Genomic DNA, 55,328 nt, shown 5'->3' with positions numbered 1-55,328 from the left:
TGGATGCGGTAGGCGATCCGCTCCAGTGTGGTCAGGTCGGCCGCCCACGGCACCCGCAGTCCGCAGTGCGCGGGAACGGCGTCGGCCGCGGCCGTGCAGCGGTCCTCGTAGGCATTCAGCCGGGTCTGCGCCACCGCGGCGGCGTCCGGCGCCCAGGCCACGTCCAGCGCCACCGAGACCGGCTTCTCGTTCGTGACGGCCACAGTCTGTGCCCCGCTGAGCAGATCGTCGGGCAGGGCCGTGATCGGATACTCGGCGGGCAGCAGGGATGCCGCGGCCCGGGCGGGCACGGTCGCGCGGCCGACCCGCACCGCATCGCCGAGCGTGGGCTGCACCGTGAGTGACGCCAGGAAGTCTCCGGTCACCTGGTAGCCGCTCCCGGAGCGGCCCAGCATGAAGAAGATCGTGACCGGTTCGCCGGCCAAAGTCGCCGAGGCCCGCACGCTGCCGTCGCCCGCGATGGCCCCGTCGATCCGCGGTGCGCTGATGTGACCGGATGCGCCGGCGAACGCATCCGTCATCGTCGTGCGGTCCGCCGGGGACATCGGCGCGTCCGCGGTCATCGCCTCGATCGTGCGGGTGTCGCCGGTCTCAAGCGCCCGCAGGTAGTCGTGGGCGGCGTCCTCGATCGACGGCGGCCGCAGACGCAGCCACGCACCGCCGCCGGCGGCGCCCAGGACCACGACGGCGGCGATCACGGCGATGACGGTGCGCGCTCTCACGCATCCACGGTAGCCGGTGCGCCGCCGGGCCGACGCGCGCGCCGGACGGGAGGGGACGCGGCCATAGACTGAACGCCATGGCAGACGAGTCCTCAGGCGCGCCCCGCCCGCGACTGCGCGATGTGCTGATGCAGCGCACGGTGGACACCGAGATCGGAGCCGACGTGCCCCGCGGGCTGCGGGTGGCGACGGCCTACTCCTGGCGGCTGCTGGTCGTGGCCGCGGCGGTCGCGGTGCTGATCTGGCTGATCATCCAGCTCAGCCTCCTGGTCATCCCGCTGCTGGTGGCCATCCTGGTCACCGCGCTGCTGTGGCCGGCGTTCTCGTGGATGCTGCGGCGGCGCGTGCCGCGCTGGGTGGCGATCATCGTGTCCGTGGTGGGGACGCTGGCCATCGTCACGGGGCTGATGTGGGTGGCGGTGTGGCAGATCCGTCTCGAGTGGGCCTCGGTCCGCGACCGGACCGTGCAGGCCGTCCAGCAGTTCCGGCAGTCGCTCATCGACGGGCCGCTGCAGATCACCGAGGCGCAGATCGACAATCTGCTCGCACAGGCCTGGCACATCGTGCAGCGGCAGGCCGAGCCTCTGGTCCGGTGCGCTGGCGATCGGCAGCACCGTCGGGCACATCGGCGCCGGTACGCTGCTTGCCATCTTCATTCTGCTGTGCCTGCTCACCGACGGCGGCGGCATCTGGCGCTGGACGGTGCGGCTGTTCCCGCGCCGGGCCCGTCCCGCCGTCGACGGGGCCGGCCGTGCCGGCTGGAGCACGGTGGTCAACTACGCACGCACCCAGCTGCTGGTGGCCACGATCGACGCCGTCGGCATCGGCGTGGGCGCGTTCATGCTCGGCGTGCCGCTGGCCGCCCCGGTGGGCGTGCTGGTCTTCCTCGGCTCGTTCGTCCCGATCGTGGGTGCGGTGGTCACCGGCGCGGTCGCCGTCTTCCTCGCCCTCGTCTACAACGGCTGGTGGATCGCCCTGTGGATGCTGGTGGTGGTGCTGGGCGTGCAGCAGCTGGAGGGCCACGTGCTCGAGCCGCTGCTGATGGGCTCGGCGGTGAAGGTGCATCCATTGGCGGTGGTGCTGGTCGTCGCCGGCGGCGCGATGATCGCCGGCATCCCCGGCGCCCTGTTCGCCGTGCCGCTGGCCGCGTTCCTGAACGTGACGGCGGTCTACCTCAGTCGCCGCGGGTGGCGGGCCGGCGGCGACTTCGAGGCCGCGGATCTGATCTGGAGCACGGTGCCACGCACCAGGAAGGGCAGTGCATGAGCGTTCCCACCCTCGCCGAGTTCGAGGAGGCGGCATCGATGCTGCAGGGGGTGATCACCCAGACCCCGATCGACCAGTCGCTGGCCCTCTCGGATCTGCTGGGGGTTCCCGTCCACCTCAAGCTGGAGAACCTGCAGCGCACCGGCTCGTTCAAGATCCGCGGGGCGTCGTACCGGCTGTCGCGGCTGACCGCCCAGGAGCGCTCCCGGGGAGTGGTGGCCGCGTCGGCCGGGAACCACGCGCAGGGCGTCGCCCTGGCCGCGCAACGCTGGGCATCCCCGCCACGATCTTCATGCCGCTGGGTGTGCCGGTGCCCAAGCTCCTGGCCACCCGCGGCTATGGCGCCGAGGTCGTGCTGGAGGGGGCGACGGTGGAGACGCCGCTGCGGCTGGCCGCCGAGTTCGCCGAGCGGACCGGCGCAGTCCTGATCCACCCGTTCGACCACCGGGACGTGATCATCGGCCAGGGGACCCTCGGTCTCGAGCTGTGGGACGCCATCCCCGATCTGGACACCGTCGTGGTCGGCGTCGGCGGCGGCGGACTGATCGCGGGGGTCGCCGCGGCCCTGAAGGCGCGCGCCGCCGCGGCCGGTCGCACGGTGCGCGTGATCGGGGTGCAGGCGGAGAACTCCGCCGCCTATCCGCCGTCACTGGCAGCGGGCCATCCGCTGGAGATCCCCACCTCGCCGACCATCGCCGACGGCATCGCGGTGGCCCGGCCCGGCGACCTTCCGTTCGAGATCATCCGCGATCTCGTCGACGACATCGTGACGGTGTCCGAGGATGACATCGCCCGCGCGCTGCTCGCTGCTGGAGCGGGCCAAGCAGGTCGTCGAGCCCGCGGGTGCGGCCGGGGTGGCGGCGATCCTGGCCGGCCGGATCCACCCCGCCGGCACGACCGCCACGATCCTGACCGGTGGCAACATCGACCCGCTGCCTGCCGAGCGCGTCGTCGCGCACGGGCTCGCGGCATCCGACCGATACATGACGCTGCGCATTCCGCTGCCGATCGCCCCGGCCAGCTGGCGCAGGTGGCCGAGCTGCTCGCGCAGGCCGGCGCGAACGTCATCGAGGCGATGCACACGCGGCACGGCCAGGGCCTGCAGATCAGCGAGGTGATCCTCCAGCTGAGTGTGGAGACCCGCGGGGCGGAGCATCGCGCGCACGTGATCCAGACCCTGCGCGACGCGGGGTTCACCCCCGCGATCGGCCAGGACTGATCGGGACGCGCCGGCCGCTAGCCGTCGTAGGTCTCGACCCGGACGACCTCGACCGCGATCTCGCGGCCGTTGGGGGCCGTGTACGAGGTCTTCTCGCCCTCTTTGAGGCCGAGGATGGCCGAACCGAGCGGCGACGCCTCGCTGTAGACGTCGAGGTCGCTGCCGACCGCGATCTCGCGGCTGCCCAGCAGGAAGACCTCTTCGCCGCCGGCGACCAGCGCGGTCACGACCGTTCCCGGCTCGACGACGCCGCTGCTGGTCGGAGCCTCGCCCACCACTGCGTTCTTCAGCAGGTGCTGGAGGGTGCGGATGCGCGCCTCCTGCTTGCCCTGCTCGTCCTTGGCGGCGTGGTAGCCGCCGTTCTCCTTCAGGTCGCCCTCTTCGCGCGCCGCCTCGATGCGCTTCGCGATCTCTTCGCGACCGGTGGTCGAAAGCTCTTCGAGTTCGGCAGCGAGACGGTCGTACGCCTCCTGCGTGAGGAAGGTCACCGCAGCGTCTGGGGACACGTCTTCTCCTTCGATCGGTGGGATATGCCAAGACGCCCCGGCAGCTGGCCAGGGCGTCTGTCTCCGCAGGTCACTTTATGACACCCAGCAGTTGTTCACCAAACCCGTCGTGGCCTCCGCCACGGTGGGGATCGTCTCGCTGTACGCCTGGGTGTGGGTGCCGGATGCCGGGAGCTGGACGACCTTCCAGCCGACGATCCCGTGGTCGGTGTCGTCGGCCTCGAGCACGCACACGATCTGCGAGCCGACCGGTGCGGTCAGCTGGAAGTCGAGCGTGACCGTGCGGGCGTCCTCGACCTGGTAGCCGGTGGCCACGGCATCGACGGCGTCGACCGTGTTCGCGATGGTCGCCCACGACAGCAGGCCCACGGCGGCGACGGCGACCGCACCGACGACGGTCCACAGGACCACGCGCGCCCGTTCCGACCGGGTGCGGCCGTAGCGCTCGTCGAGCGTCTGCTGAGTTGTCATGCGGGCTCCGTCGGGGGAATAGGCTGGGATTCCAGGCTATGCGCTCCCGCGCGGAATGAGGAACGATGCACGCTGTGTTCGCCGCCCTGGTGGTCCTCGCCGACGCCACTCCGAGCCCGACACCCACCGCTCCTCCCGCCGAGACGGTCACCCCCGGACCGTGGGGCTTCGTGGCCGTGGCCTTCCTCGCCATCGCCGTCGTGCTGCTGCTGTGGGACATGATGCGCCGCGTCCGTCGCGCGCGCTACCGTGCACAGGTGCGCGAAGAGCTCGACCTCGAGCAGAGCGAGGGGGAGCGGGCGGCGGAGGCCACCGCGACCGACGCCGAGGACATCGACGCCGACGACAGGCCCGCACCGTAGCGGCTGCCCGGTCCGCGGGGGCTCAGCCTGCGTGATAGACCGGCGCCAGCGCGATCAGCAGCGAGGCCGCCCAGTGGCACAGGAAGGCCAGCACCGTGCACACGTGGAAGATCTCGTGGAAGCCGAAGCGGGCCGGCCACGGGTTCGGCCGCTTCAGCGCGTACACCACCGCGCCGAGCGTGTAGAGCAACCCGCCGATCACGACCAGCACCATCATCGCGGCGTTCGCCTGGAACAGCGGCACGATGTACATCACCGCCGCCCAGCCGAGCACGATGTACAGGGCCACGTAGAGCCAGCGCGGCGCGTCGATCCAGAACACCCGGAACAGGATGCCCAGGATCGCGCCCGTCCACACGATCGACAGCAGGATCACGGTCTGCGATGTCGGCAGGGCCAGCACCGACAGCGGCGTGTAAGTGCCGGCGATCAGCAGCAGGATGTTCGCGTGGTCGATCCGCTTGAGCACCGCCCTGGTCCGCGGCTGCCAGTTGAAGCGGTGATACAGCGCGGAGTTGCCGAACAGCAGCAGCGAGGTGGCCATGAACACCGCGCACGCCCACTTGGCCGGCGCCCCCTGAGCCAGCACGATCAGGACGATGCCCGCCGCGATCGCGACCGGGAACGTGCCGGCGTGGATCCATCCGCGCCAGGTGGGCTTGATCTCGCCGCCCGCGTCGGTGGCGGCTGCTTCCAGCAGGGGGAGCTGAGGCATCTCCGCCCCGGAATCGGCGGGGGCCGGCCTGCCGGTCCGGGATCGGCGGGACGGGGTCGGCGGCTCACGCTCCCGAGCCTACGGCGCCAGGCATGCGGTGGCGGGAACATACGACGAACCCAGCCGGGCGCGGTAGCGTGAGAGGGTGACGTCGGCGCGGTCGAATCAGGGTCAGGGGCCGCTCTATCGGCTGTACATCGGCAGGCTCCGTCGGCAGATCGAACCGGGGTCGGTGCCGCGGCACGTCGCCATGATGATCGACGGCAACCGACGCTGGGCGCGGCAGCTGGGCTATGCGTCGCCGGCCGAGGGACACCGGGCCGGGGCGGCGAAGATGCGCGAGTTCCTGGAGTGGTGCGATGACGTCGGCGTCCGGGTGGTCTCGCTCTATCTGCTGTCGCTGGACAACCTGCGCAAGCGGGAGCGGCAGGAGCTGGCCGACCTGATCGAGATCATCGCCGAGCTCGCCGAGAGCCTGTCGCATGTGCGGGACTGGCGGGTCCAGCACGTGGGGCGCAGTGACGGCCTCCCGCCCGAGCTGGCCCGGGTCCTGGCATCCGCTCAGGAGCGCACCAAGGACAACACCGGCCTGCACGTGAACCTGGCGGTCGGCTACGGCGGGCGGGGCGAGATCGTCGATGCCGTGCGCAGCATCATCCAGCAGCACGACGAACAGGGTGGCACGCTGGAGAAGCTCGCCGCGAGTCTGACCCCCGAGCAGATCGGCGAGCATCTGTACACCGGGGGACAGCCCGATCCCGATCTGGTGATCCGCACCTCGGGGAGCAGCGGCTGAGCGACTTCCTGCTGTGGCAGTCCGCGCACAGCGAGTTCTACTTCGTCGAAGCGCTGGGACCGGACCTGCGGGAGGTCGACTTCCTGCGCGCGATCCGCGACTACGCGGATCGGGACCGGCGCTTCGGCGGCTGAGACGGGCGCGGGCGGCCGTCGGCGCACCGTGTCAGAATGACACCGTGAGTGATCTGGAAGCGTACCTGGCCACGTTCGGTGCGGAGCCCGGGTATCTGGACTGGGCCGCGTTCGGGCCGCTGTCGGTGGGGGTGCGCACCGAGGCGCACGCCGACGCCGAGCTCCTGTCCACCGGTCGCCGGTCGAGCATCGAGATGGTGGCCGGGCGGGCCGACGTGGCCCGCGCGCTCCTGGCCGGGCTGCTGGACGCGCCGCTGGAGCAGATCGCGCTCCAGCCGTCCACCACCTATGGGCTGATGCAGGCGCTGTACGGCGTGGACGGCGGCCTCCTCCTGTCGCGGGCCGAGTTCCCCAGCCTCACCGTCGCCGCCACCCGGGCCGCGGCCCTGCGGGAGGGCCTCGCGGTGCACTGGATCGACCCGGACGACGGCTTCATGACGCCCGAGGCGGTCCGCGCGGCCCTCACCGACGAGATCACGGCCGTCGCCGTGAGCCAGGTCGACTATCGCACCGGCTACGCCGTGGACCTCACCGCGCTGCGTGATGTGATCGGCGACCGGCTGCTCATCGTGGACGCCGTCCAGGGGTTCGGCGTGACCGACGCGGACTACGCCGCGGCGGACGTGGTCTGCGGCAACGGCTACAAGTGGCTTCGCGCCGGCCGCGGGACCGGGTGGTCCCGGTTCAGCGGGCGCGCCCTCGAGCGGATCACGCCGGTGCTGTCCGGGTTCGCCGGGGCCGACGGGGATCTGCCGATGCAGCCCGTCCCCGCCCCGGCATCCGACGCCCGTGCCTTCACCGTCACCGGGTCCGACCATCTGGCCGCGGGACGACTCGCGACGGCGCTGGAAGAGCTGCGCGAGGCCGGTGTGCCGGCGGTCGCGAGCGCCGTCGCCGATCGCGCCGATGAGATCGTCTACTACGCCGAGCGCTACGAGGTGCCCATCGTCACGCCGCGTGAACGGGAGCACCGCGCCGGCATCGTGACGCTGGCCCCGGTCGGCGCCGATCCGTCCTCCCTGGCCGCGGCATTGGTCAACCGGGGCGTGACGTTCACCGCCCGCGGCGGTCAGCTCCGCCTGGCGGCGCATGCCGCGACCGACGAGGACACCATGCGGCTGCTCGGCGATGCGCTGGCCGAGTTCGCGACCACCCGGCAGTGGTGAGCGCAGACGTCACCCTCGGTTAACCTCCCGTCCGCGTGTCGGGCCGCGATTGCATGCCCCGGACGACGTACCGTCAGGGCAACGGACAAGGCGTCTGTTCGAGTCGGCCAACCGGATCGCGACTCGTGGCCCTGGGTCGACTCGTGATGACCGGGACATCGGTCCCGGGGCGGGAGCGGGTTGTGAGCACACGAGCACCAGCAGGCAAGCGGCTGCGCGGCATCCGGCCGGACCAGGGCGACGAGCATGAGACGGCGCTGGACGATCCCGATGCGGGGCTGCGCACCTACGTCCTGGACACGTCCGTGCCTGCTGAGCGATCCGCGCGCGTTCTTCCGCTTCGCCGAGCATTCGGTCGTGATCCCGGTGGTGGTGATCACCGAGCTGGAGGCCAAGCGCCACGATCCCGAGATCGGCTTCTTCGCCCGCGAGGCGCTGCGCCATCTCGACGAGCTGCGGGTCGAGCACGGCCGGCTCGACTTCCCGGTGCCGGTGGGCAGCGGGGCACGCTCCAGGTCGAGTTGACCCACACGGACTCGTCGGTCCTGCCCTCGGGTCTGCGCCTGGGCGACAACGACACCCGCATCCTGGCCGTGGCCATGCACCTCATGCAGGGCGGGCAGGAGGTCACCATCGTCTCCAAGGACCTGCCGATGCGGGTCAAGGCCGCCTCCCTCGGCATCCTCGCCGAGGAGTACCTCGCCGAGCAGGCCGTGGACTCGGGATGGACCGGCATCGCGCAGCTGGATGTGTCCGGCGACGACATCAGCGACCTGTACGAGACCGAGATCGCGCTCAGCGAGGACGTGCGCGGGGTGCCGGTGAACACCGGGCTGATCATCCACTCCGAGCGCGGCTCGGCCCTCGGCCGGGTCACCGAGGACGGCGCGTACCGGCTCGTGCGGGGTGATCGCGAGGTGTTCGGGCTGCACGGCCGCAGCGCCGAGCAGCGGATCGCGATCGACCTGCTGCTGGATCCCGAGGTGGGCATCGTGTCGCTCGGCGGCCGCGCCGGCACCGGCAAGTCCGCTCTCGCGCTGTGCGCGGGCCTGGAGGCGGTCCTGGAGCGCCAGCAGCAGCGGCGCATCATCGTGTTCCGGCCGCTGTTCGCCGTCGGCGGGCAGGAGCTGGGCTACCTGCCGGGCGACCAGCAGGAGAAGATGAACCCGTGGGGCCAGGCCGTCTACGACACGCTCGGATCGGTGGTGACCGGCAACGTCCTGGACGAGGTGATGGCGCGCGGGCTGCTCGAGGTGCTCCCGCTCACGCACATCCGCGGCCGGTCGCTGCACGACGCCTTCGTGATCGTCGACGAGGCGCAGTCGCTCGAGCGCAACGTGCTGCTGACGGTGCTGAGCCGGATCGGGCAGAACTCGCGCGTCGTGCTCACCCATGACGTCGGCCAGCGCGACAACCTCCGGGTGGGACGCCACGACGGGGTCGCCTCGGTGATCGAGACGCTGAAGGGGCACGAGCTGTTCGCCCACGTCACGCTCACCCGATCCGAGCGCTCGCCGATCGCGGCGCTGGTGACCGAGCTGCTGGAATCGGGCGAGCTGTCCTGAGTCCACCGGAGGGGCCGGGATGCCGCATCCCGGCCCCTCCGGCACGACACGATGAGAAGAGTCTCACCCCCTGAGCATGCGGTTGTCGGCGTGAGGGGGGACGATGGATGCACCGGCCACGACAGGCCGAACGGGAGCAGGAAATGGATGCACGTGCGGCGTTGCTGATCGGCGGGGGCACCGCCGTCGCGGCCTCGGTCGCGATCGCATCGGTGCTCGCACTGACCAGCGCATCGGCCCTGGCGGACCGTGCGGGCTCGCCGATGGCGGACTCGGCCATCGTCGTCCCGGGTCAGCCCTCCGCGGCGCCCACGCACAGCCCGGCCGCTGCCCGCGCCGAGACCGTGCCGGCCCCCGAACCGAAGGACATCGCCGTCGCGCCGGTCAAGGCCGACCCGACGGCGAAGTCGGACGCGTCGACCTCGGCCGACCGGAGCGCGCAGACCGGCCCCGCGAAGGCGCCCGCGGCCAAGAGCCATGCTCCCGCCGACCGCGCTGCCGAAAACGGCGCCGAGAACGCGGCGAAACCGCGCCCGGCCACCTCGCATCGACCCTCGAGACCGCACGATCGGGACGGCTCGTGGCGCGCGCAGCAGGACGATGCGGGTGCCGCCTGGACCCGGGCGCGCGAGCAGATGAAGGACGAGCAGCAGAGGATGCTGCAGCGCTGGCGCGACGAGATCGCCGAGGCAAGCTGCGCAGGACGAAGACCACCGCCGATGAGGCGATGAAGGGATCCGGTTCGGGCTCTCCCCGTGTCTGGACCGGACAGCAGAAAGAGCAATCGCCCCGTTCCCCAGACAGAGGCGATTGAACGGGGGGACGGTGTCGTCCGTCCCCCTCCACCCCCGACGTCCCCCAGCGTCGGGGGTTTCTGCGTCTCAGCCCCAGCGGTACCCTGCGCCGCGCACCGTCGTGATGCGATCGTGCCCGAGCTTGCCGCGCAGATACCGCACGTACACGTCCACCACATTCGAGCCGGGGTCGAAGTTCATGCCCCACACCTCGCTGAGCAGCCACTCCCGGGTCAGCACCTCGCCCGGGTGGCGGAGGAACTGCTCGGCCAGCGTGAACTCCCGCGCCGACAGCTCGATCTCGCGTCCGCCGACGGTCGCGCGGCGGGCCAGCAGATCCAGGACGACATCGTCGCGCGACAGCAGGTAGTTCTTGCGCGGCGTCGCCTCGCGCAGACGTGAGCGCACGCGCGCCAGGAGCTCTTCGAACGTGAACGGCTTCGGGACGTAGTCATTGGCCCCGGCATCCAGTCCCTCGACGGTGTCGTGGGTGCTGGTGCGGGCGGTGAGCATGATCACCGGCAGCGTCGAGCCGGAACCGCGCAGCCGCCGCAGCACCTCGAAGCCGTCCATCTCCGGCAGCCCGATGTCCAGCAGCAGCAGGTCGACATCGCCGGACTGCGCCATCTCGAGCGCGGTGTCGCCCTCCTCGGCGATGACCGCCTCGTACCCGGCCGATTCCAGGCCACGCCGGACGAAGGCCGAGATGTGCGGTTCGTCTTCGGCGATGAGAATTCGGGTCATTCCGCTGCCTCTCGTTGGAGCACGACGTCGCCGGCGCGCACCGGCAGGGGGAGGGTGCCCGATCCGGGGCTCACCGGGATGCGGATCGTGAACGTCGCACCGCCACCAGGGGTGTCGGTGACATGGCAGCCACCGCCATGGGCCTTCACTATGGCATCGACGATCGCCAGGCCCAGGCCCGACCCGCCGACGGTGCGCTTTCCGCCGGCACGGTCGAACCGACGGAAGATGCGGTGCCGGGTTGCGGGAGGGATGCCGGCCCCGTGGTCGCGCACCCACAGCTCCAAGCTCGTCCGCGCTCGCGGTGCTTCCGACCTCGACCGGCGAGCCGCTGGGCGTGTACTTGGCGGCGTTGTCTGCCAGCTCGAGCCACGCCTGCAGCAGCCGGTCCGGCTCACCCGACACACGCACGTCGGCGATGGCCGCGACGTTCCATTCGTGGCCGGGGATCACGGTCACCAGTTCGCCGATCCGGCGGGTGAGGGTCGCGACGTCGACCTCGCGCATCGTGAACTGCTCGCCGCCTTCCACCGTGGCCAGCAGGTCGATGTCGGCCACCAGACGCGTCATCCGGTCCAGCTCGGCGATCCCGAGAGCGCGGGTGGTGGCCACGTCGTCCGGGTCCGCGGGGTTCATCAGCTCGAGGTGCCCGCGCACGATGGTGATCGGCGTCTTCAGCTCGTGTCGCACGTCGTCCAGCAGCTGGCGCTGCACGTCCACCGAGCCCTCCAGCCGATCGAGCATGGAGTTCACCGTGCGGGTCATATCCGAGATGTCGTCGTTTCCCTGCGTGGGGATGCGCACGCCGAGGTCGGCCAGGGTGATCGAATCCGCGGTGTCGCGCAGATGCCGGATCGGCGAGAGCAGACGTCCGGCCACGAACCAGCCGACGCCGCCGATCGCCGCCAGCATGATCAGCGCGGCGATGCCATAGGTGATCACCGATGCGGCCAGGGCTCGAGCTCCTGATCGAGGTCGACGGCACGGATGTACACGCCCTCGGACGGGTCGCCGGGCATGGTGACCGGGACGGCGATGTAGCGCGAGCGACCCGGCGTCGGTGGCCGCGGTGCCCATCACCGCCGTCTGCGCGGCCTCGGCCTCGGACACGGCGCGCTGGAGCAGCTGGCGGTCACCGGAGATGTCGAATCCGCTGAGCGTCTCGGGTCGGAACCGCGGCTGCCCGTCGATGACGGCGACGGAGGCCTCGTTCTGGGCCGGCACCAGGCGGGCCACCGCCGCGTGCAGATAGTCCGCCACCGACCCGTAGTCGTCGATGGCCAGGTCCTCGCTGGCCGTCGCGGTCTGGTCGGTCGGCGGAATGGCAGACGGATCGGGCGCGCCGGCCACGGTGCGAAGGGCCGCGACCTGCGTCGTCAGCCGGTCGTCCACCCCCGCCAGGATGCGCTCCCGCTGAACCAGGAAGGTCACCCCGCCGACGACCGAGAGCCCCACGAAGGCGACAGCGAGTATCGCCCCCAGGATGCGGGTGCGCGCGGAGATCGATCGCTGCGTGCGGTGCACGGTGCCATTATCGCCCGTCGAGCCCCGCGCGCGTGCGCCCGGTCTCAGCCGGGGTGCGTCATGGAGAGCAGATCCAGCTTGGAGTCCAGCTGCTCCTCGGTCAGTTCCCCGCGTTCGACGTAGCCCAGCGCGATCACGGCCTCGCGGATGGTGATCCCCTCGGCGACGGCGAGCTTGGCGATCTTGGCGGCCGCCTCGTACCCGATCAGCTTGTTCAGCGGGGTGACGGTCGACGGCGACATCCCGGCCAGCTGGGCGGCGCGCTCCACATTCGCCTGCAGGCCGTCCACGGTCTTGTCGGCCAGGGCGCGCATGGTGTTGGACAGCAGCCGGATGGACTCCAGCAGGGCGGTGCCCATCACGGGGATCGCGACGTTCAGCTCGAACGCGCCGGAGGCGCCCGCCCAGGCGACCGTCGCGTCGTTGCCGATCACGCGCGCGCACACCATGAGCGTGGCCTCGGGGATGACCGGGTTGACCTTGCCCGGCATGATCGACGAACCCGGCTCCAGGTCCGGGATGTGCAAGCTCGCCCAGCCCCGTGTTCGGCCCGGATCCCATCCAGCGCAGATCGTTGTTGATCTTCGTCAGCGAGACGGCGATCGTGCGCAGCGCGCCGGATGCCTCGACCAGCCCGTCCCGGTTCGCCTGCGCCTCGAAGTGGTCCTTCGCCTCGACGATCGGGAGCTCGGTCTCGGCGGCCAGCCGCGCGATGACCTTCTGCGGGAAGCCCAGCGGGGTGTTGATGCCGGTGCCGACCGCGGTGCCGCCCAGCGGCACCTCGCCGACGCGGGGGAGGGCGGCGCGCACGCGCTCGATGCCCAGCCGCATCTGGCGGGCGTATCCGCCGAACTCCTGGCCGAGTGTGACCGGCGTGGCATCCATCAGGTGGGTGCGTCCGGACTTGACCGCGTCCTTCCACAGTTCGGCCTTGGCCTCGAACGCGACCGCGAGGTGGTCCAGCGCCGGGATCAGATCGTCGATGAGCGCCTGGGTCACGGCGATGTGCACCGAGGTGGGGAACACGTCGTTGGAGGACTGGGAGGCATTCACGTGGTCGTTCGGGTGCACCGGGGCGCCCAGCAGCCGCGAGGCGAGCGTGGCCAGCACCTCGTTCATGTTCATGTTCGACGACGTGCCCGAACCGGTCTGGTAGGTGTCGACCGGGAACTGGTCGTCGTAGGCGCCCGAGACCACCTCGTCGGCCGCGCCCGCGATGGCGTCGGCGATGGCGGCGTCGAGCACGCCCAGCTCCTTGTTCGCCAGCGCCGCCGCCTTCTTGATCCGGGCCAGGGCGGCGATCTGCGTGGGCTCCAGACCCGCGCCCGAGATCGGGAAGTTCTCTACGGCGCGCTGCGTCTGCGCGCTGTAGAGCGCAGCGGCGGGCACACGCACCTCGCCCATCGTGTCGTGCTCGATGCGGTATTCGGTGTCGGTCACTTCTTCGCTCCTTCTGAAGGCGGGCGCCCGCCCGCCGGCTCGGTTCGGGCTCACAGGCCCGGGATCGTCACGGCTCCCTCGACCACGTGCGGGATCACGGTGCCCTCGCTGAGGCGGTACTTGCCGCCGACGATGCCCAAGCGGCCGGCGGCCACGGCCTCGGCGAGGATGTCCGAGGAGTGCAGCGCTCGGTGACGGTGTCGCGCAGGTGCTCGCGCCCGACGCGCTCCGCGTCGATCGCGACATCCGGATCCACGTGCTTGACCCGCCGTGCGGCGGGCACGATCGGCGAGATCAGGCGCCAGATGTTGGTGGGCAGCTCTTCGGCGTCCGGCCGGGTGCTCTCCACGGCGGCGGCGACCGCACCGCAGGAGTCGTGCGCGAGCACGACCAGCAGCGGCACGTCCAGCAGCTCCACCGCGTACTCCAGGCTGCCGATGACGAACGGGTCGACCACGTGGCCGGCGTTGCGCACCACGAACAGGTCGCCCAGGCCCTTGTCGAAGATGATCTCCGCGGCCAGCCGTGAGTCCGAGCAGCCGAACAGCACGACATGCGGGCGCTGCCCGTCGGCCAGCTCGGTGCGGCGGTCCACATCCTGGCGGGGATGGCGGGGTGCTCCGGCGACGAAGCGCTCGTTGCCGCGCACCATCTCGTCCCATGCCTGCTGCGGAGTCGTCATCGATGTTCCTCTCGCAGGGCTGTGATCTGGTCGGCGAGCCCTGTCGCCGCGGTGGCCGCGGTCTGCGCATCGGCGGCACCGTAGATCAGGATCCGGTCGGTGCCGGCATCCGTGCCGATCGCATAGCTGATGTTCTGCGTCTGTGCCGGACCGGTGATCGCGTACCGCGTCCAGTCGATGCCGTCGATGGTCACGGTGCCGTCGGCGGCCGCGCCCGACAGCAGCCGCGCATCCCAGGCCGTGTCGGCGTCGAACCCCTGCGAGACCCGCAGGTACCCGCTGGTCTCATCGGTGGCGTAGACGATCGTCCAGGTGGCCGTCTGGTCGCCGGCGACGGCAGCCGAGTTCACCCGCCAGTCGGAGGGGACGTCGGGGACCACGAGCGTGCGGCCGTACGCGGACGACGCGTCCGCGGCCACCGCGGCGACGTCGATCGGCGACGAGTCGTCGATCGTTCCGCGGGGGCCGCTGAGCACGATCACCGCCACCACCGCGAGCGTGACCAGGAGGGCCGCGACCAGGTTGCGCACGGTCTGACTGGAGCGGTAGGCGTGCGACGACTCGGCTTTGCGCGCGGCGGTCTCGTCGGGCGTCTCGGGGCGGCCGAGCTCGGCCACGACCCGGGTGGGGCCGGCCATCATCCGTCGGTCTCCGCGTGCGCGCGGGCGTCGTCGAGCCGCCGTTTGGCGCCCAGCAGCCATTCTTCGCAGCGGGCGGCCAGGGCCTCGCCGCGCTCCCACAGCGCCAGCGACTGCTCCAGCGTGGGCGCGCCCTGCTCGAGCTCGCCGACGACGCGGACCAGTTCGTCGCGCGCCTGCTCGAAGGTCAGAGACGACACCTCGGTGACGCCCTGGCTCGATTCGGTCATGCACTACAGCTTAGTTCGGGTTCGGACAGCGCTCCTGCCCTCAGGTGCCGACGAGGCCGCCCCAGACGGCGCGGGCGCCGGCGTCCCCGATCAGCACGAGCAGCACCATCGTCCCCGCCGACACGGCGACTGCGCTCACCGCCACCGCCGCATCGACGCCGAAGGCCGCGCGCGACAGCGAGGTGCGCACGCGGCGGCGTCCGAATCCGAACCAGAGCCACTGCACCAGGGCCACCGCGAACAGGCCGATCGCCCACGGCAGCAGCATCCGGCCGAGTTCTTCGTGCCGGGCGACCGCAGGCGACCGGCCCACCAGGGTCTCGAGGGACTCGCCGGCGCTGACCGTGATCGGCACCAGCACGAGGACGATGAGCGCGGCCAGGGGGGTCACGACGCCCAGCCGGCGCCGTGCGGCCGGCCAGAACGTGCCCAGCAGGCAGCGCCAGGACGGTCAGCGGGGTCAGGATCACCACCGCATGCACGATCAGCGGGTGGAGCGGCAGTCCGGCGATCTGCAGCGGGTCGGCGAGCGGGCTCGGGTCCATACTCGGAACAACGAGACGGTGCATCCTCCGGTTCACCTGAACCCGACGACGCCGCGTCTCGTTCTCCCGTCAGAGGAGGTGCCGCATGCCGCCCGACGAGCAGGACGCGAGCCAGCGCCTGTCGGCGCTCTACGACGCGCACGCGCGCCCGGTCTGGCGGTACGTCGTCTCTCTCACGGGGGACCGGGCGGGGGCGGAGGACGTGGTGCAGGAGACGCTCGCGGGCCTGGCGCACGCCCCGGATCCTCGCGCAGGACCCCTCGACGGCGCGGGCCTGGATGATCACCGTCGCACGACACCTCGTCATCGACGAGGCACGCAGTGCACGTCGCCGGCACGAGAACGTCGTCGCCGATCCGCCGGAGCGGGCCGAGACCGACGCCACGGACCGCCTCTTCGAGGCGATCCTGATCGAAGAGGCGCTGCGCACGCTCAGCGACGAGCATCGTGCGGTGATCGTGACGGCGTACTTCCGCGGCCGCAGCGTCGCCCAGGCGGCGGCCGAGCTGGACATCCCGGAAGGCACGGTCAAATCGCGACTGCATTACGGGCTGCGGGCGCTGCGGCTCGCGCTGCAGGAGAGGGGAGTGACCCGATGAACCCGGAGGAGCACGCGGATTTCGCCGAGTGGGACGCGGCGTACGTGATCGGCGCGCTCTCGACGACGGACCGCCGGGCGTTCGAGGCGCACCTGGAGTCGTGCGCGCTGTGCCGCCGCGCGGTCGCCGAGCTGTCGTCGACGGTCGGGATGCTGTCGCGCCTGTCGGCCGACGACGCACAGGCCGTCCTCGCACCCGGCAAATTCACCGATGATGCGCTCGGGGAGGAGGCGGCGGTCCGGGCCGGACTCGCCTCGATGGCGCAGGCACGGACGCGGCGCCGGCGCCGCAGCTGGTGGATCGCGGCAGGCCGCGGCCGTGGTGCTGGTGGTGGGCGGGATCGCCGTGCCGGTCACGATCGCCTCGATGACCGCGCCGACCGCGGCGTTCGCGCTCGAAGAGGTCGGACGGGTGCCGCTCCAGGCGACGGTCCGCCTCACCGACGTCTCGTGGGGGACCCGGATCGACATGGACTGCCGCTATCCGGACGGGTACGCCGGGAACGTCCCCGTCGGCGGATGGACCTACGCGCTGGCCGTGGTCGACGCCGCCGGAGACGCCACGACCGTGTCGACGTGGCGGGCCGAGCCGGGCACGCGGGCCCGGGTCAGCGCGGGCACTGCGACGGCGGTCTCCGGCATCCGCGCGATCGAGATCCGCTCGGCGGCCGGCGCCGTGCTCATGCGGCGCGATCTTCCCGCCCGTTCCGGCTGAACGAATCCACGGCGGATCTCGTGTCATCGGTGACGAAGGGACCGCCATGCATCACAAGACCGCCGTGGGATCCACGGCACTGCTGCTCCTGCTCGTGCTGACCGGCTGCGCGGGAGGCGGATCGGGAGGCGGATCCGGGCCCTACGACGACGGCGCCCCCAGCGCGAAGACCACGTCGAGCGCGGCGCACACCGGCGACGCCCTCGCGACCGGCGACACGTCGCTGGGCGCGATCGTCGTGGACGGCGCGGGCATGACCGTGTACATGTTCGACAGCGACACGAAGGGGACGACCAAGAGCGCCTGCACCGGCACGTGCCTGACCAACTGGCCGCTGGTGACCACGACCTCGGCCACGCCGGCGGTCGAAGGGGTGACCGGCACGGTCGGGACGATCTCGGCACCCGGAGGGAAGCGTCAGGTGACGCTGGACGGCTGGCCGCTGTACACGTTCGCCGGCGACCACGCGCCCGGGGATGTCGCCGGTCAGGGGGTCGGCGGAATCTGGTGGGCACTCACCCCCGGCGGCACGCCGATCGGACGATGACGCCGGCTACGGGACGGCGGTGCCGGCGCCGGACTCGGGCACCTCGCCCTCGGAGACGGCCGTGACCGACCCGCGGTCCACCGTGACCGTCAGCCGCGTCGCAGCCGGGGCCTGACTCGCGTCGCGCACGATCGTCCCGTCGCCGAGGTGCGCGATGGCGTAGCCGCGGGCCAGGGTGGCGCCGGGTGAGAGCGCACGCAGCGACGCGCGCAGCTCGGCCAGACGCCGGGCCCCGGCATCCACCCGTCGGTCGACCAGATCGCGCCCGCGGGTGCCGAGCATCCAGACGTCCTGGGTGCGGGACTGAAGCAGGGACTCGGGATCGCGCAGCACGGGACGGCTCGCGGCTGCCTCGAGCTTGCGCGATGTCGTGCGTGATGCGCGTGGTCAGCCGGGTGGTCAGCCGCGAGCGCAGCTGCGCCACCAGCGCCCGCTGCTCGCCGACATCCGGCACGACCCGCTTCGCGGCGTCGGTGGGCGTGGAGGCGCGCAGATCGGCGACCTCGTCCAGCAGCGGGTGGTCGTTCTCGTGCCCGATCGCGCTGACGACGGGGGTGGATGCCGCGGCCACCGCCCGCAAGCCGCTCATCGCTGAACCCGAGCAGCGTCTGCGGGTCGCCGCCTCCGCGGGCGATGACGATCACGTCCACCTCGGGGTCGGCATCCAGCGCCTGCAGCGCCTGCAGCGTCTCGGGCACGCACCGCTCGCCCTGGACCGCGACGTGCACCGTCCGGAAGCGCACCTGCGGCCAGCGCAGCTCGGCGTTGCGGTGCACGTCCTTCTCGGCGTCGCTGCGTTCGCCGGTGATCAGGCCGATGCGATGCGGCAGGAACGGGATCGGCCGCTTGCGCGCCGGATCGAACAGCCCCTCGGCGCGCAGCTGCGCACGCAGCCGCTCGAGGCGCTCCAGCTGATCGCCGAGCCCGGCGTGCCGCATCTGCGACACCGTGAAGGCGAAATCGCCGCCGCGGGCGTAGTAGTCGGCCTTGACCGCGGCCACCACCCGATCGCCGACCTTCAGCTCGTCGGTCAGGCGCGCCCGCACGCTGGACCAGAGCCGGAACGAGAGGGTCGCGTCCGCGCCGGTGTCCTTCAGCCGGCCGTAGACCGATCCGTTGCGCAGGTTCCACGAGGTGATCTCGCCCTCGATCCACACCGAGCCCCATCGCTCCACGAAGCCGTGGATCGTCTCGTTCAGGCGCGACACCGAGGTCGGTGCGTCGCGGGTCGAGTCGCGCGGGTGCACCGAATCGGGCGGGGGCGCCTGCCCGGCGACCGGCTCGGGGCGGAACGTGGTCATGCAGGTCCTTCCGTCGCGTCGGGTCGCGGGTCGGCATCGGGGGCGGCTCTCAGCGGTACGACCGTAGACTCGGTGGGGTGAGCACCCCTGCCGTTTCCCTGCCCGTGCCGCGGATCCCCGCGCCGCGGGCCGCCGCGCGGCGCGAACCGCTCCAGGATATCCCGGTGGACGGACACAAGCGGGTGCTGCTGGCCGCGCCGCGGGGGTACTGCGCGGGGGTGGACCGGGCCGTGGTGGCCGTCGAGAAGGCGCTCGAGCAGTACGGCGCCCCGGTGTACGTGCGCAAGCAGATCGTGCACAACCGACACGTCGTGACCGAACTGGAACAGGCCGGCGCGGTCTTCGTCGACGAGGTCGACGACGTGCCCGAGGGGGCGCACATCGTCTTCAGCGCGCACGGGATCGCACCGGCGGTGCGGGATGCCGCGGCCGCGCGCGGACTGCGGGCCATCGATGCGACCTGCCCGCTGGTGACCAAGGTGCATCGTGAAGCCGTGCGGTTCGCCCGCGACGACTACGAGATCCTCCTGATCGGTCACGCCGGCCATGAAGAGGTCGAGGGCACCGCCGGCGAGGCCCCCGACCGGATCACCGTCGTGAACTCCCCGGACGAGGCCGACACCGTGCAGGTGCGCGACCCGTCCCGCCTGGTCTGGCTCTCGCAGACGACGCTGTCGGTGGACGAGACGATGGAGACGGTGAACCGCCTGCGTGCGCGGTTCCCCGAGCTGCACGATCCGCCCACCGACGACATCTGCTACGCGACGCAGAACCGGCAGACGGCCATCAAGGAGGTCGCACGCGACGCCGACCTGGTGATCGTCGTCGGCTCGGTGAACTCGTCCAACAGCGTGCGGCTGGTCGAGGTCGCCCGCCAGGCCGGCGCCGCCGCCGCGCATCGGGTCGACTACGCCGACGAGATCCGGCAGGAGTGGCTGACCGGCGTGGGCACGATCGGCGTCACCAGCGGAGCATCCGTCCCCGAGGTGCTGGTGCGCGAGGTGCTCGACGACCTCGCCGCGGCCGGATACCGGGATGTCGCGCAGGTGAGCACCGCCGAGGAGGACATCGTGTTCGCGCTGCCTCGCCAGGTGAGGGATGCCGCGCCCGAGGCGCATCGGGGAGGCCGACGATGACGACACCCGATCCGCGTCCGCGTCCGCAGTACGGCGAGTACGCGAGCCCCGAGGAGCAGCGCGCCCACATCGCGCACCCGACCGAGCACGCTCACGCCCAGCCGTCGCCGGATGCGGTCGCTCCGGCCACCCGCCCGGCCACGCGCCCGGCCGCCTCGGCGGCCGCACCGGCACGGCCGGGTGCTGAGGGACGGGCGAGCTCGCACCCCGTCGACCGGATCGTCACGCTCGCCCTGCTCGGCTACGGCGTGATCAACGTGATCCTGTCGGTGTTCTCGTTTCTCGACCTGGCCGCCGTCGCCGACCAGACGTACAAGCTGATGGGCATCCCCGGCTCGTTCACCGACACCTCGGCGGCGCGGATCTGGGGGATCGTGGCGGCGGTCGTGCTGGTGCTCGGCTATCTGGTGACGGCGGCTCTCGCGCTGCGGCGGCTGCGACGCGGCCGGATCGCATGGTGGATACCCCTGGTGGGGGCGGCGATCACCTACATCCTGGTGTCGGTGTGCATGGCGGTGCCGCTGATGAGCGACCCCGCCTTCCTCGAGTACCTGCTCTCGTCGCGCTGACAGCGGGAGCAGACTGGACACATGCGCATCTCCCGAGTCCTCGCCGTGATCGCCGTCTCGCTGTGCCTGGGCGCGGCGGGAACGGCACTGACGTCCTGCGCCGCCGACCCCGGCCCCACGGTGGTGCTGAAGACCGCCGACACCGGCGCCGGGACGGTGGTGGTGGATGCCGATGGTCGCGCGGTCTACCTGTACGACGCGGATGAGAAGGGGACCGACACCAGGCTTGCACCGGGTCGTGCCAGGCGGCCTGGCCCGCGGTGACCACCACGTCGACCTCCCCGGAGGGGAAGGGCATCACCGGCCGGATCGGCGAGATCTCGGCCGGCGACGGGAACCATCAGGTGACCCTGGACGGATGGCCCCTGTACTACTTCGACGGCGACACCGTGCCGGGCACGATCAAGGGGCAGGGCATCGGCGGCGTGTGGTGGCTCCTCAGCCCCGACGGCCAGAAGGTCACCGACATCGGCCGGTGACCCTTCTCGGTTACGACCGGCTCTGGCCGTGCGATCCGAGCTGGCGGGTCGCCGCCACCACGCGCGCGGCCATCGCCGACTCGGCGACCTTGCCCCATGCACGCGGATCGTACTGCTTCTTGTTGCCGACCTCGCCGTCGACCTTCAGCACGCCCTCGTAGTTCTCGAGCATGTAGCCGGCGACCGAGCGGGTGAACGCGTACTGCGTGTCGGTGTCGATGTTCATCTTCACCACGCCGTTGGCGACGGCGGTCGCGATCTCCTCGTCACTGGACCCGCTGCCCCGTGGAAGACCAGCTCCAGCGGCTTGGGTCCGGTGCCGAACCGCTCGGCGATGCCGGACTGGATCTCGCCCAGCAGCTCGGCGCAAGCTTCACGTTGCCCGGCTTGTACACGCCGTGCACGTTGCCGAAGGTGAGCGCGGCGATCCAGCGGCCGGCGTCGCCGAGGCCGAGGGCCTCGACGGCCTTGGTGACGTCGCCGACCGTGGTGTACAGCGCGTCGTTGGTGCCCTCGTGCTTGACGCCGTCCTCCTCGCCGCCGACCACGCCGATCTCGACCTCGAGGATGGCGTTGATGTTCTTCAGCCGGGGGAGCAGGTCGCGGGCGATCTCGATGTTCTCATCGAGGGGACGGCCGAGCCGTCCCACATGTGGGACTGGAAGATCGGGTTGCGTCCGGCCCTCACCTCCTCCTCGGAGGCGGCGATCAGCGGCAGGACGAAGTCCTCGAGCGCGGGCTTCGGGCAGTGGTCGGTGTGCAGCGCCACCGTGATCGGGTAGTTCTTGGCGACCTCGGTCGCGAAGCGCGCGAAGGCGAGCGCCCCGGTCGCGCGTGCCTTCACGGACTGCCCGGCGAAATAGTCGGCGCCGCCGGTGGTCACCTGGATGATGCCGTCCGATCCCGCCTCGGTCAGGCCCTGCAGGACCGCATTGATGGTCTGCGAGCTGGACACGTTGATCGCCGGGTAGGCGAATCCGCCGGCCTTCGCGCGATCGAGCATCTCGGCGTACTGTTCAGGCGTTGCGACGGGCATGGCGTGTGCTCCTTGGGATGGTCGGGACAGGGAACCGTCCTCAACTCTAGCGAAGCGCGGTCCGGCGCCTCCGCGGAGGTGGCGAGGCCGGCAGAGTCACCGGAGATGACACCGGGGAAAGAATCAGGTTTCCTTCTGGGGGTGGCGGCGGGAACCGGGACGAATCCTCGCCGTCCGGCGATATCGTGACGGCATGGTGAGTCTTACGGCGGACATGAACACCCCCTCGGCCACGAGCGGCGGGTCGGGCGCACCGCTGCGGCCGGACCGCAATATGGCGCTCGAACTGGTGCGCGCCACCGAGGCCGCCTCGATCCGTGCCGTCCCGTTCATCGGACGAGGCAAGAAGGAGGCCGCCGACGGCGCCGCCGTGGACGCGATGCGCGCCTTCCTGACCACCGTGAGCTTCGACGGCACCATCGTCATCGGCGAGGGTGAGAAGGACAACGCCCCGATGCTGTTCAACGGCGAGCGGGTGGGCAACGGCACCGGGCCGCAGTGCGATGTGGCCGTCGATCCCATCGACGGCACCTCGCTCACGGCAGCAGGGCGCAACAACGCGCTGTCGGTGATCGCGGTCTCAGACCACGGCACCATGCTGGACGCGTCCAGCGTGTTCTACATGGACAAGCTGGTGACCGGCCCGGCCGGCGTGGGCGTCGTCGACATCCGCCTGCCCATCGGCGAGAACATCCGGCGACTGGCGAAGGCCCTCGACAAGCCGATCGACGAACTGGTGGTCTCGGTGCTCGCACCGGCCCCGGCACGAGAAGCTCATCGACGAGATCCGCGAGGCGGGCGCCGGCACCCGGCTGATGAGCGACGGCGACGTCGCCGGGGGCATCAACGCGGCCCGCCACGGCGCGCGCACCGACATGTGCGTGGGCGTCGGCGGCAAGCCCGGAGGGAATCGTCACGGCGTGCGCGATCAAGGCGCTCGGAGGCCACATCCAGGGGCGTCTGTGGCCGCGCGACGACGATGAGAAGCAGCGCGGGATCGATGCCGGGCTGAAGCTCGACGGGCATGTCTACGAGGCCGACGACCTCGTGCACGGCAGCAACACCATCTTCGTGGCCACCGGGGTCACCAACGGCGAGCTCGTCGCCGGCGTGCGACGAGAGGGCGGCTTCGTCTACACCGAGAGCGTCGTGCTGCGCGGGGCCTCCGGCACGCTGCGGCGGATCTCGTCGGAGCACCTCGTCTCCAAGTGGCTGTGAGCGGTCCCGCCGGCCGCGTGTGACTGCTGTTACTCCTGTTGCCAATGTGACGATCGGGTTGCACGAGGCGCGAAATGCGTCTGTTTCCCAGACATGCGTGGCAGAATCGTGCCGGCTGTGAACGGGACCCGTGATCCGGGTCGGAATCCTCGGCCGCGGAGGAGACGGACATGTCAGGACACGTCGGCGACACCCAGCCGCGCACGGGCGCTCACGCCGTGGTCGCAGACGCGTTGGCCCGCACCGGCTCGCATCCCAAGGAAGAAGTCGATCCGGCGCGTCGCCCGGATGTGCTGTTCCGCGTGCGGCACGAAGAGGGTGAGCAGGTCTCGGCCTGGTGGATGATCGGCGCGTTCGTCGCGGTCTCGGCCGGTGTGATCGCCCTGCTCAGCTTCATTCCGGGCGGCCAGTAGCCTCCAGGCGAGACCGGATCTCGCCCACATCCGCCGACAACGGTGCGTCATCGGCGGTCTCAAGCAGTTCGGGGGCGGTCAGGCGTCGGGTGGTGGCCTCGATGACGGCGGGCTCGGCCAGGGCGTCCAGCTTGGTCTGGTCGATCCCCGGGAAGCGGCGCGCGGTGACCAGGACGCGTGACTCGAGAGAACCGACGAAGCGGTTGTAGCTGTCGACGGTCCGTTCGATCGCGCGGCGCAGGTCGTCGGCGTGCGAGGCCAGTGCCGACAGCCGCCCGTACAGCTCGTTGCCGAGGTCGAACAGGCGGCGTGCCTCCTGCGAGACATCCTGCTGCGTCCAGGTGAGGGCGACGGTCTTCAGCACCGCCCAGAGGTTCACGGGTGAGGCCAGAGCCACGCGCTTGCCGAATGCGTAGTCCAGGAGTGAGGGATCGGCTTCGAGGGCGGCGGCGAGGAGAGACTCGCTCGGGATGAAGCAGATCACGAACTCGGGGCTGGAGTCCAGACCCGCCCAGTAGGCCTTCTTGGCCAGGGCGTCCACGTGGGAGCGCACGGCCTTCACATGCTTGTCGATGAGGCTGCGACGGCGCGCGAGCTCGTCGCCCTGGGCGGTCAGCGGGATCGCGCTGGCGTCCAGATACGCGTCCAGCGGCACCTTGGCATCCACTGCCAGCGACTTCTCGCCGGGAAGGCGGATGACCATGTCGGGACGGCCGGCCCCGGCATCCGACGAGATCGAGGTCTGCGTCTCGAAATCGACGTACCGGGTGAGCCCGGCCGCCTCCACGACACGGCGCAGCTGCGTCTCACCCCAGACGCCGCGGGTGCTGCCCGATCGCAGAGCGCCCGCGAGCGACTCGGTGGTCGCCCGCAGCGACTCCTCGGTCTCGTTCGTGCGGCGCAAGCTTGCTCGGCGAGCGAGCCGTACTGCTGGTGCCGGTCGTGCTCCAGATCCTCCACCTTGCGCTGCATGGTGGTCAGAGCATCCTGCACCGGCGCCAGCGCCCGCAGCACCGCCTGTTCGCGGCGCTCGCGCTCCTCGCGCGCGGCGTGATCGGCCCGCGTCTGGCCGGCCAGCTCCTGGTACAGCCGGCGCTGCCTGCTCGACCTGATCGCGCAGGCCGGCGGCGGCCGCCTCGGCAGTGGCGGCGCGGGCGGCCAGGGTGGACCCGTCGGCGGCGGCCCGGGCGCCGCGCAGCGCCCAGCCCACGATCAGGCCCAGGGCGAGACATCCGATCGCCAGCAGCAGAGGCAGTGCATCCATGTGGCCATCATGGCTGCCACCGCCGACATCGCCGCGGCGGCGCGCGTCAGGCGACGGCGAAGACCGGTTCGGGATGCTGTGCGAGCGGGCCGATCGTCTGCACACGGACCGCGTGCATCCCGGCGAGGTCGTCGATGTCGGCGGCACCGGCGCGCCGGGCGGCCTCGATCACGATGTGCGCGCAGGCGACCGCATCCGCGGTGGCGTCGTGGTGCGGGAAGTCGGCGAAGCCCGCCTCGGCGGCCACCAGCGGCAGCCGATAGGACGGCAGGTCGAACGCCTTGCGCGCCAGCTGCAGACTGCACAGGTAGCGGTACGGCGGGACGGGGTCGCCGGTGGCCTCGCACGCGCGACGGATCACCGTCATGTCGAAGCCGGCATTGTGCGCCACCAGCACGTCGGCGCCGGCGAAGGCGGCGATGTCGCCCAGCTGCTCGCTCCAGCCCTTGGCGTCGGCCACGTCGTGGGGCCGGATGCCGTGGATGCCGATGTTCACCTCGAAGAACCGATCGTGACCGGCCGGCGGGCGGATGAGCCAGCCGGCGCGGGCGACGATCCGGCCGCCGCGCACCCGGGCGAGCCCGACCGCGCAGGCGGAGGCACTGCTGGAATTCGCGGTCTCGAAGTCGATCGCGGTGAAATCCAGGGGCACGGCTCCACTCTCGCCCGGGTGCGGCCGCCCGGCGGCGAGGCGCGCCGTCGCAACAGCAGGCTGAAACCGTCGATCTCGGCCGAATGGGTGCGTCGGCAGCGGATTCCGCCTGCTGTTGCCACATCATAGGCTTCAGGCATGGCCACACGTGAAGAGATGTCCCGCTCGTTCGGGGCGGCCGCGGACGCCTACGACACGGGTCGCCCGGAGTATCCCGCCGAGGCGGTGGAGTGGCTGCTGGAGCCCGTCCGCGCCGACGCCCGCCGCCCGCGCGTCGCCGATGTCGGAGCGGGCACCGGCAAGCTCACCCGGCCGCTCGTGGAGGCCGACGCCGAGGTGGTCGCGATCGACCCGGATGCCGAGATGCTGGAGCGACTGCGGCAGTCGGTGCCGGGGGTGCCCACGTTCGTCGGCACCGGCGAGGCGCTCCCGCTGCCGGATGCCGGTCTGGACGCGGTCGTGTTCGGCCAGGCGTGGCACTGGGTCGATCCGACCGCGGCCAGCACCGAGGCCGGCCGGGTCCTGCGTCCCGGCGGCGTGCTGGGCCTGATCTGGAACGTCCGTGACGAGAGCACTGCATGGGTGGCCGAGATGAGTGCGATCATGCACGGCAGCGCCGCCGAGGCGATGCTCGCCGCCGGTGGGCCGACCATCGCGTCGCCGCTGGGGGAGGCGGAGGAGAGGACGTGGTCCTGGAAGCGCCCGATGACCCGGGCGACGCTCGGCGACATGGTCCACTCGCGCAGCTACATCATCACCGCCGCGTCGGGCGAACGCGAGCGCATCGATCGCGAGCTGGAGGCGCTGTTCGACCGGATCGGCGCCGTCGACGGCGCCGTGATCGACCTGCCGTACCAGACGAAGGCGTTCCGTTCGCGGCGTCCCTGACGCACCCACCGGGGTCGCGTCCGCGCTCGGACGGCGGCCGGGCCGCGGCATCCCGCCCCGGTAGAGTGGATGCCCGTGGCCCTCACCATCGGAATCGTCGGACTGCCCAATGTCGGCAAGTCCACCCTGTTCAACGCCCTGACCAAGAATCAGGTGCTGGCGGCGAACTATCCGTTCGCCACGATCGAGCCGAACATCGGGGTGGTCAGCCTGCCCGACCGGCGCCTGAACCAGCTCGCCGAGGTGTTCGGCAGTGAGCGGATCGTGTCGGCGACCGTGTCGTTCGTCGACATCGCCGGCATCGTCCGCGGCGCGAGCGAGGGAGAGGGGCTGGGCAACCAGTTCCTCGCGAACATCCGCGAGGCCGACGCGATCGCCCAGGTGGTGCGCGGTTTCGCCGACGCCGACGTGGTGCACGTCGAGGGCGATGTGAACCCGCAGGGCGACCTGGAGACCATCAACGCCGAGCTCATGCTCGCCGACCTGCAGACGCTGGAGAAGGCCCTGCCGCGGTACGAGAAGGAGGTCAAGGGCCGCCGACTCGACAAGGCAGTGCTCGACGCCGCGCTGGCCGCCAAAGACGCCCTCGAGCGCGGCGTGCTGCTGTCGGCATCCGGTGTGGACCTCGAGCCGATCCGCGAACTGGGGCTGCTGACCGCGAAGCCGTTCATCTTCGTGTTCAACGTGGACGAGGCCGTCCTGACGGATGCTGCGCGCCTGGCCGAGCTGGAGGCGCTGGTCGCCCCGGCGCATGCCGTGTTCCTGGACGCGAAGATCGAGTCCGAGCTGATCGACCTCGACCCGGAGGACGCCGCGGAGCTGCTCGCCTCGACCGGGCAGACGGAGTCAGGCCTGGACCAGCTGGCGCGGATCGGCTTCGACACGCTGGGCTTGCAGACCTATCTCACCGCGGGGCCGAAGGAGGCGCGCGCCTGGACGATCGGCAAGGGCTGGAAGGCACCGCAGGCGGCCGGCGTCATCCACACCGACTTCGAGAAGGGCTTCATCAAGGCCGAGGTCATCTCGTTCGACGACCTGATCGAGCTCGGCTCGGTCGTGGAGGCCCGCGCGCACGGCAAGGCGCGGCTGGAGGGCAAGGACTACGTCATGCAGGACGGCGACGTGGTGGAGTTCCGGTTTAACGTCTAGCGTTAATGACGCTCTTCGTTATACACTAACCGTGTGATCAGATCGTTCGGGAGCAAAGAGACCGAGCGCATCTGGCATGAACGGTACGTCAAGGGTGTTGACCGGCTGGTGCAGCGAGCGACGTTGCGCAAGCTTGAGTTGATTCACGCGGCCAAGGATGTTGAGGACCTTCGGATCCCGCCGGGCAATCGGTTGGAGCGGTTGGTCGGTGACCGGCGCGGGCAGCACAGCATCCGGGTGAACTCGCAATGGCGTATCTGTTTCGTCTGGAGAGATGGAGGAGCGGAAGATGTCGAACTCGTCGATTATCACTGAGGCTGACCTGATCGAGCCCATCCACCCGGGGGAGATCCTGATGGAGGACTTCATCGAGGGCTTCGGGATCACGCAGAACAAGCTGGCCGTGTCGATTGGAGTGCCGCCGCGGCGCATCAATGAGATCGTGCATGGTAAGCGCGGCATCACCGCGGATACCGCGATCCGCCTGGCACGCTACTTCGGCACCTCGGAGGAGTTCTGGATGAACCTGCAGACGAGTTACGAGCTGCGGATTGAACGTCGGGCGCTGAGTGACAAGGTCACCGCGATCACGCCGCTGAAGGCCGCGTGAGCAGCGGGCCAGAGCGTCGAGTCGTCCGGAAGGTCGTCGGCTACGTCGTGCATGAGGGGCGGCTGCTTGTGTTCACGCACGACGATGTGTCTCTCGACGTGACCGGTGTTCAGGTGCCTGCCGGCACGATCGAGCCGGATGAGTCTCCTGAGGCCGCCGTCGTGCGCGAGGTCTTCGAGGAGACGGGGTGCGCCGTTCGAGTTGTCAGCGCACTGGGTATCGAGCGCTACGACGTGTGGCCCTCCAAATCGGAAGTGCACGAGCGGCATTTCTTCCAACTGGCGCTGGTGGACCTGGATGATCCACCTGAGCGGTGGGGTGCTGGTGAGGAAGCCCCGTCGGATGGTGGTGTTGCGCAAGCCGTGGACGTGCTACTGGGTTCCTCTCGATCAGGGCCACGTGCTGTGTGCCGGGTTTGGTGCGCGGCTCGGGGAGATCGTCCCGGAAGTTCGGTGAGACCGCTAACGGTGACGTAACCCGGTGGAGTTCCGCTTCAACGTGTGACCTGCCCCGGTCGTTGAGCGAGCGAAGCGAGACGAAACGCGACGACGCGGGGCGCAAGCATTCGCCTGACAGCGTCAATCGCCGCGTGGGCGACGTGCTCGCAAGGCCGATCCCGGCGGCCCGTGTCGAGGCACTGGCGTTGGTCTGCAAACATGGCGTGATGTCTACCGTCAAGCTCTCCAGTGCCATCGCCGCTCTCGGGCTGGCCGCTCTCGTGCTCGCTGGGTGCACCGCCGCCACGACACCGCACGCGGCTGACGCGTCCAATGCACCTGCTCCCACGGCTGTCACCAAGCCGGTTACCGAGACTACGCCGACGCCGCAATCGACCGACTCGGAAACCTGCTCCAGCATGTCGGAGGTCTACAGCTACCGCGGGGGCCTGTATTGGGAGCGGCAGGGGACTCTCCGAGATCTCGGCGCACGCGAGTTCGCGCGGGGCAAGGTGACAGTCGATGAGGACGGCACTCCCTTGACCTATACCGTTGAGCCTGGCGACGTCGAGGCCGTGATCGGTGAACGGCTCTGCGCGTACCCAGCCCTCGGCTCGATGAACCACGTACGCGTGATTTATCCGGGGCAGGTGCTCTGGCTCACCCCCGACCCCGACACTCCCTGGGTGCCGTACTACAGCCCTGATGACGCGCCTGCTGGGTTCCAGCAGATTCCGTATCAGCAAGCCATCGAGTCCGCGGGCAGAGCGGTGGACACCGGTGACGTGGACGCCGTGCGCGCGATTTGGAACGACACGCTCAAGGGCATGTTCGTGAACCGGGAGACCATCGACGCCGTCCAGAAGGTGGTCGATTCCGGCGACCTCGAGGCGCTTCGCCAGCTCTTCTCCTGATCGACGTGTGAAGCCGCTCCATCCCTCGGCATCAATGATGCAGAAGCGGTTGCCCTCCGGATCAGTTTGATTTCGGCTGGGAGGATCGCTGGTTAGGCGATCGTGCTCGGGACCATCCATCTACCAACGAGTATGAGTACAAGTGGCTACTTGTGGTAGCGTGCAAGCCAGCAGCTAGGAGGTTCACAATGGGTGCTGAAGCGGCAGCTGACCTCGATCTGGCCTTGCGCGCGCTGGCAGATGGCAACCGGCGCGCGATCCTGCGGGTGATCCGTTCCGCTCGGCAGCCGGTGGGGACGATCGCGGATGCCGTCGGGCTCTCGCAGCAGACGACTTCGCACCATCTCGGGGTGCTCCGCAAGGCGGGGCTCGCGGTCAGCACCCGCAAGGGCACTCGTCATCTGTTCGCAGTCGACACCAATGGGCTGGCAGCGGTGCGCTCGTACTTGGATGACTTCTGGCCAGGAAAGCTGGCCGAACTCAAGACCGTCATCGAGTCGAGGCAGGCGAATTCTCATGGCTGAGTTCCGAGACTCCATCGACATTGCGGCTCCGCCGGAAACGGTGTTCGAGTACCTGACCACCAACGACGGAATAACCGCCTGGATGGGCCAGTACGCCGATCTCGACCCGACGCCCGGCGGCGCATTCGCCGTCGACATAGCCGGCCATCCCGTGCGGGGCAAGTACCTGCATGTCGAGCCCCCGAGCCGCGTGGTGATCAGTTGGGGCTTCGCAGGAAGCGAGGAACTGCCGGCGGGCGCATCGACGGTTGAGTTCCGCCTCACGCCGATCGGTGGCGGCACCAGAGTCGATCTGCGCCATAGCGATCTGCCGAGCACCGAGGTGCGCGGTCATGCCGACGGGTGGGCGAACTTCCTGCCCCGTCTCGCCATCGTCGGAGCCGGCGGAGAGGCCGGGCAGGACGACTGGCAGCCGCCCCCAACCGTCGAGGACGCGAAGATCACCGAGAGTGTGCTGATCTTCGATCGACTCTCCTACGGCCCGCCCGAGCAGGCCTGAACCGGGGGCAGGTCGTGACTCCCGAGCAGACCGTCCTCGTCGAACGCGTCCGTGGCCTCATCGCTGAGGAACCAGTGGTGCGGGAGGTCTCTATGTTCGGCGGCAGATCGCTGATGGTGAGCGAGAAGATGATCGTCAGCGTTCGGAAGGACGGTGGCCTTCTCGTGCGGGTCGACGCTGGCCGGCACGACGAGCTTCTGGGCGAACCGGGGGCCGTGCAGGCCCAGATGGGACCGGGTCGCGATATGGGACCGGGATGGATCGAAGTCGCGGCCGACGCGGTCAGCGACGACGAACAGTTGTCGTTCTGGATCGGGATCGCGATGGACTGCAACCGGGCCATGACCGGCTGGACCGGCATGAGCACGCCTTAGGGCAGCTGCGCGAGCGCAGACGGCAGCGGGCTACTCCATCGTGATGACGATCTTGCCGGCGGTCCGACCCGTCTCGCCGAGGCGATGCGCGTCGGCGATGCGGGCGAGGGGGAACGTCTCGGCGATCGTGGCCTGCAGCCGTCCGTGGGCGGCGAGCTCGGCGATCGCGCCCAGGTCGGCGCGGGAGGAATCGACCAGCATCCGGATCGCCCGCACGCCGAGCCGCTCCGCCTCGCGGTAGAAGTCGTCGGCGCCCCGGGGCACGATGGAGACGACGACACCGCCGGGGCGGAGTGTGTGCAGGGAGCGGAGCGAGGTGTCGCCGCCGAGGGGATCGAGGACGACATCCACGTCTTCGGCCGCCTCGACGAAGTCCTGGCTGCGGTAGTCGATCGGCTGGTCGACGCCGAGGCTGCGCAGGAAGTCGTGCTTGGGCTCGCTGGCGGTGCCGATCACGTATGCGCCGCGCGCCTTGGCGATCTGGACGGCGACGTGCCCCACGCCGCCGGCGGCCGCGTGCACGAGCACCCGCTGTCCGGCCCGCAGGTCGGCGTACTCGACGAGCGCCTGCCAGGCGGTGAGCGAGACGAGGGGAAGGGCGGCCGCCTGGAGGCGGTCGAGCTCGGCGGGCTTCTTCGTGAAGACCCGCGCGGGCGCGGCTACATACTCGGCGTGCGAGCCGTGGCCGAAGGGGTACGACAGCATCCCCATCACCTCGTCGCCGGGCTGGAAGCGCGCGACGCCGATGCCGACGGCCTCCACCACACCCGCGACATCCCAGCCGAGGATGAAGGGCGGATCGCCGAGGAATCCGCCGTTGGCGCGGTGCTTCCAATCGGTGGGGTTCAGTCCCGCGGCGCGCACCCGCACGAGGATCTCGTTGATCCGCGGCTCGGGGCGCGGGACCGAGGCGAGTTCGAGGACCTCGGGTCCGCCGAGGGAGTGCTGGATGGCGGCCTGCATCGTGGGACTCATGCTCATGCTCTTCACGATGCCCCGTCCCGCCCCCGACGGCAAGCCGGCCGCTACCGCCCCTGGCGCTTCTTGTACGGCTTCGGCTGTCCCTTCACGACCGGTGCGCGGCCCTTGCCCTTGGCGGCCTTCGCCTTGCCGCCGGCCGGTGCGGCGGGTTTCGCGGGCGCGGCGGGTGCGGACGCGATCCGGTGGCTCGCCTCTTCGAGCAGAAGGATGCCGGCAGGCGTGAGCGTCCAGCCCGCCTTCGCGCGGGTGAAGAGGGGATGCCCGATCTCGTCCTCGAGCTTCTCGATCGACGAGTACAGCGCGGGCAGCGGGACGTCGAGCGCGGCGGCGGCGCGCGGAACGTGGTTGCCCGCATCCACGACGGCGACGAACCGTCGGAGCAGCGTGATGTCCACGGCGCACCTCCTCCTCGAGCATCGCACATGGGCGGGCCGCCCCAGGGTCCGGTTTCGGATTGCGCGCGAGTTCCGGTTCACTGGTAGCAGCGAGGACGTCGACGGAGAGGACGAACACATGCCGCAGACCGAGGGCTTCGAGCCCGATGGCCGCGCGATCCCTTACCTGAACGAGGGGAACGGCCCCGCCGTGGTGCTGATCCCGGATCGCGGCTTGCAACATCGCCTATCTCGGCACGCTCGCGCACATGCTCACCGAGGCCGACCACCGCGTGGTGCGGATCGGGTCGCGACGGCCGACATCCGAGTCCGGCGCCGTGTCGATGCACGATCTCGCACAGGACGTCATCGACGTGATGGACCACCTCGGCCTCGATCATGCCTGGGTCGGCGGACACGCGTTCGGCGGGTCCGTGGCGCGCACCGTCGCTCTGGATCACACCGACCGCGTCAACGGGGTGCTCCTGCTCGGCGTGGAGACGGGGGATGCCGCTGCCGCCGACGCATCGGAGGGTCTGCATCACGCGCGTGACGCCGAAGTCGAGCCGCTGCAGCGGGCCGCGCAGGCGGCGACGCCGCCCGCCGAGTGGACCTCGCTGCCGCCGGGCGTTCCGGTGCTGGTCATCCAGGGCAGCGACGACCGGATCACACCGGCCGCGAACGGCCAGGCACTCCTGGACTCGGCCCCCGACCGGGTGAGCGTGGTGGGCGTCGAGGGCGGCGGGCATCTGTTCCCCGACACCCACGCCGGCCCGACCGCATGGGCGATCGAGGACTACCTGGACTGGGACTGAGCGGATCCGGGCCGCGGGTAGCGGCCGTAGACGGTGGCCGCACCCTCGCCGAAGGGCGCGGGCTCGCCCGCCGCGGCGAACGTTGCGGCGATCTGCGCCATCTCGTCGACCCAGCGCCAGCCCTTGGAAGCCGCGCTCGCGCGGGCGCGGTCCAGACGCCCCTCCAGATCGGGCTCGACCGCCGCCACTCGGCATGCAGCTCCTCGGCGACCCCGTAGGCCTGGGCGGTCCGGTCGGCCGACAGCACGAGGGCGGCGCTGATCTTGCTCCACGATGCATACGCCATCTTCAGCGCGGACGCGCTGTAGTCGCCGGCGGCCAGGACCACCGGCTCGAGCGTGCTGGCGACGAACAGCTCGGCGGCCTGCGCCGCAGCCGCACCCGACACGAACAGGCGGGTGGTCCCGGCATCCGTCGGCGGCGGACCGACGATGCTCCCGTCGACGTGCGTCGCACCACCGGATCGCATGACCTCGGCCACCTCGGCCGAACGCTGCGGGCTCGTCGCGTTCGCATCCAGGTACAGCCCGGTGAATCCGGCGACGCCCCGCGCCGTCGATACGGCGGCCGCAGGCGGCACGAGCGATATCACCGCGTCGGCATCCGCACAGCTCGCCCACGGCTCGCAGACCCGCCGACTCTGCGCGGGCGCGGGTCGCAGGGCTTCGACCCTCTGCCAGCCACCCCACCTCGTGCCCCGCCTCGCGCAGGGCACTGCCGACGGCGGCGCCCATGGCGCCCGGGTGGAGGATCACGATGCGTGCCATGCCTCCATGATCCACCGATGCCCGCGAGGGTGCGCGCCCGCGGCGTAGTAGCCTCGCGCTGGAGGTGAGGCGATGGACGCGATGACGCGCGGCGAGTGGGTCGCATTCGTGCAGGCGGCCGGCCGAGGAGTCGTGGCCACGGTCGACGCGCAGGGCCACCCCGAGGCGGCACTGGTGGGTCTGGCCGTCACCGACGACGGCGAACTCGTCTTCGACTCGTTCGCCGATGCGCGCAAGATCGTGAACCTCCGCACGCAGCCCCGGGTCGCGATCGTGATCGGGCGGGAGGGAGAGGATGTCTGCGTCCAGGTCGAAGGCCGAGCGGACGTGCTGTCGGCATCCGAGCGGGACGAGTATGGGCGGGCCTACCTCGACCGGTTCCCCGGGTCGCGCGTGCTGGACGATCAGCTCGCGGTGGTGCGGGTGGTCCCCGCGTGGCTGCGTCGGTACGACGCGCGGCAGGAGCCGTCGCTGGTGACGGAGCAGTCCGGCTTCCCGGCGGCTTGACCGCGGCATCCACCGTGTCGGCGCCTCGTGGCAGGATGGCGACATGCCGGAGTCGCCCGAGGTCCAGGCGCTCGCCGAGACGCTCGACGGGCGCCTGAGCGGATGCCGCATCCAGGCCGTGGACCTCGTCGAATTCCGTGCGATGAAGACGCGCGACCGACCCCTGTCAGACCTCGTGGGCACCGGCATCCGCGGCGTGGGGCGGATCGGCAAGTACGTCGACATCGCGCTCGACACCGGTCACGCGGTCGTCTCGCTGGGCCGACACGGGTGGATGCGCTGGACGGAGGCCGGCGGCGGGGCCGACGATGACACGCAGGCGCCGGCGCTCGTGGTGCTCACCATCGACGACGGCACTCTCGCCCTGACCGACGCCGGCTCCTGGGTCTCACTGGGCGTGTGGCTGGTGGACGCGCCCGACGCGGTGCCGGCGATCGCCAAGCTCGGGCCGGATCCGCTCGACCCCACGTTCTCGCGCGACCGCGTCGATCATGCGGTCGCGGGCCGTCGCAAGCAGCTGAAGGCGATCCTGCAGGAGCAGGAGTCGTTCGCCGGCATCGGCAACGCCTATTCGGACGAGATCCTGCACCGGGCCCGCCTGTCGCCGGTCGTGCACGGCTCGGACCTGGATGACGCCGAACTCGAGCGCCTGTACGAGGCCATGCGCGACGTGCTGCGGGATGCCGCATCCGCTCGCCGCGGCATCCCGATCGACCGGCTGAAACAGGCCAAGATCGACGCGATGGAGGTGCATGGACGCGCGGGCAGCCGTGCCCGGTGTGCGGCGGGACGATCCGCGACTTCACGTTCGGCGGAGCGAGTGCGCAGTACTGTCCGGACTGCCAGACCGGGGGCGGGAGTCTGACGTGAGTGTGCGGATCGGGGCACCTCGGCACGGCGAGGCGGCCGAGATCTCGGCGCTGGCACTCAGATCGAAGGCCCACTGGGGATACGATGAGGCGTTCCTGGAGGCATGTCGGGACGAGTTGACGTACACCGAAGACGATTGCAGGTCGGGCGACGTGATCGTTGCCCGTGGCGATACCGAACTGATCGGATTCGCGGTCGTCCGCGGCCTGGGGCAAGAGGGCGAACTGAGTGCGCTGTTCGTCGACCCGCCCCGGATCGGGACGGGCGTCGGCGGGGCGCTGTTGATGTGCGCGATCGAGCTCGCCCGAGGGCGCGGCATGACGCGGCTCGTGATCGACGCGGATCCCGGGGCCGAGCCGTTCTACCGGCACGCTGGGGCACGACGGATCGGCCGGGTGCCCAGCGGGTCGATACCGGGGCGGTTCCTTCCGCAGCTGGAGCTTCGACTGGATTCGTGACCGGCGCGCCCGTGCGGGTGCACCCGTAGACTCGACCGACCATGGACCACATCACACTGCGCACGGCCGTCGCGGACGACGCGCCCGAGGTCGCACGAGTGCACACGCTGTCGCGGAGGGCGTATTACGGCGATGCGCTGGTCGGCGACGACCTCGATCGGCAGCCGATGTGGCGGAGGATGCCTGCCCGACCCCGCCCGCTTCGCGCGGGTGGCCGAGCGGGACGGCCTCATCGTCGGCTTCCTCTCCGCCGGCCCGGACGAGCGCGGATGCTGGGAGCTGACCGCCCTCTACGTGCTGCCCGAGGCCTTCGGCGAGGGGATCGGGAGCCGCCTGCACGACGAGTTCGTCGCCCAGCTGGCCGGCGGGCCGGCCGAGCTGGAGGTGTGGGACGGCAACGACAGGGCGAAGAGGTTCTACCGCGACCGGGACTGGGTGGCAGCCAACGGTCACCGCGACGGGCCGGCCGGACGGCCGTTCGTGCGGTGCCGGCGCGAAGGCGCGGAATAGACGCGGGGAGTAGCGTGGGTGGGCCAGCGGGCGTCCGTGCGGTGCCCCGGAAGGAGCACCATGATCGAGCAGCTTGCCCGACCACACCGAGCACGTCGACCTGCTCGTCATCGGCTGGGGCAAGGGCGGCAAGACGCTCGCCGGTGTCGCAGGACGCAGAGGGCTTGCGCGTCGCGATGGTCGAGCAGTCCGATGACATGATCGGCGGCTCCTGCATCAACGTGGCCTGCGTGCCCACGAAGGCGCTGGTGCACGCCGCCGACGAGCGGCGGGACGCGGACGACATCGACGCGTACTTCGCCTCGGCGGTCGCGCGCCGCGACAGCCTGACCGCGGCGATGCGCAAGAAGAACTTCGAGCTGCTCGACACCGTCGACTCCGTCCTGCTGGTCAGCGGACGGGCCGAATTCATCGGCGAGCGTCGCGTCGCAGTCAGCGCCGGCGGGGTGCTGCCGCACCTGAGCGCCGAGACCGTCGTGATCAATACCGGCTCTCAGCCGTCGATGCCACCCATCGACGGAGCGCGGCTGGGCGGCCGCATCCACGATTCGGTGACCCTCCAGCATGCGTCGCCGCTGCCCGCTCGCTCGTGGTGATCGGCGGCGGCTACGTCGGCCTCGAGTTCGCCGCGATGTTCACGCACTTCGGCTCGTCAGTCACCGTGCTCGATCGCGGCCCGCGTCCGCTCGAGCGCGAGGACGCGGATGTCGCGGCCACCGCCGCGCAGATCCTCGCCGACGACGGCGTGCACATCGTCTCGGGCGCCCAGGTCACCGCGATCGCGGACGGCGCGGCGCATGCCCGTGTCACGTATGAGGATGCCGACGGAGAGCGCTCGATCGAGGCGGATGCCGTCCTCCTGGCGGTGGGCCGCACCCCGGTCACGGCCGGGCTCGGTCTGGACCGCGCCGGCGTGGATGTCGATGACCGTGGGTTCGTGCGGGTGGACAGCCGGCTTGCGCACCTCGGCCGAGAACGTGTTCGCGGTCGGGGACGTCACCGGCGGTCCGCAGTTCACGTACGTCTCGCTGGATGACAACCGGATCGTGCAGGACCAGCTGTTCGGATCGGGCAGCGGTCGACCGATGACCGGGCGGCGGTGCCGTACACGCTGTTCCTCACGCCACCCCTGGCGCGCGTGGGCCTCACCGAGACCGAGGCGCGTGAGCAGGGCTACGAGGTGCGCGTGGCGGCCAAGCAGGTCGCCGACATCGCCGCCGCACCGCGTGCCAAGATCGACGGCGACCCGCGCGGGATCGTGAAGGTCGTGGTGGATGCTGCCACCGACCGCGTGCTCGGGGCGGCGCTGATGCACGTGCACGCCGAAGAGGTGATAAATCTGGTCGCACTGGCCATCCGGCAGGGCACCACGGCCGCGCAGCTGCGCGACGCGATCTACACGCACCCGTCGATGACCGAGGCGCTCAACGAGGTGCTCGGCGCACTGGGCTGACCCGCGCCCACCGGGCACATGTGATACCTTGCAGATCTAGGTACCTGACACTGCAAGGTATGGAGGACGGTGCATGCGCATCGGCAAAGACCTGGTCGCGGCATCCGCGACACCGCTCGTTCTCGGCATCCTCGCCGACGGCGAGTCGTATGGCTACGCGATCCTGCAGCGGATCGCGGAGCTGTCCGGCGGGGAGCTCGACTTCAGCGACGGGATGCTGTACCCGCTGCTGCACCGGCTGGAGCGACTCGGGCACATCCAGTCGTCGTGGGCGCAGTCCCCGGCCGGGCGGGCCCGCAAGGTCTACCGGCTGACGCCGGGCGGCCGGACCGCGCTGGCCGAGCTGCGCGCGCAGTGGAGCGTCGTCAGCGACGCGCTGCATCGCGTGTGGATGGACCAGTCGGGGCCCCGACCCGCGTTCGGCGGTGCCTGACATGAGTGCGCCGATCGAGGGCCGGATCGACGAATGGCGGTCCTACCTGGCCCACAGCCCGGCCCTTCGGCCGGATGACATCGCCGAGCTCGAGGGTCATCTGCGCGATCAGATCGACGGGCTCACCGGCTCGGGGCTGAGCCCGGACGAGGCGTTCCTGATCGCGGTGAGTCGGATCGGCCGGATCGACGAGCTGTCGCGTGAATACGGGCGGGAGCACGCGGATCGGCTGTGGAAGCAGCTGATCGCCGTGGGACCCGACGAGCCCGCGCCACGTCGCGGATTCGCTCTGGCCCTGGGCCTGGCCTGCGGCGCCGCTGTCGCTGTGAAGGTGCCCGCGCTGTTCGGGCTCACGCTGACCGGCTCGTCCGCGGACTTCTTCCTGCGCAATGCGCTGCTGCTGGTGCTGCCGTTCCTGGCGGTTTTCTTCCTCGTCCGGCGGCGGGCAGCCTCGCCGGTGATCCTCACCGTCGCCGCGGCGTTCGTCGCCGCTGCCGCCGTGATGAACGCGTTCCCGTTCGTCGCGGGCGGGGCGACCCAGCTGCTGGCCGCGATCCATGTCGGCGTGGTGCTGTGGCTGGTCATCGGCGTGGCATACACGGGCGGGCGCTGGCGGTCGACGACGGCGCGCATGGACTTCATCCGGTTCACCGGGGAGTGGTTCGTGTATGTGGTGCTGCTCGGTCTGGGCGGCGGCGTGCTGGCCGGCCTCACGATCGGCGTGTTCTCGGCGATCGGCATGGACCCCTCGATGTTCGTCGTCGAATGGCTTCTGCCGTGCGGCGCCGCCGGCGCCGTCGTGATCGCCGCCTGGCTGGTGGAGGCCAAGCAGAGCGTGATCGAGAACATCGCGCCGGTGCTGACGCGGGTGTTCACACCCTGTTCACTGCTCTCCTGGTGGCGCTGATCGTCGCGGCGGCGATCCACGGCAGCTTCGTGGACAGCGGCCGCGACCTGCTGATCGTGTTCGACCTGGTGCTGCTGGTGGTCGTGGCGCTGCCGCTCTACTCGCTGTCGGCGCGCGAGCCGCTGGCGCCCGCCGGCTGGTTCGATCGGCTCGAGCTGCTCATGATCGTGGCCGCGCTCGTCGTCGACATCCTCGTCCTGATCGCGATGATCGGCCGGGTCGGCGAGTACGGCGCCAGCGCGAACAAGCTCGCCTCGCTCGGGCTGAACCTGATCCTGTTCGCGAACCTCGCCGGGGCCGGCTGGCACCATCTGCGCTTCGTCGGGCACCGGGGCTCGTTCGCCCGGGTGGAGAGCTGGCAGACCGCATACGTGCCGGTGTACCTCGGCTGGGCGGCGCTGGTCGTGGTGGTCTTCCCGCCGGTGTTCGGATTCGTGTGAGTCGGATCAGCCCCGAGGTGGCGGAAGCGGATTAGCATGGAGCGCATGGCCACCTCGAACCTTCCCACTCCCACGCTGCAGCCCGTTCCCGTCGACGGGAACCTCCTCACAGTGGTCGAGGAGGGTGCCTGCTGCGGCATGGACGGATGCTGCAGCGACTGAGCTGAGCAGCCCCGTCTCAGACCGCAGCATCCTCGATGTCGTCGGCGGGCTTGCGGATCAGGAACGCGCCCACGAGCATCGGGATCGACACGATCGCCGCGAGCAGGAACGCGCCGTGCGATCCGCCGGCGGTCAGCGCCTCGTCGACCGCCCCGTCGCTGATCGAGACCGCCGACATCACGGCGATCATCGCGGCGATGCCGGCCGCACCCGCCACCTGCTGCACCGTGCCCACGACGGCGCTTCCGTGGGAGTACAGCCGCTTGGGCAGCGACCCGAGCGACGCGGTGAACAACGGCGTGAACGACAGCGCGAGGCCGAGCGAGAGCACGGTCTGGGCGACCACGATGAACCACACCGGCGTGTGCGCATCCAGGGTCGTGTAGGTCCACAGCACGATCACCGCCAGCACCGTGCCCGGCACGAGCAGCACGCGGGTGCCCCAGCGGTCGTAGATCCGCCCGACGAGCGGGCCGACCAAGCCCATCAGCAGCGAGCCCGGCAGCAGGATCAGCCCGGCGTCCAGCGCCGGCAGCCCGCGCACCGACTGCAGGTACAGCGGCAGCACGGTGATGGCGCCGAAGAACGCGAACGAGAGCAGCGCGGTCTGGGCGATCGACAGCGAGAAGTTGCCGAAGCGGAACACGCGCAGATCCAGCAGCGCGTCGTCGACCCGCTGCAGCACCCGCTGGCGCCACAGGAACAGGGCCAGGGCGATCACGCCCACCACCAGGGCGCCGATCAGCATTCCGCCGGACGCCGCCTGGGCGCCCACCTGGCTCAGCCCGTAGACCAGCCCGCCGAAGCCGAACGCCGACAGGATGATCGAGAGCACGTCCAGCGGCGCGCGCGAGGTCTCGCCGACGTTGCTGATCCACCGGGCGCCCATCGCCAGCGCGACGAGCGCGATCGGCAGCACGACGCCGAAGTTCCAGCGCCAGCCCAGGGTGTCCAGCAGGAAGCCGGACAGCGTCGGCCCGATCGCCGGGGCGAGGGCGATCACGATGCTGACCCGTCCCATCATCCGGCCGCGGGATGCCGGGGGCACCACCGTCATCAGGGTCGTCATCAGCAGCGGCATCATGATGGCCGTGCCCGATGCCTGGACGACGCGCGCGACCACCAGCATCCCGAAGCCCGGCGAGAGCAGCGCCAGCAGCGTCCCGGCCGAGAACAGGCTCATCGCCGCGACGAACACCGCGCGCGTGGTGAACCGCTCGAGCAGGAAGCCGGTGATCGGGATCACGATCGCCATGGTCAGCATGAAGGCCGTGGTCAGCCACTGCGCGGCGACCGCCGTGATGCTCAGGTCGTGGATCAGGTGCGGAATGGCCACGCCCATCGTGGTCTCGTTCAGCACCGCCACGAACGCGGCCGCCAGCAGCGCCAGATCACGCGGGATTGCGCCGGCGTCAGTCCGGTCGTTCCGGACACGACCGGGGAGGTCTCGGTTGCGGCCATGGTGGCTCCTCAGATCGGTCGGAACGGCAGTCGGAAGACGGGATGCTGTGCGGGGCGACGGGGGCCCCGGCGACGGGCACGGCCGCCGCAGGCCCGGTGGAGGGTGCGCGTGCAGCGAACTCCAAGACTAACGGCCGGGTCGGACACGGCATTCCCGTCGCGCGTGCGAACATTGCGCCATGGGGAGACCGGCCTGGCATGCGCGGTTGGTGGTGCGGGGAATCATCGCGCTCGCGGTCGGGTGCGTGGCCGGTTTCGCGCTGGCGCCGTCCCTCGGCCTGGCCGCCGGACTGCTGTCGGGATGGGCCGCCGGAGCGCTGACCGCCGCGTGCTGGCTGCTGATCGCGGTCTGGCCGATGGATCCGGCCCAGACGCGGACCCACGCGACGACGGAGGACCCCGGCCGCAGGCATCGGGCGTGCCACGGCGCTGCTGGGCAGCGTCGCCAGCGTCGGGGCGGTCGTGGCGGTGCTGACCCAGACGCACCAGGCGCGCGGCGTGCTCGCGTTCGTCCTGGCCGGCGTCGCCCTGGTGAGCGTCGCGGCCTCGTGGCTGCTCATCCAGACCATCTACATCCTGCGCCTCGCCGACGTGTACTACGCCGATCCGGAGGGCGGCCTGCTGTTCAACCAGGACGAACCCCCGCGGTACACCGACTTCGCCTACGTCGCATTCGGGGTCGGACTGACCTACCAGGTCGCCGACACGAACGTGACGACGAACGCGATGCGTCGGATCATCATCGGCCAGTCGATGCTGGGCTACCTGTTCGGTGCGGTGATCCTGGGCACGGTGATCAATCTGCTCGCGGGTCTGTGACCGGGTGCCGCCGATCCGGCACCGTCCGCGGCCGAAGCTAGGCTGAGCGCGTGAGCATGGGCGGGCGTGGCGGCGGAGTGGGATTCCGTGGCGTCGACGCCGACGCCCAGCGCCGGCAGAACGCCGAGGCGCCGGTCATCGCCCACCTCGGGCGACGCGTGATCGAGCTCTTCCGGCCGTACACCGCGCAAGCTGATCGCGACCGCCGTGCTGGTCGTGGTCGGCGCCGGCGTCGCCGTGATCCCGCCGCTGATCGTGCAGCGCGTGTTCGACGACGCGCTGTTCCCGGTGGCCGGCGGTGGTCCCGATCTGGGGCTTGCTGCGCCTCGTCCTGATCATGGTCCTGCTGTTCCTGGTCTCGGCCGGGCTCGGCCTCGGACAGACGTGGCTGACCTCGACCGTGGGCAACAACGTGACCGGCGACCTGAGGATCCGGCTGTTCGAGCACCTCCAGGCGATGGAGCTCGGCTTCTTCACCCGCACCAAGACCGGTGTCATCCAGTCCCGGCTCGCAGAACGACGTGGGCGCGGTGGCCGGCGTGCTCACCAACACCGTCTCCAGCATCCTGGGCAACGCGGTGACGGTGATCGCATCGCTGGTGGCGATGATCCTCATCGACTGGCGGCTGACGATCATCGCGGTGATCCTCATGCCGGTGCTGGCGGTCGTGCAGCGGCGGGTCGGTCAGGTCCGGGCGCGGATCGCGGCCGAGACGCAGGAGTCGCTGTCCGAGCTCACCTCGATCACGCAGGAGACCCTGAGCGTCTCCGGCATCCTGCTGTCGAAGTCGTTCAACCGCCAGCGCGCCGAGTCAGCCCGGTACACGCAGGAGAACCGCAACCAGGTGCGTCTGCAGGTGCGGCGGGCGATGAGCGGGCAGGGGTTCTTCGCCCTGGTGCAGGTGCTGATGGCCAGCGTGCCGGCGGTGATCTACCTGGTGGCCGGGTTCCTCATCTCCGGCGGCGCGGATCTGATCACCGCCGGCACGGTCGTCGCCTTCACGACCGTGCAGGCGCGTCTGCTCCAGCCGCTGATGGGCCTGATGCGGGTCGCGCTGGACCTGCAGACATCGTCGGCGGTGTTCGCCCGCATCTTCGAGTACGTCGACCTCGTCCCGGCGATCGCCGATGCGCCGGACGCGATCGGGGTGGACCGCGCGCCCGGTCCGGTGGGCCGGGTCGAGTTCCGCGACGTGGTGTTCCGCTACCCGGACGCCGCGCCCGAGTCCCGGGCGACCTTGAACGGCGTCTCGTTCGTCGCCGAGCCGGGACAGTACGTGGCCTTCGTCGGTCCGTCCGGGGCGGGCAAGACCACCGTGCTGTACCTGACCCCGCGGATGTACGAGGCGTCTTCGGGCGCCGTGCTGTTCGCCGGTGCCGATGTGCGCGCGCTCACCCACGAATCGATCATCGACGGCGTGGGCATCGTGTCGCAGGAGACCTACCTGTTCCACGCCACCATCCGGGAGAACCTGCGCTACGCGAAGCCGGACGCGACCGACGAGGAGCTCTACCAGGCGTGCCGGGCCGCCAACATCCACCACATCATCACCGGCTTCGAGCACGGATACGAGACGATCGTCGGCGAGCGGGGCTATCGTCTCTCCGGCGGCGAGAAGCAGCGCATCGCCATCGCCCGGGTGCTGCTGAAAGACCCGCCGGTGCTCGCTGCTGGACGAGGCCACCTCCGCGCTGGACACGGTCTCGGAGCGCGTCGTGCAGGAGGCGCTGGAGGCGGCATCCCGCGGGCGGACCACCCTGTCGATCGCCCACCGGCTGTCCACCGTGATCGGCGCGGACGTCATCCACGTCGTCGATGCCGGGCGCATCGTCGAGTCCGGGACGCACAGCGAGCTCTTGGCCCGCGGCGGGCTGTACGCGCAAGCTGGCCGCGCGCAGCTGGCCGCGAGCCGCGTGCTGGACACCGAGGAGCGGGAGGCGCCGCCGGTGCCGCCCGCCCACCCCGAGCGCCGCGCCGACCGGGCGCCGGACGACCCCACGGGGGAGTGAGCGGCCGGCTCAGCCCGAGACCGCGGCGACGGATGCCGCGACCGCCGCGGCCACGGCATCCAGGTCGTGCCGCAAGCCCGTGCGGGAGCGTGAACCGCACGGCTGTCTGCGCGGTCTCGCGGTCCACGCCCATCGCGAGCAGCACATGCGAGGGCTCATCCGCCCCCGCCGCGCACGCGGAACCGCTGGAGGTGACCACGCCGCGGCGCTCCAGCTCGAGCAGGATCGCCTCGCCGCTGGTGCCGGCGAACGTGAACGAGGCGGTCCCGGGCACCCGGTGCACCGGGTGCCCGGTCAATCGCGCCTGCGGCACGGTCGCCAGCACCCGGGCGATGAACGCATCCCGCAGCGTCGTCAGGGCCGCGGCATCCGCTGCCCGTTCCTCCTCGGCGAGCTCCAGCGCGGTGGCCAGGCCCACCGCGCCGGCGACGTCCTCGGTGCCGCTGCGGCGCCCGCGCTCCTGCCCGCCGCCGTGCAGGAGAGGTTCGAGCGGGACGCGCGCTCGCACGGCCAGCGCGCCCGTTCCCTTCGGCGCGCCGACCTTGTGACCGGCGACGGCCAGGGCGTCCGCGCCGATGCCGGCCAGTGGCAGCCAGCCGGCCGCCTGGACGGCGTCCACGTGCAGGGGGACGCCGGCGGCCTGGCAGGCGGCCGCGATCGCGGCGACGTCCTGCACCGTGCCGACCTCGTTGTTCGCGTAGCCCACGCTGACCAGCGCCGTGTCGGGGCGGATCGCCGCGGCGATCGCGGCCGGATCGGCGCGACCGGCGGCGTCCACCGGGACGAGCGTGACATCGAACCCGTGCACGCGGGCGAGGTGATCGGTCGAGGCCAGCACGGCCTCGTGCTCGATCGGCAGCGTGATCACGTGCCGGGCGTCGCGGGCGAGCGCCGCCGCGACGCCGATCCCCTTGATCGCCAGGTTGTCGGCCTCTGTGCCGCCCGAGGTGAAGACGACGTCGCCGGCGCGCATGCCCAGCACCCGGCCCACCCGGGCACGGGCATCGGCCAGCGCCTCGGCGGCGGACTCGCCGACGGTGTGATGGCTGGACGGGTTGCCGAACACCCCGGTCAGGTACGGCGTCATCGCCGCGAGCACCTCGGGGCGGACCGGGGTGGTGGCGGCATGGTCCAGGTACAGCATCAGCCCTCGATCTGCAGGTCCAGGCCGAGGTCCACGGCCCGCGCGCCGTGCGTGAGCGCGCCGACCGAGATCACGTCGACGCCGGTCTCGGCGATGGCCCGGACCGTCTCCAGGCGCACCCCGCCGGAGGCCTCGACGACCGCGCGACCGGCCACCTGCGCCACGCCCTCGCGCAGGTCTGCGAGCGAGAAGTTGTCGAGCATGATGGTGTCGACGCCGGCGGCCAGCACGGGCTCGATCTGGTCGAGCCGGTCGACCTCGACCTCGATGTGGGTGGTGTGCGGCAGCCGGGTGCGGGCCAGCAGGAGCGCCTCGGTCACGCTCAGTCCCTGCCCGGTGAGCACGCCCAGGTGGTTGTCCTTGGCCATCACGGCATCCGACAGCGAGAAGCGGTGATTGTGGCCGCCGCCGCACAGCACGGCGTGCTTCTCGAACGCACGCAAGCCCGGGGTGGTCTTGCGGGTGTCGACGATGCGCGTCCGGCTGTCGGCGACCTCGGCGACGTAGCGCGCGGTCAGGGTCGCGATGCCCGACATGCGCTGCACGAAGTTCAGGCCCACCCGCTCGGCGGTGAGCACGGCCCGCGCCGGTCCGGTGACGGTGGCCAGCACGTCGCCGGGGAGAAGACGGCGCCGTCGTCCCGCTGCACAGTCACCTCGATGCCCGGGTCGGTGAGGGCGAAGGCGGCGGCGAACACCGCCCCGCCGGCCAGCACGCCGTCCTCGCGGGCGACGAGGGCCGCACGGGCGGTGGCGCTCTCGGGGATCAGCGCGGTGCTGGTCAGGTCGCCCCAGGGGGCGTCCTCCTCGAGCGCGGCGGCGACCGCGCGCTCGATCTGGGCGGGGGTGAGCATCAGCGGGCCTCCTGCAGGACGTGTGCAGAACTCCGGACATGCGTGCCGGATTCGGGCGAATCGGGGGCGTGTCGGGTCGCCACGGACCGGATCACCGGAGTTCTGCACGCGGGGTCGTCGCGCCGGAAGTGCGCGCCGACCGATGTGCGACGGACGGATGCCGCGGCCACGACGGCCCGCGCGACGGTCAGCAGGTTCTCGTGCTCGAAATCGGCGGGCGTGCGCGGGTTGCGGACCGCTGCGGCCCATCTGGACAGCACCGCGGTGGCGTGGGCGAGGCCGGGGGCGTCGCGTTCGACGCCCGCGCCGCGCCACATGAGCTCCTGCAGGGCGGCGCGGGAGAACGGCGGCGCCGCGATGTCGGCGCTCGCGCCCGACGCGCCCGACGCGCCCGAGGCGCCCGAGGGCACGACGGCCGCGGGTTCGCGGACCGTGGGCCATCCGGTGGATGCCGCCGCAGCCCCGGCCCGGGCGCCGAACACGGCGCCCTCGAGCAGGGAGTTCGAGGCGAGGCGGTTCGCGCCGTGCACGCCGGTGCGGGCGCACTCGCCGGCCGCGAACAGCCCCGGGATGCTCGTGCGGCCGTCCAGGTCGGTGACCACGCCGCCCATCAGGTAGTGCGCCGCGGGGGTGATCGGGATCGGGCTGTGCGCCCAGTCCCATCCGTGCGCACGCACCGCGGCATCGATCGTGGGGAAGCGCGCGGCGAGGAATGCCGCCGTGTCGGCGCCGCGGACGGATGTCGCATCCAGCAGCACCGGTCGTCCGTCCTGTTCGCGCATGCGCCGCGCGATCGCCCGTGCGACGACGTCGCGCGGGGCCAGTTCGCCGTCGGGGTGCGCGTCGAAGAGGAACCGCCGTCCCGCCGCGTCAACGATCGTCGCGCCTTCCCCGCGCACCGCCTCGGAGACGAGGAAGCAGGCGGGACCGGCCAGCACGGTCGGGTGGAACTGGACGAATTCGAGGTCGGCCACCTCGGCGCCGGCCCGCAGCGCGGCGGCGATGCCGTCGCCGGTGGCCACGGCCGGATTCGTCGTGTGCGCGTAGAGACGGCCGGCGCCGCCGGTGGCCAGCACGACGGCGTCGGCGGGAAGGATGCCGCGGCAGCCGGCGATCATCAGGTCGACGCCGGTGGCCCGGCCGTCGGCCGTCACGAGGTCGATGAGGAACGCATGCTCGAGCACGCGGACACCCGAGGCGCGCAGTCGCGCGACCAGGGCCTCCTCGATCGCCCGGCCGGTCGCATCCCCGCCGGCGTGCAGGACGCGCGGGAACGAGTGGGCCGCCTCCAGTCCGCGGGCGAGGTCGCCGCCGGCCGTGCGGTCGAAGGCGACGCCGGCCTCGATCAGCTCGTCGATGCGCGCCGCGCCCTCGTCGGCGAGCACCCGCGCCGCCGCCGGTGCGCCGAGTCCCGCCCCGGCCGCGAGCGTGTCCCGGATGTGGGCCTTCACGCTGTCCTCGGGGAAGACGACCGCCGCGATCCCGCCCTGGGCGACGGTGGTGTTCGCATCCTGCAGGGCGCCCTTGGTCACCAGCGTGACCGCGGCGCCGGCCGCGTCCGCGTGCAGAGCGGCGGTGATGCCGGCGATCCCGCTGCCGACGACCACCACATGGGTCACGAGGCGCGCTCCGCGCTCCCGCCGGAGGATGCCGGCGGCCGGGCCGCCAGCATCCGCTCCAGGGCGAGACGGGCGGGGTCGGCGACCGACGCCGGCACCTGCACCCGATTGCGGACCTGGCCGGTGACCAGGCCCTCCAGCACCCACGCCAGGTAGCCGGGGTGGATCCGGTACATCGTCGAGCACGGGCAGACCACCGGGTCCAGGCAGAAGACGGTGTGCTGCGGATGCCTGCGCGGCCAGGCGCTGGACCAGGTTGACCTCGGTGCCGATCGCGAACACGGTCGGCTCGTCCGCCTCCTCGATCGCCCGTCGGATGTAGGCGGTCGACCCCGACTCGTCCGCGGCATCCACCACCGGCGCCGGGCACTCCGGGTGCACGATCACGCGGACTCCGGGGTGCTCCGCGCGCGCCCGGTCGATCTGGTCGACGGTGAACCGGCGGTGCACCGAGCAGAACCCGTGCCAGAGGATCACGCGCGCCTCGCCCAGTGCGTCCGCGGACGACCCGCCCAGCGGGCGGCGGGGGTTCCACATCGGCATCCGGTCTTCGCTCACGCCCATCGCCTTCGCGGTGTTGCGACCCAGGTGCTGGTCGGGGAAGAAGAGCACCCGGCGTCCGCGCGCGAACGCCCATTCCAGCACCGTGCGCGCGTTGGACGAGGTGCACACGATGCCGCCGTGCCGTCCGACGAAGCCCTTGATCGCCGCGGACGAGTTCATGTACGTCACCGGCACCACCGGCACCAGGCCGTCCGCATCGGGCGCGTCCAGGTCGCCGTAGACGTCGGCGAGCTGCTCCAGCAGTCCTCGACCTCGTCGATCGTGGCCATGTCGGCCATGGAGCAGCCGGCGGCGAGGTTCGGCAGGATCACGGCCTGGTCGGGGCCGGACAGCAGGTCGGCGGTCTCGGCCATGAAGTGCACCCCGCAGAACACGATGGCCTCGGCATCCGGGTGCTCCTGGGCCGCGGTGGCGAGCTGGAACGAGTCGCCGACGTAGTCGGCGTGGGCCACGACCTCTTCGCGCTGGTAGAAGTGGCCGAGCACCACGACCCGGTCGCCCAATGTGCGCTTGGCCGCGCGGATGCGCTCGTGCAGCTCGGCCTCCGGCGCCTCCCGGTATTCCCGCGGCAGCTCGCCCTGACGCGGCGCGCCGGTGGGGATCACGTCGCCGAGCGAGGCCCCCGGCCCGTACCCGGGAACCGTGTCGAAGTCCCAGGGGCCGGCCGCGAGGTCGGGTGAGCAGGACGTCTGCGCGGAGGTGCCGGTCGCGATCGCCTGGATCGCGTGATCGACCGATGCGTCGACGGGATCCGGCCGTTCGGTCAGCGTCAGCGAGGTGGGCGCCATCATTCCTCGATTCGGTGGGGTTCGGGTGGCGTGGTGGTCAAGGGACCGCGCTCGGCGAGTTCGATGTCGCCGTCGTAGCGGTACAGACGTGCGGGGCGGTGACTGCCGGTGCGGAAGCGATCGGTGGGGATGAGAGTGCCGGTCGCCTCGGCCTGCCGGCGGAAGTTGGCCGGGTCCAGGCGTCGGTGCAGGATGGATTCGTACACCTCGCGCAAGCTCGGCGAGGGTGAACTCGTCCGGCAGAAGGCCGTGCGCGATGCGCGAGTAGCCCACCTTGTTCCGCAGCCGCCACAGGGCGTACTCCACGATCTGGTTGTGGTCGAACGCGAGCTCGGGCAGCGCGTCCGCGTCGAACCAGCGCACGTTGTGCGGGGTGTCGCCGCGCGCGTCCACCTCGTCCTGCCGGCAGCGCCCAGTACACGATCGACACGACCCGGGTGGGGGAGCGCTCGAGCGCCCCGAACGCGTACAGCTGCTCCAGATAGCTGGGCGCAAGGCCCGTCGTCTCGGCGAGCGTGCGCGACGCCGCGGCATCCAGTCCCTCCGCAGAGTCGAGCCAGCCGCCGGGCAGCGCCCACCGGTCCGCGAACGGCTCGCGGGTGCGGCGCACCAGCGGCAGGGCGAGGGATGCTCCGTCCTCGCGTGGGCGCAAGCGTGAAGATCACCGTGGACACGGCGACGCGGGCGGGTGCGGCGGGATCGGTTCTGGTCATAGTGACTTTAACTGTCGGATCCGATCTTAGAGTCAGTTCGACCAGAACGCCAAACCGGGGCGTCGGAAGCCGATACGCTGAGCGCGGGCCGCATGCGCCGGCCAGACGACGATCGAGGGGGCATCCTGAAGCGAGTCTCCGTGGTGGTGCCCACGTATCGGTCCACCGCCCACCTGGATGAGTTGGTGGCCAGCCTGGACGCGCAGACGCTGCCGCAGCAGGAGCTCGAGGTGCTCCTGATCGACGACGGCTCGCCCGACGACACGCCCGCGCGGCTGGAGGCGTTCGCCCGCGACCGCGAGAACTACCGGGTGATCCGGCTCCGCCGTCGGGCTGGCCCTCCCGGCCTCGCAACGAGGGCATCGACCGGGCACAGGGACGCTACGTCGTGTTCCTCGACCACGACGACCGGCTGTTCCCGGATGCGCTGCGCGCCGCGGGCGCGCTCGCCGACCGCACCGGGGCCGACGTCGTGGACGGCAAGGAGTCCAAGAGCGACACCCCGGGCTGGGCGATGCGCGACGTGACGACGGATGTCGACAACGCGATCGACTGGATCGAGCCGCATCCGCTGGTCCCGATGAACCCGCACAAGATGTTCCGCACGGCGTTCCTGCGGGAGAGCGGCATCCGGTTCCCGGAGGGCGGGCGGCAGATCTGGGAGGACATCGCGTTCGACATCGCCGCGCACGCCCGCGCACGGGTGGTCTCGCTGATGGTGTCCACGCCGTTCTATCTGTGGCATCGGCCCGAGCACGACACCACGAGCGCCACGTTCCATGACGACCTGGACGAGTACCTGGATGCCGTGGCCCGGGTGTTCCGCTGGATCGACGAAGAGCTCGAGCAGCCGCGGTTCCGCGAGCTGCTGCCGCGGTTCCGGGCGTATCAGCTGCGGATGCGGGTGCTGCCGCTGTTCCGCTGGGATCAGCGCACCGAGGCCCAGCGCGACCGCATCCGCGCGTTCGCGACGGAGCTGCTGCCCGCGTCCCCGAGGATGCGGACCGGCACCTGGACCCGTGGCGGCGGATCGGGATCGCGCTGGCCCGTGCCGGCCGTTTCGACCTGATCGCGCGGCATATGCCCACCTGGCCCCGGCTGGACTGCACCCCGGTCGCCGGTCCGGTGCGGTGGACCGCCGGCGGCCTGGCGCTCGAGGTCGACCTGACCTGGCGCTTCGACACCACCGAGCCGTCCGCGGTGATCTGGCAGGACGGTCGTGCGGTGCTGGCGCTGGACCCCGAGGTGGCACGGTTCGCCGCCGAGCATGCGCTCACCGCCGACGTGACCGCCGACCTCGAGGCGGCGGGCTACGCCGTGGACCGGCGCTCGCGCACGCAGAAGATCGACTGGATGCTGGGGCACGGCGTCGGCGCGCGACTGCAGGCCGGCTCCGATGGGGAGCCCGTGCGCGCGACCGCGCAGCTCGCCCTGCGCTGGGACGTCGCCGACGACGGTCCCGGCCGGCTGCACGACGGCCCCTGGGACCTGTACCTGCGCACGACGATCATGAGCATGCGGATCGTGCGGCGGGTCCGCACCGAGACGCGCGACCGGACCTGGGCGATCGCCGCCGGTCGACCGGCAGCGGCGTATCGGGCGCAGAACGGCGGACTGAGCGTGGATGTCGGGCAGACCCTGTTCGGGATCGTCGACGACCCGCGCACCACAGCCTCGGTGCAGGACGGGCAGCTCGTGCTCGACCTCCCGCACGTGACGGTGCTGTCTCCGGCCGAGGTCCGCGGCCGCCTCGAGACGGGCGGTCGCGCGATCGGCGAGTGCCGGCTCGTGGTCGAGGACGGGCGGGCGCGCGTGCGCGGCGCGCTGCCGGCGCGGCCCGGGCTGTACGCGATCGTGTTCGGCATCACCCGCTCGCGGCTTGCGCGTGCAGGTGCGCCGGTCGGGCCGGGTGCGCGTCCGGCACGAGCCGCGGCGCAGTGCCCGCGGCATCCTCCGCTCCGCCGCACGCCGGATCATGCCGCACCTGCCGGCCTCGCTGCAGGCACAGCTGAGCCGGGGCTCACGGCGGGGCTGACCGCGGGGCGAGCGACTTCTCAGCCGCGCCGCATACCCTGGCGGGACCGAGAGGAGACCCATGGCCGTCGTGGACATCGTGCTGCTCGTGATCCTCGTGGTCGCGCTGATCACCGGGATCGCCCGCGGCCTGGTGGCGAGCATCGGCGTGCTCGCCGGACTCGTGGCCGGCGGCATCGCGGCGGTCTGGGCGGCGCCGGCCGTCGCGCGACTCGTCGCCGTCCCGATCTGGGGGACGGTGGTCGAAGTGGCGACCTGGGCCGCGCTGCTGGCGATCGGCGCATCGCTCGGCGGGATGATCGGGGCGTGGGTCCGCCGAGGCGTGGACCGCACCCCGCTGCGCCTGATCGACCGGCTTCTGGGCGGGGTGGTCGGCGTCCTGGTCACGGCACTTGTCGCGTCGCTGGCGGCCACCGGCGTCATCGCGACCGGGATCCCGGTCGTCTCGTCGGCCGTGGCATCCTCTCGGGTCATCGGCACGATCGACGCCCTCATCCCCGCCCCGGTGCAGCAGGCGCTGGCCCGCGTGCGCGGGACGCTGGCCGCCGACGGGCTGCCCGCCGTCGGCGCGCTCCTGGGCCCGGGCACCGCCGCCCCCGCCGCGCCGGTGCCGCTGGATGATCCGGAGATCGCCGCGGCCTCGGCCTCGGTCGCGCGGATCACGGGCGTCGCGTACGCGTGCGGGGTGAGCCAGACCGGTTCGGGCTTCGCCGTCTCGCCCACCGCCGTGGTCACGAACGCGCACGTCGTGGCGGGAGTGGATGAGCCGGTCGTGCAGCTGCCCGGTCACGCCGCGCATCAGGGACGCATCGTCTACTTCGATCCCGGGCAGGATCTCGCGGTGATCGCGGTGCCGGGACTCGACGCCACACCGCTCGCAGCTGTCGCGGCCGCTGGCGGCCGGCGCCGGTGCGGTGGTGGCCGGATATCCGTACGGCGGACCGTTCACGCTGGGCGACGCCCAGGTGCTGTCGGCGGGCACCGCTCCCGTCGCCGACATCTACGACGAGTCGAGCGAGCCCCGGCCGGTGTACTCGCTGAAGGCGCAGGTGCGCCCCGGCAACTCGGGCGGTCCGCTGCTGACCGCATCCGGCACGGTCGCGGGCGTGGTGTTCGCGCGCAGCGAGGACGACGGCGACCTGGGCTACGCGATCGCCGACCAGGCGCTGGCCCCGGTGGTGGCCCGGCTCGGATCGTTCACCTCGACGGTGTCGTCCGGGCACTGCGTGGACTGACCGCCTCGACGCCCGGCGTGCGCGTAGGGTCAGAGCGTGAAGTCGGGCGGGGTGACAGCAATGAGAGCGCGGGCGAGCTCTTCGGCGGTTCGGTCCTGGCCGGCCTCGAGCCACCACGATAGGACTGCGACGAGACCGCCGCCGATGTAGCGTGCGGTCACCTGCGGGTCGGCATGCAGATGTGCGCGGGTCCGGAGGGTGGCCAGCGATTGTTCGACCAATGCGGTCGTCACGGCATGCGCGTATTCGTCTCTTCGGCTGAGCAGTTCGCCGTAGATCTCGCGGCGATCGGCGAGGAATTGCGCAAGGCTGACGAGGAGGCGTTCGTTGACCTCTCGTTTGTGTCCGCCTTCGCGCACCGCGATGCGTGCCAGCTCGGTCATCGCCTCGCTGAACTCGGTGAGTGCGACGGCGGCCAGATCGCTCAGGCCGCTGAAGTGCGCGTAGAAGGAGGATCGGGTGACGCCCGCACGTCGCACGACGGCGCTCACGGTGACCGGCGCCGCTGCGTTCTCATCAAGCAGGTCACGGTAGGCATCGACCAGCTTCTGCCGGGTTCGCAGGACGCGACGGTCGGTGCTGTCGGCCCTGCGTGCGCGGAGATCCTCCTGTTTGCGGTCATCGTTCACCCTCACAACATATCGAGGGTCGCAGAGCGCACGTCGCTCTGCGACCCTCGATGCTGTGATCAGGCAGGGTGATATCCCGGGCGCAGCGGCGGGACGATGACACCCTCCGGGATCGGCCGGTCATACGGTGTCTGCGCGATGATCTCCTCGAACTCCGACCGGGCCGCAGCGAGCAGGTCCGGGTCGCTGAGAAGATCCAGCGCCGTGGCGGCCATGACCGTTGCACCATGGACCATGCCCTTGTGTGCGGCGGCGCTCTTGCCCTGTGCCACCATCTGCCAGGAATGCCCGGGTGTTCCCAGAGCGGCCGTGCCCGCGACGATCTGCACGGTAGGGGTGACCCAGCTCACGTCGCCGACGTCGGTGGAGCCGGTCATCTGGAACCGGTGGGCGGGATCGGCCAGCGGAAGGATGCCGTCGAAGTACGGCGGAGTGTCGGCGGACAATCCGCGCATCCGCCGTGCCAGCGTCTCGGCGCCCTCGGGCAGCCCTTCGGCGATCCGCCGTCCGTACTCCTGATCCGCCTCATCGAATGGCACGCCGCCCAGTTCCGTGACGTTCGCGTACAGCCGCTCCTCGAGCGTGCGGTTCGGAAGCAGTTCGGCGCAGGCGCCGTCGAACTCGATCTCCACCTCGGTCTCGGTCATCATCGCGGCCCCCTCGGCGACCTTCTTGACGCGCTCGTACAGGGTGCGCATGCGAGCTACAGTGGGGGACCGCACGATGTAGTACAGCTCGGCCGTCGGCTGCACCACGTTCGCGGAAGGGCCGCCGGCATCAGTGAAGGCGTAGTGGATGCGCTCGGAATCGTCCATGTGCTCACGGAGGAAGTTGACCCCGACGTTCATCAGTTCGGCCGCGTCGAGCGCGCTTGCGCCCGTGCTGCGGCGCCGCGCCGGCGTGCGAGGCGACCCCGCGGAATCGGAAATACGCCTGCGTGTAGGCAAGAGACTTCCACTGATCCGCCGACATCGTGTCGCCCGGGTGGTTCGTCACGGCGGCATCCACGTCCTCGAAGGCTCCGCCGGCGACCATGAACGTCTTGCCGGCCGCTCCTTCTTCGGCGGGACAGCCGTAGTAGCGCACGGTGCCCGGCTGCCCGGTGGCCTGCGAGGTGGCGGGCGACCGCGACCGCGGCCAGCAGCGATCCGGACCCGAGCAGGTTGTGGCCGCAAGCCGTGACCGGCACTGGTCGTGTTGCCCGGGTCCGGTTCGCGGATGGTGGAGCCGGCGGCCTGGCTGAGGGAGGCCAGCGCGTCGTATTCGCCGAGGAAGCCGATCACGGGGGATCCGGACCCCCATTCGGCGGAGAACGCGGTGGGAACGCCGCCGGCTTCGCGGGTGATGCGACCGCCGAATTCCTCGGCGGCTTCGATCTGCTTGGCCATGGAGCGATGCTCCTCCCAGCGCAGTTCCGGGTGGTCCCAGATCTCATCGCTGAGCCGGGTAAACCGGTCACCGAACTCCTCCACGAGCGGCTTCACGGCGGAGATGGACGTCGCCTTCCGAGTGTCCACAGTTGTCATCTCTGTTCCTCTCATCTTGTTCGAGTCTTGGTGCGCGCCCTCAGGCGGGGTGATATCCGGCGCGCAGCGGCGGCGCTACGACGCCTTCGGGGATCGGGCAGTCGTACGGTGTCTGCGCGATGACGCCCTCGAATTCCGCGCGGGCCGCCTGCAGCAGATCGGGGTGGGTGATCAGATCGAGCGCGGTGGCGGCCATCGCCGTCGCCGAGTGGATCATGCCCTTGTGCGCCGCCGGGCTCTTGGCCTGGGTGACGAACTGCCAGGAGTGGGCGGGCGTGCCGACGACGTGCGTTCCGCCCGTGATCTGCACGGTCGGGGCTATCCAGCTGACATCGCTGACGTCGGTCGATCCCGTCATGAGGGCACGTCGGTCCGGGTCGACGAGGGCGGGGATACCGTCGAAGTAAGGATGAC

At 71.1% G+C, this 55,328-nt stretch carries 52 protein-coding genes and 21 pseudogenes (1 of these 73 cut by a window edge); 44 read left to right on the top strand and 29 right to left on the bottom strand.

The window, feature by feature from the left end; genetic code table 11:
- Positions 1–799 precede the first annotated feature (799 nt).
- Positions 800–1,988: pseudogene (locus L2X98_RS02215) on the top strand (AI-2E family transporter).
- Positions 1,985–3,207: pseudogene (ilvA, locus tag L2X98_RS02210) on the top strand (threonine ammonia-lyase). Before L2X98_RS02215 ends, ilvA begins: the two co-directional pseudogenes overlap by 4 nt.
- A gap of 17 nt (positions 3,208–3,224) precedes the next feature.
- Here ilvA and greA read toward each other — a convergent pair.
- Both greA and L2X98_RS02200 read right to left on the bottom strand, forming a co-directional pair.
- Positions 3,225–3,713, bottom strand: a complete 489-nt coding sequence (greA, locus tag L2X98_RS02205; protein WP_259612186.1) for a transcription elongation factor GreA — start codon at positions 3,711–3,713, stop codon at positions 3,225–3,227.
- Positions 3,714–3,788: 75 nt separating this feature from the next.
- Entirely contained in the window at positions 3,789–4,184 is a 396-nt protein-coding gene (locus L2X98_RS02200) for a DUF4307 domain-containing protein (RefSeq protein WP_259612185.1), read from the bottom strand.
- Positions 4,185–4,249: 65 nt separating this feature from the next.
- On the opposite strand from L2X98_RS02200, the gene L2X98_RS02195 reads away from it, so the two are divergent.
- On the top strand, positions 4,250–4,546 hold the full coding sequence (locus L2X98_RS02195) for a hypothetical protein (RefSeq protein WP_259612184.1): 297 nt from the start codon (positions 4,250–4,252) through the stop codon (positions 4,544–4,546).
- A 22-nt stretch (positions 4,547–4,568) separates the two neighbouring features.
- Here L2X98_RS02195 and trhA read toward each other — a convergent pair whose 3' ends face one another.
- Positions 4,569–5,261 carry a PAQR family membrane homeostasis protein TrhA gene (gene trhA / locus L2X98_RS02190; RefSeq protein WP_259612183.1) on the bottom strand — a complete coding sequence of 231 codons (693 nt, stop codon included), beginning with the start codon at positions 5,259–5,261 and terminating at the stop codon, positions 4,569–4,571.
- A 145-nt stretch (positions 5,262–5,406) separates the two neighbouring features.
- On the opposite strand from trhA, the pseudogene L2X98_RS02185 reads away from it, so the two are divergent.
- The 4 genes and pseudogenes from L2X98_RS02185 to L2X98_RS02170 all read left to right on the top strand — a co-directional run bounded on the left by L2X98_RS02185 (position 5,407) and on the right by L2X98_RS02170 (position 9,653).
- Positions 5,407–6,191, top strand: a pseudogene (locus tag L2X98_RS02185) (isoprenyl transferase).
- Between the two features lie 44 nt (positions 6,192–6,235).
- A complete protein-coding gene (locus L2X98_RS02180; RefSeq protein WP_259612182.1) occupies positions 6,236–7,357 on the top strand; it encodes an aminotransferase class V-fold PLP-dependent enzyme in 1,122 nt (373 codons plus the stop codon).
- Between the two features lie 146 nt (positions 7,358–7,503).
- Positions 7,504–8,922, top strand: a pseudogene (gene phoH2 / locus L2X98_RS02175) (RNA 5'-3' helicase PhoH2).
- Between the two features lie 143 nt (positions 8,923–9,065).
- Positions 9,066–9,653, top strand: coding sequence for a flagellar biosynthesis protein FlhF (locus L2X98_RS02170; RefSeq protein WP_259612181.1), 588 nt, complete (start codon positions 9,066–9,068; stop codon positions 9,651–9,653).
- Positions 9,654–9,803: 150 nt separating this feature from the next.
- Here L2X98_RS02170 and L2X98_RS02165 read toward each other — a convergent pair.
- The 8 genes and pseudogenes from L2X98_RS02165 to L2X98_RS02130 all read right to left on the bottom strand — a co-directional run.
- Positions 9,804–10,439 (bottom strand): annotated as a pseudogene (locus L2X98_RS02165) (response regulator transcription factor); the annotation flags it as partial.
- A gap of 17 nt (positions 10,440–10,456) precedes the next feature.
- On the bottom strand, positions 10,457–10,735 hold the full coding sequence (locus L2X98_RS02160) for a sensor histidine kinase (RefSeq protein WP_259613156.1): 279 nt from the start codon (positions 10,733–10,735) through the stop codon (positions 10,457–10,459).
- Positions 10,736–11,042: 307 nt separating this feature from the next.
- Positions 11,043–11,372 (bottom strand): annotated as a pseudogene (locus L2X98_RS02155) (HAMP domain-containing protein); the annotation flags it as partial.
- Positions 11,373–12,028: 656 nt separating this feature from the next.
- Positions 12,029–13,388 (bottom strand): annotated as a pseudogene (locus L2X98_RS02150) (class II fumarate hydratase).
- Between the two features lie 86 nt (positions 13,389–13,474).
- A pseudogene (locus tag L2X98_RS02145) lies at positions 13,475–14,106 on the bottom strand (carbonic anhydrase).
- A complete protein-coding gene (locus tag L2X98_RS02140; RefSeq protein WP_259612179.1) occupies positions 14,103–14,747 on the bottom strand; it encodes a DUF4245 domain-containing protein in 645 nt (214 codons plus the stop codon). Before L2X98_RS02140 ends, L2X98_RS02145 begins: the two are co-directional and overlap by 4 nt.
- The gene (locus L2X98_RS02135) at positions 14,744–14,974 is read right to left on the bottom strand and encodes an exodeoxyribonuclease VII small subunit (protein ID WP_259612178.1); all 231 of its coding nucleotides are present in this window, start codon (positions 14,972–14,974) and stop codon (positions 14,744–14,746) included. Before L2X98_RS02135 ends, L2X98_RS02140 begins: the two co-directional genes overlap by 4 nt.
- A gap of 40 nt (positions 14,975–15,014) precedes the next feature.
- Positions 15,015–15,365: a hypothetical protein gene (locus tag L2X98_RS02130; protein ID WP_259612177.1), complete on the bottom strand. Its 351-nt coding sequence runs from the start codon at positions 15,363–15,365 to the stop codon at positions 15,015–15,017.
- A 239-nt stretch (positions 15,366–15,604) separates the two neighbouring features.
- On the opposite strand from L2X98_RS02130, the pseudogene L2X98_RS02125 reads away from it, so the two are divergent.
- The 4 genes and pseudogenes from L2X98_RS02125 to L2X98_RS02115 all read left to right on the top strand — a co-directional run bounded on the left by L2X98_RS02125 (position 15,605) and on the right by L2X98_RS02115 (position 17,379).
- Positions 15,605–16,118, top strand: a pseudogene (locus L2X98_RS02125) (sigma-70 family RNA polymerase sigma factor).
- A pseudogene (locus L2X98_RS19785) lies at positions 16,115–16,225 on the top strand (zf-HC2 domain-containing protein); the annotation flags it as partial. The pseudogenes L2X98_RS02125 and L2X98_RS19785, both read left to right, overlap by 4 nt.
- A gap of 211 nt (positions 16,226–16,436) precedes the next feature.
- Complete coding sequence (locus L2X98_RS02120; RefSeq protein WP_259612176.1) at positions 16,437–16,832, top strand: hypothetical protein; 396 nt, start codon at positions 16,437–16,439, stop codon at positions 16,830–16,832.
- Between the two features lie 46 nt (positions 16,833–16,878).
- The gene (locus L2X98_RS02115) at positions 16,879–17,379 is read left to right on the top strand and encodes a COG4315 family predicted lipoprotein (protein ID WP_259612175.1); all 501 of its coding nucleotides are present in this window, start codon (positions 16,879–16,881) and stop codon (positions 17,377–17,379) included.
- A 6-nt stretch (positions 17,380–17,385) separates the two neighbouring features.
- Here L2X98_RS02115 and xseA read toward each other — a convergent pair.
- Positions 17,386–18,680: pseudogene (gene xseA / locus L2X98_RS19780) on the bottom strand (exodeoxyribonuclease VII large subunit).
- A gap of 113 nt (positions 18,681–18,793) precedes the next feature.
- On the opposite strand from xseA, the gene L2X98_RS02100 reads away from it, so the two are divergent.
- From L2X98_RS02100 to L2X98_RS02085, 4 genes are read left to right on the top strand one after another with little or no spacing between them, the layout of a single operon-like run.
- The gene (locus L2X98_RS02100; RefSeq protein WP_435526267.1) at positions 18,794–19,816 is read left to right on the top strand and encodes a 4-hydroxy-3-methylbut-2-enyl diphosphate reductase; all 1,023 of its coding nucleotides are present in this window, start codon (positions 18,794–18,796) and stop codon (positions 19,814–19,816) included.
- Positions 19,813–20,385, top strand: coding sequence for a DUF6264 family protein (locus tag L2X98_RS02095; RefSeq protein WP_259612174.1), 573 nt, complete (start codon positions 19,813–19,815; stop codon positions 20,383–20,385). Before L2X98_RS02100 ends, L2X98_RS02095 begins: the two co-directional genes overlap by 4 nt.
- 21 nt (positions 20,386–20,406) lie before the next feature.
- On the top strand, positions 20,407–20,649 hold the full coding sequence (locus L2X98_RS02090; protein ID WP_259612173.1) for a hypothetical protein: 243 nt from the start codon (positions 20,407–20,409) through the stop codon (positions 20,647–20,649).
- The gene (locus L2X98_RS02085; RefSeq protein ID WP_259612172.1) at positions 20,646–20,864 is read left to right on the top strand and encodes a COG4315 family predicted lipoprotein; all 219 of its coding nucleotides are present in this window, start codon (positions 20,646–20,648) and stop codon (positions 20,862–20,864) included. Before L2X98_RS02090 ends, L2X98_RS02085 begins: the two co-directional genes overlap by 4 nt.
- Positions 20,865–20,874: 10 nt before the next feature.
- Here L2X98_RS02085 and fbaA read toward each other — a convergent pair.
- Positions 20,875–21,900: pseudogene (gene fbaA, locus L2X98_RS02080) on the bottom strand (class II fructose-bisphosphate aldolase).
- A 193-nt stretch (positions 21,901–22,093) separates the two neighbouring features.
- On the opposite strand from fbaA, the pseudogene glpX reads away from it, so the two are divergent.
- Both glpX and L2X98_RS02070 read left to right on the top strand, forming a co-directional pair.
- A pseudogene (gene glpX, locus L2X98_RS02075) lies at positions 22,094–23,118 on the top strand (class II fructose-bisphosphatase).
- Positions 23,119–23,288: 170 nt separating this feature from the next.
- Positions 23,289–23,531, top strand: coding sequence for a UDP-N-acetylmuramyl pentapeptide phosphotransferase (locus L2X98_RS02070; RefSeq protein WP_259612171.1), 243 nt, complete (start codon positions 23,289–23,291; stop codon positions 23,529–23,531).
- Here L2X98_RS02070 and L2X98_RS02065 read toward each other — a convergent pair.
- Both L2X98_RS02065 and L2X98_RS02060 read right to left on the bottom strand, forming a co-directional pair.
- Positions 23,512–24,795, bottom strand: coding sequence for a DNA recombination protein RmuC (locus L2X98_RS02065; RefSeq protein ID WP_354002888.1), 1,284 nt, complete (start codon positions 24,793–24,795; stop codon positions 23,512–23,514). The genes L2X98_RS02070 and L2X98_RS02065 overlap by 20 nt on opposite strands.
- A 46-nt stretch (positions 24,796–24,841) precedes the next feature.
- Positions 24,842–25,447, bottom strand: coding sequence for an exonuclease domain-containing protein (locus L2X98_RS02060; RefSeq protein WP_259612170.1), 606 nt, complete (start codon positions 25,445–25,447; stop codon positions 24,842–24,844).
- 138 nt (positions 25,448–25,585) lie between these two features.
- On the opposite strand from L2X98_RS02060, the gene L2X98_RS02055 reads away from it, so the two are divergent.
- The 9 genes from L2X98_RS02055 to L2X98_RS02020 all read left to right on the top strand — a co-directional run bounded on the left by L2X98_RS02055 (position 25,586) and on the right by L2X98_RS02020 (position 30,842).
- The gene (locus L2X98_RS02055) at positions 25,586–26,335 is read left to right on the top strand and encodes a class I SAM-dependent methyltransferase (protein WP_259612169.1); all 750 of its coding nucleotides are present in this window, start codon (positions 25,586–25,588) and stop codon (positions 26,333–26,335) included.
- 75 nt (positions 26,336–26,410) lie between these two features.
- Positions 26,411–27,484 carry a redox-regulated ATPase YchF gene (gene ychF, locus L2X98_RS02050; protein ID WP_259612168.1) on the top strand — a complete coding sequence of 358 codons (1,074 nt, stop codon included), beginning with the start codon at positions 26,411–26,413 and terminating at the stop codon, positions 27,482–27,484.
- 33 nt (positions 27,485–27,517) lie between these two features.
- A complete protein-coding gene (locus tag L2X98_RS02045; RefSeq protein ID WP_084595474.1) occupies positions 27,518–27,799 on the top strand; it encodes a type II toxin-antitoxin system RelE/ParE family toxin in 282 nt (93 codons plus the stop codon).
- Positions 27,774–28,094 carry a HigA family addiction module antitoxin gene (locus tag L2X98_RS02040; protein WP_033106187.1) on the top strand — a complete coding sequence of 107 codons (321 nt, stop codon included), beginning with the start codon at positions 27,774–27,776 and terminating at the stop codon, positions 28,092–28,094. Before L2X98_RS02045 ends, L2X98_RS02040 begins: the two co-directional genes overlap by 26 nt.
- Positions 28,091–28,570 carry an NUDIX domain-containing protein gene (locus tag L2X98_RS19775; protein ID WP_354002887.1) on the top strand — a complete coding sequence of 160 codons (480 nt, stop codon included), beginning with the start codon at positions 28,091–28,093 and terminating at the stop codon, positions 28,568–28,570. Before L2X98_RS02040 ends, L2X98_RS19775 begins: the two co-directional genes overlap by 4 nt.
- A 41-nt stretch (positions 28,571–28,611) precedes the next feature.
- Positions 28,612–29,445, top strand: coding sequence for a hypothetical protein (locus tag L2X98_RS02035; RefSeq protein WP_259612167.1), 834 nt, complete (start codon positions 28,612–28,614; stop codon positions 29,443–29,445).
- Between the two features lie 188 nt (positions 29,446–29,633).
- Positions 29,634–29,969, top strand: a complete 336-nt coding sequence (locus tag L2X98_RS02030) for an ArsR/SmtB family transcription factor (protein ID WP_259612166.1) — start codon at positions 29,634–29,636, stop codon at positions 29,967–29,969.
- Entirely contained in the window at positions 29,962–30,468 is a 507-nt protein-coding gene (locus L2X98_RS02025; protein WP_259612165.1) for an SRPBCC family protein, read from the top strand. The genes L2X98_RS02030 and L2X98_RS02025 overlap by 8 nt, the downstream gene beginning before the upstream one ends.
- Positions 30,469–30,482: 14 nt before the next feature.
- On the top strand, positions 30,483–30,842 hold the full coding sequence (locus L2X98_RS02020) for a TfoX/Sxy family protein (RefSeq protein WP_259612164.1): 360 nt from the start codon (positions 30,483–30,485) through the stop codon (positions 30,840–30,842).
- A 30-nt stretch (positions 30,843–30,872) separates the two neighbouring features.
- On the opposite strand, the gene L2X98_RS02015 is transcribed toward L2X98_RS02020, so the two are convergent.
- Positions 30,873–31,823 carry an NADP-dependent oxidoreductase gene (locus tag L2X98_RS02015; protein WP_259612163.1) on the bottom strand — a complete coding sequence of 317 codons (951 nt, stop codon included), beginning with the start codon at positions 31,821–31,823 and terminating at the stop codon, positions 30,873–30,875.
- Between the two features lie 44 nt (positions 31,824–31,867).
- Entirely contained in the window at positions 31,868–32,218 is a 351-nt protein-coding gene (locus L2X98_RS02010) for a LysR family transcriptional regulator (RefSeq protein WP_259612162.1), read from the bottom strand.
- A 248-nt stretch (positions 32,219–32,466) separates the two neighbouring features.
- Here L2X98_RS02010 and L2X98_RS02005 point away from each other — a divergent pair, with 248 nt between their 5' ends.
- On the top strand, positions 32,467–33,012 hold the full coding sequence (locus tag L2X98_RS02005) for an alpha/beta fold hydrolase (RefSeq protein ID WP_259612161.1): 546 nt from the start codon (positions 32,467–32,469) through the stop codon (positions 33,010–33,012).
- Here the strand turns inward: L2X98_RS02005 and L2X98_RS02000 are convergent.
- A complete protein-coding gene (locus tag L2X98_RS02000) occupies positions 32,994–33,200 on the bottom strand; it encodes a DUF1932 domain-containing protein (protein WP_259612160.1) in 207 nt (68 codons plus the stop codon). The genes L2X98_RS02005 and L2X98_RS02000 overlap by 19 nt on opposite strands.
- Before the next feature lie 651 nt (positions 33,201–33,851).
- Here L2X98_RS02000 and L2X98_RS01995 point away from each other — a divergent pair.
- The 12 genes and pseudogenes from L2X98_RS01995 (at position 33,852) to L2X98_RS01955 (ending at position 39,357) form a co-directional block, all read left to right on the top strand.
- On the top strand, positions 33,852–34,286 hold the full coding sequence (locus L2X98_RS01995; protein ID WP_259612159.1) for a pyridoxamine 5'-phosphate oxidase family protein: 435 nt from the start codon (positions 33,852–33,854) through the stop codon (positions 34,284–34,286).
- A 43-nt stretch (positions 34,287–34,329) separates the two neighbouring features.
- Positions 34,330–34,917: pseudogene (locus L2X98_RS01990) on the top strand (DNA-formamidopyrimidine glycosylase family protein); the annotation flags it as partial.
- Between the two features lie 146 nt (positions 34,918–35,063).
- Positions 35,064–35,156, top strand: a complete 93-nt coding sequence (locus tag L2X98_RS01985) for a zinc finger domain-containing protein (RefSeq protein WP_259612158.1) — start codon at positions 35,064–35,066, stop codon at positions 35,154–35,156.
- The gene (locus L2X98_RS01980; RefSeq protein ID WP_259612157.1) at positions 35,153–35,614 is read left to right on the top strand and encodes a GNAT family N-acetyltransferase; all 462 of its coding nucleotides are present in this window, start codon (positions 35,153–35,155) and stop codon (positions 35,612–35,614) included. Before L2X98_RS01985 ends, L2X98_RS01980 begins: the two co-directional genes overlap by 4 nt.
- A 132-nt stretch (positions 35,615–35,746) precedes the next feature.
- On the top strand, positions 35,747–36,124 hold the full coding sequence (locus tag L2X98_RS01975) for a GNAT family N-acetyltransferase (RefSeq protein WP_259612156.1): 378 nt from the start codon (positions 35,747–35,749) through the stop codon (positions 36,122–36,124).
- A 73-nt stretch (positions 36,125–36,197) separates the two neighbouring features.
- Complete coding sequence (locus L2X98_RS19770) at positions 36,198–36,320, top strand: hypothetical protein (RefSeq protein ID WP_354002885.1); 123 nt, start codon at positions 36,198–36,200, stop codon at positions 36,318–36,320.
- On the top strand, positions 36,289–36,720 hold the full coding sequence (locus L2X98_RS19765; protein ID WP_354002884.1) for an FAD-dependent oxidoreductase: 432 nt from the start codon (positions 36,289–36,291) through the stop codon (positions 36,718–36,720). The genes L2X98_RS19770 and L2X98_RS19765 overlap by 32 nt, the downstream gene beginning before the upstream one ends.
- A complete protein-coding gene (locus L2X98_RS19760) occupies positions 36,714–37,160 on the top strand; it encodes an FAD-dependent oxidoreductase (protein ID WP_354002883.1) in 447 nt (148 codons plus the stop codon). The genes L2X98_RS19765 and L2X98_RS19760 overlap by 7 nt, the downstream gene beginning before the upstream one ends.
- 63 nt (positions 37,161–37,223) lie before the next feature.
- Positions 37,224–37,577 (top strand): oxidoreductase dimerization domain-containing protein, encoded by a 354-nt coding sequence (locus tag L2X98_RS19755; protein ID WP_354002882.1) that lies wholly within the window; start codon positions 37,224–37,226, stop codon positions 37,575–37,577.
- A 73-nt stretch (positions 37,578–37,650) separates the two neighbouring features.
- Positions 37,651–38,010 carry a PadR family transcriptional regulator gene (locus tag L2X98_RS01965; protein ID WP_259612155.1) on the top strand — a complete coding sequence of 120 codons (360 nt, stop codon included), beginning with the start codon at positions 37,651–37,653 and terminating at the stop codon, positions 38,008–38,010.
- A 1-nt stretch (position 38,011) separates the two neighbouring features.
- Positions 38,012–38,917: a permease prefix domain 1-containing protein gene (locus L2X98_RS01960; protein ID WP_259612154.1), complete on the top strand. Its 906-nt coding sequence runs from the start codon at positions 38,012–38,014 to the stop codon at positions 38,915–38,917.
- Positions 38,908–39,357 carry a hypothetical protein gene (locus L2X98_RS01955; protein WP_259612153.1) on the top strand — a complete coding sequence of 150 codons (450 nt, stop codon included), beginning with the start codon at positions 38,908–38,910 and terminating at the stop codon, positions 39,355–39,357. Before L2X98_RS01960 ends, L2X98_RS01955 begins: the two co-directional genes overlap by 10 nt.
- Before the next feature lie 178 nt (positions 39,358–39,535).
- Here L2X98_RS01955 and L2X98_RS01950 read toward each other — a convergent pair whose 3' ends face one another.
- Positions 39,536–40,885: an MDR family MFS transporter gene (locus tag L2X98_RS01950; RefSeq protein WP_435526239.1), complete on the bottom strand. Its 1,350-nt coding sequence runs from the start codon at positions 40,883–40,885 to the stop codon at positions 39,536–39,538.
- A gap of 455 nt (positions 40,886–41,340) precedes the next feature.
- Between L2X98_RS01950 and L2X98_RS01945 the strand changes: the two genes are divergently transcribed.
- Positions 41,341–41,799, top strand: coding sequence for a DUF1345 domain-containing protein (locus L2X98_RS01945; RefSeq protein WP_354002980.1), 459 nt, complete (start codon positions 41,341–41,343; stop codon positions 41,797–41,799).
- A 56-nt stretch (positions 41,800–41,855) separates the two neighbouring features.
- Positions 41,856–43,809, top strand: a pseudogene (locus L2X98_RS01940) (ABC transporter ATP-binding protein).
- A gap of 9 nt (positions 43,810–43,818) precedes the next feature.
- On the opposite strand, the pseudogene L2X98_RS01935 reads toward L2X98_RS01940, so the two are convergent.
- The 6 genes and pseudogenes from L2X98_RS01935 to L2X98_RS01905 all read right to left on the bottom strand — a co-directional run bounded on the left by L2X98_RS01935 (position 43,819) and on the right by L2X98_RS01905 (position 49,490).
- Positions 43,819–44,953, bottom strand: a pseudogene (locus L2X98_RS01935) (cysteine desulfurase family protein).
- Positions 44,953–45,806: pseudogene (gene nadC / locus L2X98_RS01930) on the bottom strand (carboxylating nicotinate-nucleotide diphosphorylase). Before nadC ends, L2X98_RS01935 begins: the two co-directional pseudogenes overlap by 1 nt.
- The gene (nadB, locus tag L2X98_RS01925; RefSeq protein ID WP_259613152.1) at positions 45,806–47,425 is read right to left on the bottom strand and encodes an L-aspartate oxidase; all 1,620 of its coding nucleotides are present in this window, start codon (positions 47,423–47,425) and stop codon (positions 45,806–45,808) included. The pseudogene nadC and the gene nadB overlap by 1 nt, the downstream one beginning before the upstream one ends.
- A 282-nt stretch (positions 47,426–47,707) precedes the next feature.
- Positions 47,708–48,148 (bottom strand): annotated as a pseudogene (locus L2X98_RS01915) (quinolinate synthase NadA); the annotation flags it as partial.
- Between the two features lie 5 nt (positions 48,149–48,153).
- Entirely contained in the window at positions 48,154–48,777 is a 624-nt protein-coding gene (nadA, locus tag L2X98_RS01910; RefSeq protein ID WP_259613150.1) for a quinolinate synthase NadA, read from the bottom strand.
- Positions 48,777–49,490, bottom strand: a pseudogene (locus L2X98_RS01905) (NUDIX hydrolase). The gene nadA and the pseudogene L2X98_RS01905 overlap by 1 nt, the downstream one beginning before the upstream one ends.
- 92 nt (positions 49,491–49,582) lie before the next feature.
- Between L2X98_RS01905 and L2X98_RS01900 the strand changes: the two are divergent.
- The 3 genes and pseudogenes from L2X98_RS01900 (at position 49,583) to L2X98_RS01890 (ending at position 52,759) form a co-directional block, all read left to right on the top strand.
- Positions 49,583–50,559 (top strand): annotated as a pseudogene (locus tag L2X98_RS01900) (glycosyltransferase family 2 protein).
- A gap of 1,026 nt (positions 50,560–51,585) precedes the next feature.
- Positions 51,586–52,347: pseudogene (locus L2X98_RS01895) on the top strand (CvpA family protein); the annotation flags it as partial.
- A 91-nt stretch (positions 52,348–52,438) separates the two neighbouring features.
- Positions 52,439–52,759: a trypsin-like peptidase domain-containing protein gene (locus L2X98_RS01890; RefSeq protein ID WP_259612152.1), complete on the top strand. Its 321-nt coding sequence runs from the start codon at positions 52,439–52,441 to the stop codon at positions 52,757–52,759.
- 29 nt (positions 52,760–52,788) lie between these two features.
- Here the strand turns inward: L2X98_RS01890 and L2X98_RS01885 are convergent, their stop codons facing one another.
- The 4 genes from L2X98_RS01885 to L2X98_RS01870 form a co-directional block, all read right to left on the bottom strand.
- On the bottom strand, positions 52,789–53,388 hold the full coding sequence (locus tag L2X98_RS01885) for a TetR/AcrR family transcriptional regulator (RefSeq protein WP_259612151.1): 600 nt from the start codon (positions 53,386–53,388) through the stop codon (positions 52,789–52,791).
- Positions 53,389–53,447: 59 nt separating this feature from the next.
- A complete protein-coding gene (locus L2X98_RS01880; protein WP_259612150.1) occupies positions 53,448–54,236 on the bottom strand; it encodes a zinc-binding metallopeptidase family protein in 789 nt (262 codons plus the stop codon).
- A 144-nt stretch (positions 54,237–54,380) separates the two neighbouring features.
- Complete coding sequence (locus L2X98_RS01875) at positions 54,381–54,914, bottom strand: zinc-binding metallopeptidase family protein (protein WP_259612149.1); 534 nt, start codon at positions 54,912–54,914, stop codon at positions 54,381–54,383.
- Between the two features lie 40 nt (positions 54,915–54,954).
- Positions 54,955–55,328: the end of an amidohydrolase gene (locus L2X98_RS01870; RefSeq protein WP_435526238.1), read on the bottom strand. Its footprint extends 754 nt past the window's final position; only the last 374 of its 1,128 coding nucleotides appear in the window; the start codon falls outside the window, past its right edge; the stop codon is at positions 54,955–54,957.

This window comes from Microbacterium elymi (genome assembly GCF_021582895.2).
Classification (GTDB): domain Bacteria; phylum Actinomycetota; class Actinomycetes; order Actinomycetales; family Microbacteriaceae; genus Microbacterium; species Microbacterium humicola.
The sequence above is the reverse complement of the archived record's forward strand: the minus strand, read 5'-3'. Positions and strand labels throughout refer to the sequence as shown.

What these genes read in the sequence shown, in the direction of transcription:
- L2X98_RS01995 (WP_259612159.1), top strand. Translation starts at nt 33,852, where the DNA reads ATGGACGCGATGACGCGCGGCGAGTGGGTCGCATTCGTGCAGGCGGCC.
- L2X98_RS02090 (WP_259612173.1), top strand. Translation starts at nt 20,407, where the DNA reads ATGCGCATCTCCCGAGTCCTCGCCGTGATCGCCGTCTCGCTGTGCCTG.
- L2X98_RS02070 (WP_259612171.1), top strand. Translation starts at nt 23,289, where the DNA reads ATGTCAGGACACGTCGGCGACACCCAGCCGCGCACGGGCGCTCACGCC.
- L2X98_RS01875 (WP_259612149.1), bottom strand. Translation starts at nt 54,914, where the DNA reads ATGACAACTGTGGACACTCGGAAGGCGACGTCCATCTCCGCCGTGAAG.
- L2X98_RS01975 (WP_259612156.1), top strand. Translation starts at nt 35,747, where the DNA reads ATGCGCTGGTCGGCGACGACCTCGATCGGCAGCCGATGTGGCGGAGGA.
- L2X98_RS02040 (WP_033106187.1), top strand. Translation starts at nt 27,774, where the DNA reads ATGTCGAACTCGTCGATTATCACTGAGGCTGACCTGATCGAGCCCATC.
- L2X98_RS01960 (WP_259612154.1), top strand. Translation starts at nt 38,012, where the DNA reads ATGAGTGCGCCGATCGAGGGCCGGATCGACGAATGGCGGTCCTACCTG.
- L2X98_RS02200 (WP_259612185.1), bottom strand. Translation starts at nt 4,184, where the DNA reads ATGACAACTCAGCAGACGCTCGACGAGCGCTACGGCCGCACCCGGTCG.
- L2X98_RS02005 (WP_259612161.1), top strand. Translation starts at nt 32,467, where the DNA reads ATGCTCACCGAGGCCGACCACCGCGTGGTGCGGATCGGGTCGCGACGG.
- L2X98_RS02135 (WP_259612178.1), bottom strand. Translation starts at nt 14,974, where the DNA reads ATGACCGAATCGAGCCAGGGCGTCACCGAGGTGTCGTCTCTGACCTTC.
- L2X98_RS02115 (WP_259612175.1), top strand. Translation starts at nt 16,879, where the DNA reads ATGCATCACAAGACCGCCGTGGGATCCACGGCACTGCTGCTCCTGCTC.
- L2X98_RS02170 (WP_259612181.1), top strand. Translation starts at nt 9,066, where the DNA reads ATGGATGCACGTGCGGCGTTGCTGATCGGCGGGGGCACCGCCGTCGCG.
- L2X98_RS02025 (WP_259612165.1), top strand. Translation starts at nt 29,962, where the DNA reads ATGGCTGAGTTCCGAGACTCCATCGACATTGCGGCTCCGCCGGAAACG.
- L2X98_RS02055 (WP_259612169.1), top strand. Translation starts at nt 25,586, where the DNA reads ATGGCCACACGTGAAGAGATGTCCCGCTCGTTCGGGGCGGCCGCGGAC.
- trhA (WP_259612183.1), bottom strand. Translation starts at nt 5,261, where the DNA reads ATGCCTCAGCTCCCCCTGCTGGAAGCAGCCGCCACCGACGCGGGCGGC.
- L2X98_RS02095 (WP_259612174.1), top strand. Translation starts at nt 19,813, where the DNA reads ATGACGACACCCGATCCGCGTCCGCGTCCGCAGTACGGCGAGTACGCG.
- L2X98_RS02065 (WP_354002888.1), bottom strand. Translation starts at nt 24,795, where the DNA reads ATGGATGCACTGCCTCTGCTGCTGGCGATCGGATGTCTCGCCCTGGGC.
- L2X98_RS01880 (WP_259612150.1), bottom strand. Translation starts at nt 54,236, where the DNA reads ATGAACGTCGGGGTCAACTTCCTCCGTGAGCACATGGACGATTCCGAG.
- L2X98_RS02015 (WP_259612163.1), bottom strand. Translation starts at nt 31,823, where the DNA reads ATGAGCATGAGTCCCACGATGCAGGCCGCCATCCAGCACTCCCTCGGC.
- L2X98_RS01965 (WP_259612155.1), top strand. Translation starts at nt 37,651, where the DNA reads ATGCGCATCGGCAAAGACCTGGTCGCGGCATCCGCGACACCGCTCGTT.
- L2X98_RS02195 (WP_259612184.1), top strand. Translation starts at nt 4,250, where the DNA reads ATGCACGCTGTGTTCGCCGCCCTGGTGGTCCTCGCCGACGCCACTCCG.
- L2X98_RS02030 (WP_259612166.1), top strand. Translation starts at nt 29,634, where the DNA reads ATGGGTGCTGAAGCGGCAGCTGACCTCGATCTGGCCTTGCGCGCGCTG.
- nadA (WP_259613150.1), bottom strand. Translation starts at nt 48,777, where the DNA reads ATGGCGCCCACCTCGCTGACGCTGACCGAACGGCCGGATCCCGTCGAC.
- L2X98_RS02140 (WP_259612179.1), bottom strand. Translation starts at nt 14,747, where the DNA reads ATGATGGCCGGCCCCACCCGGGTCGTGGCCGAGCTCGGCCGCCCCGAG.